This is a genomic window from Micromonospora sp. CPCC 206171 (assembly GCF_036906755.1).
Lineage (GTDB): Bacteria > Actinomycetota > Actinomycetes > Mycobacteriales > Micromonosporaceae > Micromonospora > Micromonospora purpureochromogenes.
Genome location: NZ_JBAKHT010000018.1, coordinates 57,672 through 115,342, shown reverse-complemented (window position 1 = coordinate 115,342; position 57,671 = coordinate 57,672). Strand labels below are relative to the sequence as shown.

The 57,671-nt window shown below is 74.3% G+C and carries 49 protein-coding genes and 1 pseudogene (1 of these 50 only partly in view); 24 read left to right on the top strand and 26 right to left on the bottom strand.

All coding sequences use genetic code 11. From position 1 onward, the window contains the following. Window positions 1–128 precede the first annotated feature (128 nt). Window positions 129–1,148 carry an aldo/keto reductase gene (locus tag V6U89_RS20655; protein WP_334572994.1) on the top strand — a complete coding sequence of 340 codons (1,020 nt, stop codon included), beginning with the start codon at window positions 129–131 and terminating at the stop codon, window positions 1,146–1,148. Between the two features lie 192 nt (window positions 1,149–1,340). After that, window positions 1,341–1,907, top strand: coding sequence for a histidine phosphatase family protein (locus tag V6U89_RS20650; protein WP_334572993.1), 567 nt, complete (start codon window positions 1,341–1,343; stop codon window positions 1,905–1,907). An 8-nt stretch (window positions 1,908–1,915) separates the two neighbouring features. On the opposite strand, the gene V6U89_RS20645 is transcribed toward V6U89_RS20650, so the two are convergent. From V6U89_RS20645 to V6U89_RS20610, 8 genes and pseudogenes are all read right to left on the bottom strand, one after another. After that, the gene (locus V6U89_RS20645) at window positions 1,916–2,404 is read right to left on the bottom strand and encodes an Lrp/AsnC family transcriptional regulator (RefSeq protein WP_334572992.1); all 489 of its coding nucleotides are present in this window, start codon (window positions 2,402–2,404) and stop codon (window positions 1,916–1,918) included. 53 nt (window positions 2,405–2,457) lie between these two features. Further along, on the bottom strand, window positions 2,458–2,679 hold the full coding sequence (locus tag V6U89_RS20640) for a DUF433 domain-containing protein (protein WP_154936964.1): 222 nt from the start codon (window positions 2,677–2,679) through the stop codon (window positions 2,458–2,460). Window positions 2,680–2,688: 9 nt separating this feature from the next. Further along, a complete protein-coding gene (locus V6U89_RS20635) occupies window positions 2,689–3,831 on the bottom strand; it encodes an acyl-CoA dehydrogenase family protein (RefSeq protein ID WP_334572991.1) in 1,143 nt (380 codons plus the stop codon). After that, window positions 3,828–4,943 (bottom strand): M24 family metallopeptidase, encoded by a 1,116-nt coding sequence (locus V6U89_RS20630; RefSeq protein ID WP_334572990.1) that lies wholly within the window; start codon window positions 4,941–4,943, stop codon window positions 3,828–3,830. Before V6U89_RS20630 ends, V6U89_RS20635 begins: the two co-directional genes overlap by 4 nt. A 9-nt stretch (window positions 4,944–4,952) precedes the next feature. Then, complete coding sequence (locus V6U89_RS20625; RefSeq protein ID WP_334572989.1) at window positions 4,953–5,513, bottom strand: low temperature requirement protein A; 561 nt, start codon at window positions 5,511–5,513, stop codon at window positions 4,953–4,955. Window positions 5,514–5,616: 103 nt separating this feature from the next. Further along, window positions 5,617–5,841 (bottom strand): annotated as a pseudogene (locus V6U89_RS30225) (low temperature requirement protein A); the annotation flags it as partial. Window positions 5,842–5,999: 158 nt separating this feature from the next. Then, a complete protein-coding gene (locus V6U89_RS20615) occupies window positions 6,000–10,448 on the bottom strand; it encodes a HAMP domain-containing protein (RefSeq protein WP_442933959.1) in 4,449 nt (1,482 codons plus the stop codon). Between the two features lie 233 nt (window positions 10,449–10,681). After that, entirely contained in the window at window positions 10,682–11,575 is an 894-nt protein-coding gene (locus V6U89_RS20610; RefSeq protein WP_334572986.1) for a winged helix-turn-helix transcriptional regulator, read from the bottom strand. A gap of 85 nt (window positions 11,576–11,660) precedes the next feature. On the opposite strand from V6U89_RS20610, the gene V6U89_RS20605 reads away from it, so the two are divergent. Further along, window positions 11,661–12,923, top strand: a complete 1,263-nt coding sequence (locus V6U89_RS20605; protein WP_334572985.1) for an MFS transporter — start codon at window positions 11,661–11,663, stop codon at window positions 12,921–12,923. On the opposite strand, the gene V6U89_RS20600 is transcribed toward V6U89_RS20605, so the two are convergent. Continuing rightward, complete coding sequence (locus tag V6U89_RS20600) at window positions 12,910–14,004, bottom strand: DUF4037 domain-containing protein (RefSeq protein WP_334572984.1); 1,095 nt, start codon at window positions 14,002–14,004, stop codon at window positions 12,910–12,912. The genes V6U89_RS20605 and V6U89_RS20600 overlap by 14 nt on opposite strands. Window positions 14,005–14,110: 106 nt before the next feature. Between V6U89_RS20600 and V6U89_RS20595 the strand changes: the two genes are divergently transcribed. Both V6U89_RS20595 and V6U89_RS20590 read left to right on the top strand, forming a co-directional pair. Next, window positions 14,111–14,329, top strand: coding sequence for a hypothetical protein (locus V6U89_RS20595; protein WP_334572983.1), 219 nt, complete (start codon window positions 14,111–14,113; stop codon window positions 14,327–14,329). 98 nt (window positions 14,330–14,427) lie between these two features. Next, on the top strand, window positions 14,428–15,348 hold the full coding sequence (locus V6U89_RS20590) for a 5'-3' exonuclease (protein WP_334572982.1): 921 nt from the start codon (window positions 14,428–14,430) through the stop codon (window positions 15,346–15,348). A gap of 58 nt (window positions 15,349–15,406) precedes the next feature. On the opposite strand, the gene V6U89_RS20585 is transcribed toward V6U89_RS20590, so the two are convergent. Continuing rightward, window positions 15,407–18,208 (bottom strand): DEAD/DEAH box helicase, encoded by a 2,802-nt coding sequence (locus tag V6U89_RS20585; protein ID WP_334572981.1) that lies wholly within the window; start codon window positions 18,206–18,208, stop codon window positions 15,407–15,409. A 164-nt stretch (window positions 18,209–18,372) separates the two neighbouring features. Between V6U89_RS20585 and V6U89_RS20580 the strand changes: the two genes are divergently transcribed. The 3 genes from V6U89_RS20580 (at window position 18,373) to V6U89_RS20570 (ending at window position 21,163) form a co-directional block, all read left to right on the top strand. Further along, window positions 18,373–19,059 (top strand): HAD family hydrolase, encoded by a 687-nt coding sequence (locus V6U89_RS20580; protein ID WP_334573015.1) that lies wholly within the window; start codon window positions 18,373–18,375, stop codon window positions 19,057–19,059. Window positions 19,060–19,143: 84 nt separating this feature from the next. Beyond that, window positions 19,144–19,845, top strand: coding sequence for a TetR/AcrR family transcriptional regulator (locus V6U89_RS20575; protein WP_334572980.1), 702 nt, complete (start codon window positions 19,144–19,146; stop codon window positions 19,843–19,845). Window positions 19,846–20,167: 322 nt separating this feature from the next. After that, the gene (locus tag V6U89_RS20570; RefSeq protein WP_334572978.1) at window positions 20,168–21,163 is read left to right on the top strand and encodes an EamA family transporter; all 996 of its coding nucleotides are present in this window, start codon (window positions 20,168–20,170) and stop codon (window positions 21,161–21,163) included. Here V6U89_RS20570 and V6U89_RS20565 read toward each other — a convergent pair. Both V6U89_RS20565 and V6U89_RS20560 read right to left on the bottom strand, forming a co-directional pair. Next, entirely contained in the window at window positions 21,126–22,052 is a 927-nt protein-coding gene (locus tag V6U89_RS20565; RefSeq protein ID WP_334572977.1) for a diacylglycerol kinase family protein, read from the bottom strand. The genes V6U89_RS20570 and V6U89_RS20565 overlap by 38 nt on opposite strands. Window positions 22,053–22,111: 59 nt before the next feature. Beyond that, complete coding sequence (locus V6U89_RS20560; protein ID WP_334572976.1) at window positions 22,112–23,155, bottom strand: zinc-dependent alcohol dehydrogenase family protein; 1,044 nt, start codon at window positions 23,153–23,155, stop codon at window positions 22,112–22,114. A 254-nt stretch (window positions 23,156–23,409) separates the two neighbouring features. Here V6U89_RS20560 and V6U89_RS20555 point away from each other — a divergent pair, with 254 nt between their 5' ends. The 5 genes from V6U89_RS20555 to V6U89_RS20535 all read left to right on the top strand — a co-directional run bounded on the left by V6U89_RS20555 (window position 23,410) and on the right by V6U89_RS20535 (window position 30,908). Continuing rightward, complete coding sequence (locus V6U89_RS20555) at window positions 23,410–24,195, top strand: RNA ligase family protein (RefSeq protein ID WP_334572975.1); 786 nt, start codon at window positions 23,410–23,412, stop codon at window positions 24,193–24,195. 275 nt (window positions 24,196–24,470) lie between these two features. Continuing rightward, window positions 24,471–25,016 (top strand): hypothetical protein, encoded by a 546-nt coding sequence (locus V6U89_RS20550; protein WP_334572974.1) that lies wholly within the window; start codon window positions 24,471–24,473, stop codon window positions 25,014–25,016. After that, on the top strand, window positions 25,009–27,741 hold the full coding sequence (locus V6U89_RS20545; protein ID WP_334572973.1) for a hypothetical protein: 2,733 nt from the start codon (window positions 25,009–25,011) through the stop codon (window positions 27,739–27,741). Before V6U89_RS20550 ends, V6U89_RS20545 begins: the two co-directional genes overlap by 8 nt. Window positions 27,742–27,818: 77 nt before the next feature. Then, window positions 27,819–29,153, top strand: a complete 1,335-nt coding sequence (locus tag V6U89_RS20540; protein WP_334572972.1) for a carbohydrate-binding protein — start codon at window positions 27,819–27,821, stop codon at window positions 29,151–29,153. 297 nt (window positions 29,154–29,450) lie between these two features. After that, complete coding sequence (locus tag V6U89_RS20535; protein WP_334572971.1) at window positions 29,451–30,908, top strand: cellulase family glycosylhydrolase; 1,458 nt, start codon at window positions 29,451–29,453, stop codon at window positions 30,906–30,908. A gap of 106 nt (window positions 30,909–31,014) precedes the next feature. Here V6U89_RS20535 and V6U89_RS20530 read toward each other — a convergent pair whose 3' ends face one another. Beyond that, entirely contained in the window at window positions 31,015–32,673 is a 1,659-nt protein-coding gene (locus V6U89_RS20530; protein ID WP_334572970.1) for an FAD-binding dehydrogenase, read from the bottom strand. A 101-nt stretch (window positions 32,674–32,774) separates the two neighbouring features. Between V6U89_RS20530 and V6U89_RS20525 the strand changes: the two genes are divergently transcribed. Next, window positions 32,775–33,995: a PucR family transcriptional regulator gene (locus V6U89_RS20525; protein ID WP_334572969.1), complete on the top strand. Its 1,221-nt coding sequence runs from the start codon at window positions 32,775–32,777 to the stop codon at window positions 33,993–33,995. Window positions 33,996–34,027: 32 nt separating this feature from the next. Continuing rightward, a complete protein-coding gene (locus tag V6U89_RS20520) occupies window positions 34,028–35,659 on the top strand; it encodes a copper resistance CopC/CopD family protein (protein ID WP_334572968.1) in 1,632 nt (543 codons plus the stop codon). Window positions 35,660–35,800: 141 nt separating this feature from the next. Here V6U89_RS20520 and V6U89_RS20515 read toward each other — a convergent pair whose 3' ends face one another. Genes V6U89_RS20515 through V6U89_RS20500 form a run of 4 tightly spaced genes read right to left on the bottom strand, consistent with a single transcriptional unit; the run spans window position 35,801 to window position 40,591 of the window. Then, window positions 35,801–37,435: a glycoside hydrolase family 43 protein gene (locus V6U89_RS20515; protein ID WP_334572967.1), complete on the bottom strand. Its 1,635-nt coding sequence runs from the start codon at window positions 37,433–37,435 to the stop codon at window positions 35,801–35,803. A gap of 26 nt (window positions 37,436–37,461) precedes the next feature. Then, on the bottom strand, window positions 37,462–38,385 hold the full coding sequence (locus V6U89_RS20510) for a carbohydrate ABC transporter permease (protein ID WP_334572966.1): 924 nt from the start codon (window positions 38,383–38,385) through the stop codon (window positions 37,462–37,464). Then, a complete protein-coding gene (locus tag V6U89_RS20505) occupies window positions 38,382–39,305 on the bottom strand; it encodes a carbohydrate ABC transporter permease (protein WP_334572965.1) in 924 nt (307 codons plus the stop codon). The genes V6U89_RS20510 and V6U89_RS20505 overlap by 4 nt, the downstream gene beginning before the upstream one ends. Beyond that, window positions 39,302–40,591: an ABC transporter substrate-binding protein gene (locus tag V6U89_RS20500; RefSeq protein ID WP_334572964.1), complete on the bottom strand. Its 1,290-nt coding sequence runs from the start codon at window positions 40,589–40,591 to the stop codon at window positions 39,302–39,304. Before V6U89_RS20500 ends, V6U89_RS20505 begins: the two co-directional genes overlap by 4 nt. Before the next feature lie 231 nt (window positions 40,592–40,822). Between V6U89_RS20500 and V6U89_RS20495 the strand changes: the two genes are divergently transcribed. From V6U89_RS20495 to V6U89_RS20475, 5 genes are all read left to right on the top strand, one after another. After that, on the top strand, window positions 40,823–41,836 hold the full coding sequence (locus tag V6U89_RS20495) for a LacI family DNA-binding transcriptional regulator (protein ID WP_334572963.1): 1,014 nt from the start codon (window positions 40,823–40,825) through the stop codon (window positions 41,834–41,836). 142 nt (window positions 41,837–41,978) lie between these two features. After that, complete coding sequence (locus V6U89_RS20490) at window positions 41,979–42,722, top strand: hypothetical protein (RefSeq protein WP_334572962.1); 744 nt, start codon at window positions 41,979–41,981, stop codon at window positions 42,720–42,722. 125 nt (window positions 42,723–42,847) lie between these two features. Further along, window positions 42,848–43,360, top strand: coding sequence for a DUF6529 family protein (locus tag V6U89_RS20485; RefSeq protein ID WP_334573014.1), 513 nt, complete (start codon window positions 42,848–42,850; stop codon window positions 43,358–43,360). Window positions 43,361–43,382: 22 nt separating this feature from the next. Then, entirely contained in the window at window positions 43,383–43,823 is a 441-nt protein-coding gene (locus tag V6U89_RS20480) for a Rieske (2Fe-2S) protein (protein ID WP_334572961.1), read from the top strand. A 374-nt stretch (window positions 43,824–44,197) separates the two neighbouring features. Next, the gene (locus V6U89_RS20475) at window positions 44,198–44,935 is read left to right on the top strand and encodes a GAF and ANTAR domain-containing protein (RefSeq protein ID WP_334572959.1); all 738 of its coding nucleotides are present in this window, start codon (window positions 44,198–44,200) and stop codon (window positions 44,933–44,935) included. Between the two features lies 1 nt (window position 44,936). Here V6U89_RS20475 and V6U89_RS20470 read toward each other — a convergent pair whose 3' ends face one another. After that, window positions 44,937–45,653 carry a GAF and ANTAR domain-containing protein gene (locus V6U89_RS20470; RefSeq protein WP_334572958.1) on the bottom strand — a complete coding sequence of 239 codons (717 nt, stop codon included), beginning with the start codon at window positions 45,651–45,653 and terminating at the stop codon, window positions 44,937–44,939. A 334-nt stretch (window positions 45,654–45,987) separates the two neighbouring features. Here V6U89_RS20470 and V6U89_RS20465 point away from each other — a divergent pair, with 334 nt between their 5' ends. The 3 genes from V6U89_RS20465 (at window position 45,988) to V6U89_RS20455 (ending at window position 48,824) form a co-directional block, all read left to right on the top strand. Next, a complete protein-coding gene (locus tag V6U89_RS20465) occupies window positions 45,988–46,515 on the top strand; it encodes an STAS domain-containing protein (RefSeq protein ID WP_334572957.1) in 528 nt (175 codons plus the stop codon). A gap of 114 nt (window positions 46,516–46,629) precedes the next feature. Next, window positions 46,630–47,868, top strand: a complete 1,239-nt coding sequence (locus V6U89_RS20460; protein ID WP_334572956.1) for a hypothetical protein — start codon at window positions 46,630–46,632, stop codon at window positions 47,866–47,868. A 275-nt stretch (window positions 47,869–48,143) separates the two neighbouring features. Then, a complete protein-coding gene (locus tag V6U89_RS20455) occupies window positions 48,144–48,824 on the top strand; it encodes a hypothetical protein (RefSeq protein ID WP_334572955.1) in 681 nt (226 codons plus the stop codon). Window positions 48,825–49,092: 268 nt separating this feature from the next. On the opposite strand, the gene V6U89_RS20450 is transcribed toward V6U89_RS20455, so the two are convergent. Next, on the bottom strand, window positions 49,093–50,283 hold the full coding sequence (locus V6U89_RS20450) for an ROK family transcriptional regulator (RefSeq protein ID WP_334572954.1): 1,191 nt from the start codon (window positions 50,281–50,283) through the stop codon (window positions 49,093–49,095). A gap of 56 nt (window positions 50,284–50,339) precedes the next feature. On the opposite strand from V6U89_RS20450, the gene V6U89_RS20445 reads away from it, so the two are divergent. Then, entirely contained in the window at window positions 50,340–50,528 is a 189-nt protein-coding gene (locus V6U89_RS20445) for a hypothetical protein (RefSeq protein WP_334572953.1), read from the top strand. Between the two features lie 181 nt (window positions 50,529–50,709). On the opposite strand, the gene V6U89_RS20440 is transcribed toward V6U89_RS20445, so the two are convergent. The 7 genes from V6U89_RS20440 to V6U89_RS20410 form a co-directional block, all read right to left on the bottom strand. After that, window positions 50,710–52,635 carry a S9 family peptidase gene (locus V6U89_RS20440; protein ID WP_334572952.1) on the bottom strand — a complete coding sequence of 642 codons (1,926 nt, stop codon included), beginning with the start codon at window positions 52,633–52,635 and terminating at the stop codon, window positions 50,710–50,712. Between the two features lie 41 nt (window positions 52,636–52,676). Continuing rightward, entirely contained in the window at window positions 52,677–53,303 is a 627-nt protein-coding gene (locus V6U89_RS20435; protein ID WP_334572951.1) for a TetR/AcrR family transcriptional regulator, read from the bottom strand. Window positions 53,304–53,544: 241 nt separating this feature from the next. Then, window positions 53,545–54,816 carry an ABC transporter substrate-binding protein gene (locus V6U89_RS20430; RefSeq protein ID WP_334572950.1) on the bottom strand — a complete coding sequence of 424 codons (1,272 nt, stop codon included), beginning with the start codon at window positions 54,814–54,816 and terminating at the stop codon, window positions 53,545–53,547. A 52-nt stretch (window positions 54,817–54,868) separates the two neighbouring features. Then, window positions 54,869–56,008: a branched-chain amino acid ABC transporter permease gene (locus tag V6U89_RS20425; protein ID WP_334572949.1), complete on the bottom strand. Its 1,140-nt coding sequence runs from the start codon at window positions 56,006–56,008 to the stop codon at window positions 54,869–54,871. After that, window positions 56,005–56,883 carry a branched-chain amino acid ABC transporter permease gene (locus V6U89_RS20420; protein WP_210776938.1) on the bottom strand — a complete coding sequence of 293 codons (879 nt, stop codon included), beginning with the start codon at window positions 56,881–56,883 and terminating at the stop codon, window positions 56,005–56,007. Before V6U89_RS20420 ends, V6U89_RS20425 begins: the two co-directional genes overlap by 4 nt. Before the next feature lie 27 nt (window positions 56,884–56,910). Next, complete coding sequence (locus V6U89_RS20415; protein ID WP_334572948.1) at window positions 56,911–57,627, bottom strand: ABC transporter ATP-binding protein; 717 nt, start codon at window positions 57,625–57,627, stop codon at window positions 56,911–56,913. Continuing rightward, on the bottom strand, window positions 57,624–57,671 hold the 3' portion of the coding sequence (locus V6U89_RS20410) for an ABC transporter ATP-binding protein (RefSeq protein WP_334572947.1). 798 nt of this gene lie beyond the right edge of the window; the window shows 48 of its 846 coding nt (coding positions 799–846); its start codon lies off the right edge, out of view; the stop codon is at window positions 57,624–57,626. Before V6U89_RS20410 ends, V6U89_RS20415 begins: the two co-directional genes overlap by 4 nt.

Here is a 57,671-nt window from a genome sequence, read left to right as displayed (position 1 = left end):
TCCACTTGGCATTCGGAACACTGTTCCGTATGTTGATTACCGGAACACCGCTCCGCTTGTTCAGCATAGCGATGGGGCGAGCGACCCACCAAACGTTGCATCGCTGCACGTCACCAGGAGGAACAGTCATGCAGTACCGCACCTTGGGCCGCACGGGCGTGCAGGTCAGCACCCTCGTGCTCGGCGCCATGAACTTCGGCAGGATCGGCAACACCACCCAGGAGGAAGCCACCGCCATCGTCGACGCGGCGCTCGATGCGGGGATCAACCTCATCGACACCGCCGACGCCTACAGCGGCGGCCAGTCCGAGGAGATGGTCGGCAAGGCCATCGCCGGCCGCCGCGACGACATCGTGCTGGCCACCAAGGCGACCCTGCCGATGAGCGACGAGCGCAACCGTCGGGGCGGTTCACGCCGCTGGCTGGTCACCGCGCTGGACGACAGCCTGCGCCGCCTCGGCGTCGACCACGTCGACCTCTACCAGATGCACCGGTGGGACCCCGCGACCAGCGACGAGGAGACGCTGTCGGCGCTGACCGACCTGCAGCGCGCGGGAAAGCTCCGCTACTTCGGCTCCTCGACCTTCCCGGCCTACCGCATCGTGCAGGCGCAGTGGGCCGCCCGGGAGGGGCACCTGAGCCGTTACGTGACCGAGCAGCCGAGCTACTCGATCCTGCAGCGTGGCATCGAGACCCACGTGCTGCCTGTGACGCAGGAGTACGGCATGGGCGTGCTCGCCTGGAGCCCGCTGGCATCGGGCTGGCTGTCCGGCGCGATCCGTGCCGGACAGGAGATCCGCACGAACCGCTCGGACTTCATGCAGCAGCGCTACGACACCAGCATCCCCGCCAACCGCGCCAAACTCGACGTCGTCGAGCAGCTCGCCACGGTCGCCGACGACGCCGGCCTCAGCATGATCCAGCTCGCGCTCGGCTTCGTCACCGCGCACCCGGGCGTGACCAGCGCGATCATCGGCCCCCGCACGATGGACCACCTCCGCTCGCAGCTCGCCGCCGCGGACACCGTGCTTCCCACCGACGTGCTGGACGCGATCGACGCGATCGTGGCTCCCGGCGTCGACCTCGCCGCCCACGAGAAGCACGACACCCCGCCCGCCCTGCTCGACCCGGCGCTGCGCCGCCGCTGACCACTCGGCACGTCAGCGACCAGGCGGCTGACGGGGCATGGCTCGCGCCAGCCGCCTGGCACGTCGCAGCGCCATCCAGCAGGTCCGGTGCCGCGTGGTGGCGCCGGCGCCGCTTCCGCCAACCAGCGCGGACTTCCGCGACTATCGCGGGCAGCCACAGCCGACCCGGGCCGGTCCTGGTTGACTGGGGGCATGAGCGAGATCCTCCTGGTCCGGCACGGTGAGACCACCTGGAGCGCCAGCCGCCAACACACCTCGTACACCGACCTGGCCCTGACGCCCGACGGCGAGCGGCAGGCCCGCGCCCTCGGCGCAGTGCTGGTCGGCCGACGGTTCGCCCGGGTGCTGTCCAGTCCCCGCCAGCGCGCCCGGGCCACCGCGCAGCTCGCCGGCCTCACGGTGGACGAGGTGGACGACGACCTGGCCGAGTGGAACTACGGCGAGTACGAGGGCCGGACCACCGCGGACATCCAGAAGGACGATTCGCGCTGGAACATCTGGACCGACGGGTGTCCCGGAGGGGAGACACCGGAGCAGGTCGGCGAGCGGGTCGACCGGTTGCTCGCCCGGGTCGCTCCCCTGCTCGACCACGGCAGCGTCGCCCTGGTCGGACACGCGCACAACCTGCGCGTGGTGGGCGCGCGCTGGATCGGACTGCCCCCGTCCGGCGGCGGGAAGCTCCGGCTGGACACCGCCACTGTCAGTGTGCTCGGGCACGAGCACGGGCGCCGCGTCATCCTCCGCTGGAACGGGAGCTGACCGGCCCGCTAGGCCTCACCGTTGGCGCGGGGCCGCACCCGGGTGCGCGGATCGAGGTCGATCTTCGGCGGCCGCCCCTCGTACGGGGTGGAGAGCACCACCGTGGTGCGGGTGGTGACATTGGCCGCGGTGCGGATCTCCTGGAGCACCCGCTCCAGGTCGGCCGGGCCGGCCACCCGTACCAGCAGCAGGTAGAAGTCCTCCCCCGCCACCGAGTAACAGGAGTCGATCTCGGGTAGGTGGGCCAGCCGCTCCGGCGCGTCGTCCGGCTGCGACGGGTCGAACGGGCGGATCGCCACGAACGCGGTCAGCGGCAGGTCGAGCGCCTCGAAGGAGACCCGGGCGGCGTAGCCGTTGATCACCCCGCGCTGCTCCAGCCGGCGGACCCGCTGGTGCACCGCGGAGACCGACAGTCCCACCTTCTCCGCCAGATCGGTGTACGACAGCCGACCGTCAAGGGTCAGTGCGGCGACGATGGCGCGGTCGATCTCCTCCACGGCGTGCAACCTACCGGGTCCGAGCCCGGGGTGCGACGACCGGCCGGCCGCGGTCACGCTGGGCGGGCCGTCCGGTCGCGCACCGCATCGGCCGCGTAGTTCAGCACCTCGGCCATGTCCTCCTCGTCGAGGAAGGGCAGGTCGGTGAGGATGTCGGTGACGGACATCCCCTCCGCCATCATCGCCAGCAGGGTGGCCACCGGGATCCGGGACTGCCGCACGCAGGGCGCGCCGCCCATCACCTCGGGGTCGACGGTGATCCGGGGGAAGGTCACCGGGACAGGCTAGTCCCTGGCCAGGGCCCGGGAGATCACCAGCCGCTGGATCTGGTTGGTGCCCTCGACGATCTGGAGCACCTTCGCCTCCCGCATGTACCGCTCCACCGGGTGGTCGGCGACGTATCCGGCGCCGCCGAGCACCTGCACCGCGTCGGTGGTCACCCGCATCGCCACGTCGGTGGCGAAGAGCTTCGCCTTCGCCGCCTCGATGGAGTACGGCCGGCCGGCGTCGCGCAGCCGGGCCGCGGCGAGCGTCAGCGCCCGGGCGGCCGAGATCTGCGTGGCCAGGTCGGCGAGGTTGAAGCCGAGCCCCTGGAAGTCGATGATCGCCTGGCCGAACTGCCGCCGTTCCTTCGCGTACCCGACCGCGTAGTCGAGGGCGGCCTGGGCCAGCCCGACCGCGCAGGCGGCGATGCCGAGCCGGCCGGAGTCCAGGGCCGACATGGCGATGGTGAAGCCCATGCCCTCGCCGCCGATCAGCCGGTCGGCGGGCACCCGGGCGTCGTCGAAGGCGATCTGCGCGACGGGGGAGGCGTGCAGGCCCATGGTCCGTTCGGCGGCCTGCGGGTGCAGGCCCGCGGTGTTCCGGTCGGCCAGCAGGCAGGAGATGCCCTTCGGACCGGGGCCGCCGGTGCGGCAGAAGATGTTGTAGAAGTCCGCCACCCGGGCGTGCGTGATCCACGCCTTGGTGCCGGAGACGACGTACGAGTCACCGTCGCGGACGGCCCTGGTGGTCATCGCCGCCGCGTCCGAGCCACCCTGCGGCTCGGAGAGGCAGTACGCCCCGAGCAGTTCCCCGCCGATCATCTCGGGCAGCAGCTTGCGCTGGGCGTCGTTGCCGAACTGGGCCACCGGGTAGCAGGACAGGGTGTGCACGCTGACCGCCTCGGCCACCGCGAGCCAGCGGCTGGCCAGGATCTCCAGCACCTGGAGATACACCTCGTACGGCTGGGCGGCGCCGCCGTACTCCTCGGCGTAGGGCAGGCCGAGCAGGCCGGCCCGGCCCAGGGTGCGCAGCACCTCCCGGGGGAACTCGGCGCGCTCCTCGAACCCGGCGGCCCGGGGGGCCAGCTCGCGGTCGGCGAGTTCGGTGGCGAGGTCGAGCAGGTCGTGGGCCTCGTCGGTGGGGAGGATCCGGTCGACAGTCATAGCGCGATGAGCTCCGTGGGGGTGGTGTTGAGCCGGTGCACGCCGTCCGTCGTGCAGACGACGATGTCCTCGATGCGGGCGCCGTGTCGGCCCGCGAGGTAGATGCCGGGTTCGATGGAGAAGGCCATGCCGGGCTCCAACGGCCGGGAGTTGCCGGCGACGACGTACGGCTCCTCGTGCCCGTCCAGGCCGATGCCGTGGCCGGTGCGGTGCAGGAAGGCGTCGCCGTACCCGGCGGCGGTGATCGGCTCGCGGGCGGCCGCGTCGACCGCCTCGGCGGTCACGCCGGGCCGGACCGCGGCCACGGCGGCGCGGTGCGCCGCGTGCAGCACCTGGTAGTAGTCGATGAACTCGGCCGGGGCGCACCCGCCGGCGAGGTAGGTGCGGGTCGAGTCGGAGCAGTAGCCCGAGGGCATGGTGCCGCCGATGTCGACGACGACCGGTTCGCCGGGCTGGATCGGGCGGTCCGAGGTGCCGTGGTGCGGGCTGGCGCCGTTCGGACCGGCGGCGACGATGACGAAGTCCACGGTCGCGTGGCCGGCGGCGCGGATCGCCGCGGCGATGTCGGTGGCGACCTCGGCCTCGGTCCGCCCCGGCCGCAGCCACTCACCCATCCGGGCGTGCACCGCGTCGATCGCGGCGCCCGCCTCCGCCAGCGCGGCGACCTCGGCGGGCGACTTGCGCACCCGCAACTCGCGCAGCACCTCCCCGGCCAGCCGCTGGGTCGCCCCCGGCAGCGCGGCGCGCAGCGCGAGGACCTGCTCGGCCCACATCCGATCGGCCAGCCCGACCGCCGCGACCGGTCCGCCGAGGGCGGCGGTGACCAGCGGGTACGGGTCGGTGCCGTCGGCGTGGTCGACGATGCGCACGCCGGTGGCCGGCGCCGGGGACGCCTCGGCGGCCGGCCGTTCCAGGGTGGGGACGATCAGGGTCGGCTCGCCCTCGGCGGGCAGCACCAGGCAGGTCAGCCGCTCCCCCGCGTGCGCGTCGTAGCCGGTCAGGTAGCGCAGGTCGGAACCGGGGGTGAGCAGCAGCGCGTCCAGGCCAGCGGCGGCGGTGGCGCGGCGCGCGGCGGTCACCCGGTCGGGCGGATACAGCTCGGCGGTTCCCACCCCGTCAGCTTAACGGTCGTTTGGGCGCTCCCGGGAATCGGTCGCCGGTTCGGCGTCACCCGCCCCGGGCCGGGCGCGGTGCCGTCGCTCCTGCACGGCGGCGACCAGGAGGACCACGGCGAGCAGGCCGAGCGCCGCCACCGCGGGCAGGGCCCGACCGAGCGGCAGCAGCGCCAGGATGACGCCGACGAGGGCCACCTGGGCCCGGCGCACCTGGTGCGCCGAGAACCGCAGGAAGAGCAGCCGCCCGACCAGGAACAGCGCCGTCCCGCCGTACAGGGCGGTGACGCCGGGCCAGCTCATCGACCCGGCAACCGCCGGCGCGCCGTGCTCGGCGGCGACGACGGTCAGCACCTCCTCGACGCCGAGCGCGACGTAGATGACCCCGACGACCAGCAGCAGGTGGGACAGGCTGTAGGCGTCGCTGGCGATCCGGTCCCGGCGGTCCCCCGTCGACAGGTCGAGCGTCCGCTCGGCGGCGGGCGCGACGTGGTCGAAGTAGAGCCACCACAGGCAGACGGTCACCGCCAGCCCGACCAGCGCCGCGCCGAGCACCGGCTGCCGGGTCACCGCCGATCCGGCGCAGCGCCAGCAGCAGCGGACCGCTCAGGCCTGGACCCGACGACCAGGCCTGCGGCATCACCAGGGCGGCGACGAAGAGCGCGGCCATGGCAGCCAGGACACCCGCGCGGACCACGCCGACGTCCGCGGGTGTCTGGTTGCCCAACCACGCGTACGACGACCAGGAGAACCAGAGCAGCACGAGCAGGAGCAGCCCCCGCGCCATGGACTGCGGGGACGGCGGCTGCCCCATGAACGCGATGATCCGGGTGAGCGCGAAGACGAAGACGAGGTCGAAGAAGATCTCGAAGGTGGTGGCCGGATGGTCCCGCGCCACCCGGGCCGCCGGGCCGCGCGCCGAGAACCGCACGGCGCCACCACCCGTCCGTCCCGCCGACTGGATCCGATGCTAGGGCCGGTGGCGGGGCCGGACGGGCGGGTCGGGGAAACGTCCGCCTCCCGGGGCGCGGGGGCTCCGGGAGGCGGCCGGCGGCGTCAGCTGCTCAGCCAGCGGTGGATGCAGTGCAGCAGGTCGTCGGCGTCGACCGGCTTGGTGACGTAGTCGCTGGCGCCCGAGGAGATGCTCTTCTCCCGGTCGCCGTGCATCGCCTTGGCGGTGACGGCGATGATCGGCAGCTCGGCGTAGCGGGGCATGGCCCGGATCGCCGCCGTGGCGGCGTAGCCGTCCATCTCCGGCATCATCACGTCCATCAGCACCAGATCGATGTCGTCGTGGCGCATCAGCGTCTCGATGCCCTTGCGGCCGTCCTCGGCGTAGACGACGTCGATGCCGTGCAGTTCCAGGATGTTGGTCAGCGCGAAGACGTTACGGGCGTCGTCGTCGACGACCAGGACCTTGCGCCCGGTCAGCGCCGCCGCGAACGCGTCCCCGGCCAGGGCGGCGTCGGCGGTGGGGGGCGTGAGCGGCACGACCCGTTCCGGGCTCTCCGCCGACAGGTGCAGGGCGATGCGCTCGCGCAGGTCGTCCAGGCTGCGCAGCACCTCCAGCGGCCGGTCCTTGGCGACGGCCTGGAGCAGCGTCTCCTGGCCGGCGCTCAACGGCTGCCCGTGGTAGGCCAGCACCGGCAGGCGGTGCAGGTCCGGGTGGTCGTCGAGCGCCTTGAGCAGGGCTGTCCCACCGTCGACGGACATGTCCAGGTGCAGCACCAGCAGGTGGTGCCGGTGCGCGGTGAGCGCCTCGATCGCCGACGTCGTGTCCACCGCCGTGGCCACGTCGACCGCGTGCTCCGCCGGCCCCGCCGCGACGCCCTGGGCCAGCATGGTGAGCAGGCCCTTGTCGTGTTCCTCGAGCACCAGCAGGCGGCGCTGCTCGGTACGCCGGTAGATGTCCGGCTCCGCCGACCCGGCCAGGTGACCGCCCAGCGGGCCGGCGGAGTCACCGCCGTACGGTCCGACGACGGTGGCGGGCAGGTAGAGGGTGAAGGTGCTGCCCTGGCCGAGGACGCTCTGCGCGGTGATCCGGCCGCCCAGCAGGTGGGCGATCTCGCGACTGATGGAGAGACCGAGGCCGGTGCCCCCGTACCGGCGGCTGGTGGTGCCGTCGGCCTGCTGGAAGGCGTCGAAGATGGCGGTCAGGTGCTGCTCGGCGATGCCGATGCCGGTGTCGATGACGCGGAACGCGATGACGTTCTCCGCCGGCTCGACGCCGCCGGGCAGCTCGTCCGGCCGGGCCCGCTCGATGCGCAGCTGCACCCTGCCCTGCTCGGTGAACTTGACCGCGTTGGAGACCAGGTTGCGCAGCACCTGGCGCAGCCGCTGCTCGTCGGTGTGCAGCGTGGTGGGGACGTCCGGGCCGGTGACGATGTCCAGTTCCAGCCCGCGCGGTGTGGTCAACGGGCGGAAGGTGGCGTCGACGTAGTCGCGCAGGACCGACAGGTCGAAGGTCTCCGGGTTGATGTCCATCTTCCCGGCCTCGACCTTCGACAGGTCGAGGATGTCGTTGATCAGCTGCAACAGGTCGGTGCCGGCGGAGTGGATGACCGTCGCGTACTCGACCTGCTTGCTGGTCAGGTTGCGGTTCGGGTTCTGCGCGAGCAGCTGGGCCAGGATGAGCAGCGAGTTCAGCGGGGTGCGCAGCTCGTGGCTCATGTTGGCCAGGAACTCCGACTTGTACTTCGAGGCGAGCGCGAGCTGCTGGGCGCGCGCCTCCAGCTCCTGGCGGGCCTGCTCGATCTCGGAGTTCTTCGTCTCGATGTCGTGGTTCTGCCGGGCCAGCAGCGCTGCCTTGTCCTCCAGCTCGGCGTTGGAGCGCTGCAGCTCCTCGGAGCGGGCCTGCAGCTCCTCCGACCGGGTCCGCAGCTCGGTCGCGAGGCGCTGGGACTCGGTGAGCAGGATGTCGGTACGGGCGTTGGCGACGATGGTGTTGACATTCACCCCGATGGTCTCGGTGAGCTGGTCGAGGAAGTCGCGCTGGATGTCGGTGAACCGGCTCATGCTGGCCAGCTCGATGACACCGAGCACCTGGTCCTCGAAGAGCACCGGCAGCACCACCAGGTGCAGCGGGGCGGCGGCCCCGAGGCTGGACGAGACGGTCACGTAGTCGGCCGGCACCGCGTCGACCACGATGGCCCGCTTGCTCACCGCGACCTGGCCGACGAGGGAGTCGCCGAGGGCGTAGCGGCGCCGGGTGGCGTCGTGCCCGTAACCGCCGACGACCCGCAGCGCCCTGCCCTCGGCGAGGTCGTCGACCAGCAGGAATGTGCCGAGCTGCGCGGAGACCAGGGGCGCCAGCTCGTTCATCACCAGACCGGCGACGACGTCGAGGTCGCGGTGGCCCTGCATGAGCCCGGAGATGCGGGCCAGGTTGGTCTTGAGCCAGTCCTGTTCCTGGTTGGTGCGGGTGGTCTCGCGCAGCGACTCCACCATCGAGTTGATGTTGTCCTTCAGCTCGCCGACCTCGCCCGGGGCGTCCACGGTGATGGACCGGGTCAGGTCGCCGGTGGCGACGGCGCTGGTCACCTCGGCGATCGCCCGCACCTGGCGGGTCAGGTTGCCGGCCAGCTCGTTGACGTTCTCGGTGAGCCGCTTCCAGGTGCCGGAGACGCCCTCGACCTCGGCCTGACCGCCGAGGCGGCCCTCGCTGCCCACCTCCCGGGCCACCCGGGTGACCTCGGCGGCGAAGCTGGAGAGCTGGTCGACCATCGTGTTGATGGTGGTCTTCAGTTCCAGGATCTCGCCGCGGGCGTCGACGTCGATCTTCTTGGTCAGGTCGCCCTGCGCCACCGCCGTGGTGACCTGAGCGATGTTGCGGACCTGACCGGTGAGGTTGTTCGCCATCGAGTTGACGTTGTCGGTGAGGTCCTTCCAGGTACCCGCGACGTTGGGCACCCGGGCCTGACCGCCGAGGCGTCCCTCGGTGCCCACCTCGCGCGCCACCCGGGTCACCTCGTCGGCGAAGGCGCTCAGCGTGCCGACCATCGTGTTGATGGTCTGGGCCAGGACCGCGACCTCACCCTTGGCCTCGACGGTGATCTGCCGGCTCAGGTCGCCCTGGGCGACGGCGGTGGCGACCAGCGCGATCGAGCGCACCTGGTTGGTGAGGTTGTTGGCCATCTCGTTGACGTTGTCGGTCAGGTCCTTCCAGGTGCCGCCCACGTTGGAGACCCGGGCCTGACCGCCGAGCCGTCCCTCGGTGCCCACCTCGCGGGCGACCCGGGTGACCTCGTCGGCGAACGCGGAGAGCTGGTCGACCATCGTGTTGATGGTCTCCTTCAGCGCCAGGATCTCCCCCCGCGCGTCGACCCGGATCTTCTGCGTCAGGTCGCCCTTGGCGACCGCGGTGGTGACCTCCGCGATGCTGCGCACCTGCGCGGTGAGGTTGTCGGCCATGACGTTGACCGACTCGGTGAGGTCCTTCCAGGTGCCGGAGACGCCCTTCACGTCGGCCTGGCCGCCGAGGCGGCCCTCGGTGCCCACCTCGCGGGCGACCCGGGTGACCTCGTCGGCGAACGACGACAACTGGTCCACCATCGTGTTGATGGTGCTCTTCAGCTCCAGGATCTCACCGTGCGCGGTGACGGTGATCTTCTGCGACAGGTCGCCCCGGGCCACCGCCGTGGCCACCTGGGCGATGCTGCGCACCTGGTCGGTCAGGTTGCCGGCCATCGAGTTGACCGAGTCGGTGAGGTCGCGCCAGGTGCCGGCGACCCCGCTGACCTGGGCCTGGCCGCCGAGGCGCCCATCGGTGCCGACCTCGCGGGCGACCCGGGTGACCTCGTCGGCGAACGACGACAGCTGGTCCACCATCGTGTTGATGGTGCTCTTGAGCTCCAGGATCTCGCCGCGGGCATCGACGGTGATCTTCTGCGACAGGTCGCCCCGGGCCACCGCGGTCGTGACCTGGGCGATGTTGCGGACCTGGCTGGTCAGGTTGCCGGCCATGAAGTTCACCGAGTCGGTGAGGTCGCGCCAGGTGCCGGCGACCCCGGGCACCTCGGCCTGACCGCCGAGGCGGCCCTCGCTGCCCACCTCCCGGGCGACCCGGGTGACCTCGTCGGCGAACGATGAGAGCTGGTCCACCATCGTGTTGATGGTGATCTTCAGTTCGAGGATCTCGCCGCGCACGTCGACGGTGATCTTCTGCGACAGGTCGCCCCGGGCAACCGCCGTGGCGACCTCGGCGATGTCGCGTACCTGGTCGGTGAGGTTGCCGGCCATCGCGTTGACCGAGTCGGTGAGGTCCTTCCAGGTGCCGGAGACGCCGGGCACCTCGGCCTGACCGCCGAGCTGGCCCTCGGTGCCGACCTCCCGGGCCACCCGGGTCACCTCCGAGGTGAACAGCGACAACTGGTCCACCATGCCGTTGAAGACGGTGGCGATCTCACCGAGCAGCCCGTCGGCGTCCTCGGGCAGCCGGGTGCCGAAGTCGCCGTCCCGCACCGCCGTCAGGCCCGCCAGCAACTGCCGCAGGCCCGGATCGGCCATCGGCCCGCCGGCGCTGCCCGCCGTCTCGCGTCGCCGCGGCACCGTCTGTTCGACCACCACTCGCCCCCATCGCCGAGCCACCGGGCACAGGGGAAACCCTTGCCTGGCGACAACATTAACCGCGCAAGTATGCACACTGCCCGAGCCGCCCGCACCGGACGGCAAACGGGGTTGACCTGCGTCGGCGTGGCGGGGCCGGAGTGGGCGCTGCGGCTGGTCGGGTGTGCCGCAGGTCACTGCGGCGACGAGTGGCCGCACGACCGCCGGACCAGCTCCACCATCTCGGTCACCGCGCCGGCCGGGTCGGTCACCGGGAACTGCACCGCGCGGACCACGGCGTCGGGGTCGACCAGCAGGGTGAGCCGCTTGAACCGGTCCACGCCGCCGGCCCGGAACGTCGGCAGCAGCAGTCCCGCCGCGAGCCGCCCATCCTGGTCGGACAGGAGCGGGTACGGCAGCCGGGCGTACTCGGCGAAGGCCCGCAACTGGTCGGGGCGCTGGGTGCTCACGCCCCGCACCTCGGCGCCGGCGGTCCGGATGAGCTCGTGCCGGTCGGCGTACGTGCGGGCCTCCAGCGTGCACCCGACGGCGCCGGGGATGTCCCCCCAGCCCGGCGGAAGTCCCTGGGCACCCGGGGCGAACGCGCCCGGGAAGAGGTAGAGCACCGTCCAGCGGCCCGGCACGGCCGGCGGTTCGTCGCCGCCGTCGTGCCGGGGCAGCGGGACCGTCGGCAGCCGACGGCCGACGAGCTGGCGCACCCGGCGGGCCTCGGCGGAGTCGGCGCGCGCGGTCGCGGTGAGGGCCCCGTCGCCCATCACGTGCCGGTTGCCCCAGTCCTGGAGGGCGACCAGGACCGGCAGCAGTCCCTCCCCCTTCGGGGTGAGCAGGTAGTCGTACCGCGGTGGGTGGCGCGAGTACGCCTCCCGGCGCAGCACCCCGTGCTCGACCAGCGTGGCGAGTCGTTCGGTCAGCGCCCGGCGGCTGACGCCCAGGTCGCGCTGGAGCGCGTCGAAGCGGGTGGTGCCGCCGGCGACGTCGCGCACGATCAGGAAGGTCCACCAGTCACCCAGCACGCCGAGGGCCTGGGCGATGCCGCAGTCGGCGTCGGCGAGGTCCGCCCGCCTCATCCACCCACCTCCTCGCTCGGTCCGCCGTCGACTATAGTCCGTTCCAGATTGGAACTCACTGGCTCGGGGACGGGGGTTGACGGTCATGACCGTCGAGCGGGGAGCCGGGGTGTTCTGGCGCTGGTGGGCCGCCGGCACGACCAGCCTGGTCGGGTCGGCGGTCGGCGGGGTGGCGCTGCCGCTGACCGCGCTGACCGTGCTGGACGCGACCGCCTTCGAGATGGGCCTGGTCGCCGCCGCCGGCTACGTGGCCTGGCTGGTGATCGGGCTGCCCGCCGGGGTCATCGTGCAGCGGTTGCCGCTGCGCGGCGCCCAGGTCGGCGCCGACCTGGCCCGCGCCCTCGCGGTGGCGTCCATCCCGCTGGCCTGGTGGTGGGGGTGGCTGACCGTCGCCCAACTGGTCGTGGTGGCGCTCGTGGTCAGCTTCGCCAACGTGCTCTTCGACGTCGCCAACTCCACCTTCCTGCCGGCCATCGTCGGCCGCGAGCAGCTGCACTCCCGCAACAGCCTGACCTCGGCCACCCACGCCGCCACCCAGCTCAGCGGTCCCGCGCTGGGCGGGCTCGCGGTGCAGGCGCTCGGCGCGGTGCCGACGGTGCTCATCGACGCGGCCAGCTACCTCGTCTCCGCGGCGCTGCTGCGCTCGCTGCCGGCCCGCCGCGCGGACGCCCCCGACCGGTGGCCCCCGATCCGCGAGATGATCGGCGAGGGCTGGCGGTACGTGACCCGCCACCCGGTGATGGGCCCGACCATGTGGACCGCCACCGCGGTGAACTTCGTCTGCGGGGCGCAGCTCGCGGTCTACCCGCTCTACCTCGTCCGCGAGCTGCACGCCCCGGCCGTGCTGGTCGGCGTGCTGCTCGCCGTGGAGGGCGTCGGGTCGCTGGTGGGCGCCGCGCTGACCCCCTGGATCACCGGCCGGTGGGGCACGGCCCGGTCGGTCCTGGTCGCCTGCCTGGTCTCCGTCGCCGGCGCGTTCGTCGTCCCGCTCGGGGTCGGCTGGCCGGCGTACCTGGCGTTCGCCGTCGGCAACGTGGTATTCGCCGGCAGCGTGGTGGTGCTCAGCGTGACCACCCGCACCTACCGGCAGACGGCCAGCCCACCCGAGCTGCTCTCCCGGGTGATGGCCACCGTCCGCTTCGTCTCCTGGGGCGCGATCCCCGTCGGCGGGCTGGCCGCCGGTGCTCTCGCCGGCGGCGTCGGCGCACGGGGCACCCTGTTCGTCTTCGCCGCCGCCGCGGTGTGCGCGCCGCTGGCCCTGCTCCGCTCGCCCGTACGCCGGCTGCGCGACTTCGCCGACCTGCGGGTGAACGGCGTCGATCGCCAGGAGGTCCTCAGCGCCCGGTGACAGCGGGTTGGTGCGGCGTCAGGGCAGCCGCGACCCGGCGGACCCGCTCCGGGTGGGTGAGCACGTCCACGTTGTCGACGTACTGGTCGACGGCGCCGACCGGCGGTCGCCCGCGCAGCGCCGGATCACCGATGGCGGCGCGCAACGCGGTGGCGAACCGGCCGGCGTCCAGGACCAGGAACGGGCGGCCGTGGAAGGGCCGCACCCGGGAATCGATCGGCGCGGCGAGGCGCGTGCCGTTCGTCCAGTCGGCGAGGGTCTCCAAGGCCCGGCCGAGGCCGGCCTCCCGCGCCGTCCAGCCGCCCGGCCCGAGGGCGTCGGTCAGTGCGGCCACCACCGGCGGCGCCTGCGGCAGCCGGGCGAAGGCGGTGCCGAGCCACTTGTCGTACGGGGGCCAGCGGCGGTGCAGCAGCAGCCCGAGGCGCATCAGGTCGCGGGCCAGCCCGGCGGTGACCACCCGGCTGCCCAGCTCGTCGCCGACCTCGGCGCACCGCCCGGCCAGGTGCTCGCCCTGGCCGATCCGGGTCCAGGCGGCGCTCAGCACGTGGCGCCACACGTCGTCCGGGTACCAGGCCAGCCGGGCCCGGGCGGCGCGCAGCGCCCCGCCGAGTCCGTCATGAAAGACCGCCCCGCCGGTCAGCTCGGCCAGTCGCTGGGTGGGCAGTGAGAGCCAGTCCTGCGTGGTGAGCCCGGCGGCCGGGTCGACACCGAGCCGGCCACGTAGCCAGCCGCCCAGTTCGTCCACGCCGACCCCGTGTCGGTCGCCGGCCGCGTCCACCACACCGAGGCGGGTGCCGGGGCCACCGGCGAACCGGGTCGGCCAGCCCAGGAACTGCGCCGGCAGGCCGGCGTCCAGCGCGGCGCGGACCGGCGCGACGTCGGCGACGTCGGCGACGAAGAGCTGTGCCCGCGGACCCCAGTCGTGGTCGGTGGAGCGGGGCGTGTCCAGCCCGAACAGTTCCGACCCGCCGTCGAGCAGGCCGGCTGCGTAGGCCAATCCGGGACAACGCCGCGCCAGCAGCGGAGCGAGGACCTCGTCGTGGAACCTGCGGCAGAGCGTCAGGCCGGGCAGAAACGCCATGCCGGCAGTCTGCCGGTGCGGGCCCGGGCCGGCACCCGATTACCGGCCCGCCCGCCGGTCGCCACCGATAGCCTGGAACACAGGTGGCCGGTGGGAGGTGGGGACGGTGACGCGGGAACGCGCAGCGGTACGGCGTCGCCGAATGCTCGCGGCCGGCATCCTCACCGTGATCGGGTTGGCGCTGCTCGCGTTCGGCCTCACCGTCGCCGACGGCGTCCTGGCCGGCGTGGAGGTGGTGCTGGCGATCGTGCTGCTGCTGGCCAGCTACGCCCTGCAGTACGCGGCCCGCCGCGAGACGCTCTACCGCCACGACGACAAGCGGTGAGCCACGGCGGGACGGCGCGGGCCCGGACCGGAGCCGACCAGGCCGGCGCGGCACGCCACGTTCCCAGATCGTCGTAGGGCTGTGACAGGCTGTCGGGCGTGGCACAGCGACCCCCGATCCTGCTGATCGACGCGCCGAGTCTCTACTTCCGGGCCTACTTCGGCATTCCCGAGTCGGTCGCGAAGACCGACGACGGCCAGCCGGTCAACGCCGTCCGCGGCTTCCTCGACATGCTCGCCCAACTGGTGCGCACCCGCCGCCCCGACCGGATGGTCTGCGCGCTGGACCACGACTGGCGGCCGGCCTGGCGGGTGGAGCTGCTGCCGTCGTACAAGGCGCACCGGGTGGCGCCGCAGGGCGGCGAGGTGGTGCCGGACACCCTCTCCCCGCAGGTGCCGATGATCCTGGACGTGCTGGAGGCGATCGGCATCACCGCGGTCGGCGCGACCGGCTACGAGGCCGACGACGTGCTCGGCACGCTGTCGGTGACCCAGGACGCGCCGGTGGAGGTCGTCTCCGGCGACCGCGACCTGTTCCAGCTCGTCGACGACGGGCGCGGGGTGCGGCTGCTCTACATCGGGCGGGGCGTGGCCAAGCTGGAGGACTGCGACGACACGGCGGTCCGCGCCCGCTACGGGGTGCCCGCCGACCGGTACGCGGACTTCGCCGCGCTGCGCGGCGACCCGAGCGACGGGCTGCCCGGGGTGCCGGGGGTGGGTGAGAAGACGGCCGCCCGGCTGATCGACCGGTACGGCGGCCTCGCCGGCATCCTCGCCGCGCTGGACGAGCCCGGTTCCGGCTTCGCGCCGGGGCTGCGCACCAAGCTGGACGCGGCCCGGGGCTACCTGGCCGTCGCGCCGAAGGTGGTGGAGGTGGCGCGGGACGTACCGCTGCCGGCGCTGCCCACCGCGTTGCCGACGGCGCCCGCGCAGCCGGAGCGGCTGTTGGAGCTGGCGCAGCGGTGGAACCTGGCCGGCTCCTGCCGGCGACTGGTTGACGCCCTCGCCGACCGGCCCTGACCACCGGCCCGGACGGCCGGCGGGGCGGGCCGGGACGGGCGACGGCCGCCGCGGGTTCTCAGGTGGAGAAGTGGTACGCCAGCACGCCGCGGTTGACGGCGGCGATCGCCTGCCGGGCGGTGGACCGCAGGTCGGCCGAGGCGCCCCCGGAGTCGGCGAGCTGACCGAGCAGGTCGACGACCTGCCGGGACCAGCGCACGAAGTCACCGGCGGGCATCTCCCCGTCGATCTCGTGCCCGCTGGCCAGCACCTTGGCCAGAGCCTCGCCCCGGGCCCAGCGGTAGATCGGCCAGGCGAAGCCGAGGTCCGGCTCCCGGGTGACGGTGAGACCTCGGCCGGCCTCGTCGGCCTCGATCTCCCCCCACAGCTTGAGCGTCTCGTCGACCGCGTCGGCGACCGGGCCGCGGGGCAGTCCGGCCCGCTCGTCGACGTCGCGGCGGGCCTCGAAGACCACCACCGAGACGGCGGCGGCCAGCTCGGCCGGGGAGAGCCCGTCCCAGACGCCCCGGCGCAGGCACTCGGCGACGAGCAGGTCGGCCTCGGTCCAGATCCGGCCGAGCATCCGGCCGGCGTCGGTGACCCCGCCGTCGGCGGAGAGGTAGCCCCGGGCGGTGAGCAGCGCGACGATCCGGTCGAAGGTCCGGGCCAGCGAGCCGGTCCGGCCGGCCACCCGCTGGCGCAGCTCCTCGGTGTCCTTCTCCAGCCGGCGGCTCCGCTCCGCCCAGCGGGCGTGCTCCTCCCGGTCGGGGCAGCCGTGGCAGGGGTGGTTACGCAGCTCGGTGCGGAGCTGGCTGAGCCGGTGGTCCTCGCCGGCGGCCTGCCGGGAGCGGCCGCCGCGGCGACCGCCGTGCCGGTCCAGGCCGGTGCCGCTGACCTCGGCGGCGAGGTCGCGCCGGGCGGCCGGGGACCGGTGGTTGAAGTGCTTGGGCACCCGGATGCGGGCGAGCACCTCCGCCGGGGTGGTGAAGTCGCCGGGGCTGACCCGGCCGGCCCAGCGGTCCTGGGTGAGCACCAGCGGGCGCGGCTCGCCGAAGCCGCCGGTGGCCGGGTCGAGGACGACGGCGAGCCCGGCCCGCCGGCCGGACGGCACCCGGATCACGTCGCCGACCCGCAGCCGCTCCAGGGAAGCCACCGCCGCCGCCTTGCGCTGGGTCTGCCCCTGCCGGGCGATGGCCCGCTCGCGGTCGGCGATCGCCACCCGCAGCGCGAAGTACTCGTCGAAGTCGCCGTGGTGGCAGGCGGCCTCCACCCCGTACGCCTCGATGGTCTCGGTGTTGCGCTGTACCTGCCGGGCCAGGCCGACCACCGACCGGTCCGCCTGGAACTGCGCGAACGACGACTCCAGCAGCGCCCGGGCGGGCTCCGCGCCCACCGTGCCGACCAGGTTGACGGCCATGTTGTACGACGGCCGGAAGCTGGAGCGCAGCGGGTACGTCCGGGTGGAGGCGAGCCCGGCGACGTGCCGCGGGTCGGTCTCCGGGGACCACACCACGACGGCGTGCCCCTCGACGTCGATGCCGCGCCGGCCGGCCCGGCCGGTGAGCTGCGTGTACTCCCCCGGCGTCAGGTCGACGTGCGCCTCGCCGTTGAACTTGACCAGCCGTTCCAGCACCACGCAGCGGGCCGGCATGTTGATGCCCAGCGCGAGGGTCTCGGTGGCGAAGACCGCCTTGACCAGACCGCGGACGAACAGCTCCTCGACGACCTCCTTGAACACCGGCAGCATGCCGGCGTGGTGCGCGGCCAGGCCGCGCTCCAGCCCGTCCAGCCACTCCCAGTAACCCAGCACCGTCAGGTCCTCGCCGGGGATGGCGGTGACCCGGGACTCGACCACCCGGCGGATCTCGGCGCGCTCCTCGGGCGAGGTGAGGCGCAGCCCGGCGGCGAGGCACTGCTGCACGGCGGCGGCGCAGCCGGCGCGACTGAAGATGAAGAGGATCGCCGGGAGCAGCCCCTCGCGGTCGAGCCGGTCGACGATGTCCGGACGCATCGGACCGCGCCAGCGGGGACCGCGCCGACCGGCGCCGGGACCGGCGCTGCGGCCCTCGCCCAGCTCCAGGCGGCGGACCGTGTCGCGGGTGTAGCGCAGCAGCTCCGGGTGCACGTCGTGCTTGCGGGCCGCGTCCGCGTCGTGGAACAGGTCGAACATCCGCTTGCCGACCAGCATGTGCTGCCACAGCGGCACCGGCCGGTGCTCGCTGACCACCACCGCGGTCTCGCCGCGCACGGTGACCAGCCAGTCGGCGAACTCCTCGGCGTTGGAGACGGTGGCCGACAGCGAGACCAGGGTGACCGAGGCGGGCAGGTGGATGATCACCTCTTCCCAGACCCCGCCGCGGAACCGGTCGGCGAGGTAGTGCACCTCGTCCATCACCACGTAGGCCAGGCCTTCCAGGGTGGCCGAGCCGGCGTAGAGCATGTTGCGCAGCACCTCGGTGGTCATCACCACCACGGGGGCGTCGCCGTTGATCGCGTTGTCGCCGGTGAGCAGGCCGACCTGCTCGGCGCCGTACCGGTCGACGAGGTCGTGGTACTTCTGGTTGGACAGCGCCTTGATCGGCGTGGTGTAGAAGCACTTGCGCCGGGCGGGCGGCGGCCCGCCGCCGTCGGCCGCCGCCGGCCGCGCGGGCGTTCCCCGCAGGGCCAGGTGTACGGCGAACTCGCCGACCACGGTCTTGCCGGCGCCGGTGGGAGCGCAGACGAGTACGCCGCTTCCCCGTTCCAGCGCCTGACACGCCTCGCGCTGGAAGTCGTCGAGATCGAACCCCAGATCGAGGGCGAACTCGTCCAGCGCCGGGAACTGGGAGGCCTGCGCGGCCCGGCGGCGCGCCGCGGCGTACCGCTCGGCGGGGCTCGACATGTCCTCAAGATTAGTGCGTACTCCGCACGGCTACCTGCCAAGGCCGTCCGCCGGGGTGGTCGGTGGGGGTCGGTAGGGTGCACGACGTGCCGGATCATGCCCAACCGCCCCATGTCCCGAGCGGCGCCGACGACGCCGTCCGCCCGGGTCCGCCCCGCCGCGCCGTGGAGGCGGTCCTGTTCGACTTCCACGGCACCCTGGCCCAGGTGGAGGAGCCCCACGAGTGGGCATGCCAGGCGGCTGCCGCCTGCGGGGTGACGTTGGAGCGGATGCGGGCCACCGCGCTGGCCGACCGGCTGCTCACCGCGGGTCGGGCGGGCGGGCCGCTGCCGGCGCGGGTGCCGCCGCGGCTGGCCGAGCTCTGGGCCGACCGGGACCTCTACCCGTACGCGCACCGGGGCGCCTACACCGGGCTGGCCGAGACGGTGGACGCCGGCATCGAGGGCTTCGCCGAGGCGCTCTACGAGCGGCTGCTGGTCCCGGAGGGCTGGGTGCCCTATCCGGGCGTCGAGGCCACCCTGGGCGCTCTGCACAAGGCGGGGGTGAAGGTGGCGGTGGTGAGCAACATCGGCTTCGACATCCGGCCGCTCTTCGCCGCCTGGGGCCTCGACGGGCTGGTCGACGCGTACGCCCTGTCGTACGAGGTGGGGCGCTGCAAGCCGGACCCGGGGATCTTCCTGCGCGCCTGCGGAATGCTGGGCGTGGACCCGGAGCGGACGCTGATGGTGGGCGACACCCCGGCCGACGCCGGCGCGGTCAACGCCGGCTGCGCCGTGCTGGTGCTGCCCTGCGCCGATCCGGGCCGGGAGAACGGCCTCGGTGCGGTGCTCGACCTGGCGCTGCGCGACTGACCTGCGGCGATGCATCAGCGCTAACAGGATCTTGATAATCGCGTTAGGACCGGCCGCTAACACCGAGGGGTTATCGTCGCTATCGTGACCGAGACGTCGGCCCGGGACCGGATCGTGCGGGCCGCCGCCGCGCTGCTCGCCGCGGGCGGCCGGGCGACGGTCTCCACCCGCGCGGTGAGTCGCGCCGCCGGGGTGCAGGCCCCCACCATCTACCGCCAGTTCGGCGACATGCGAGGTCTGCTCGACGCCGCCGCCAGCTACGGCTTCGCCGCGCACCTGCACGCGCAGGCCGCCCGCGAGCCCGCCGACGACCCGGTGGACGACCTGCGCCGCGGCTGGGACATGCACGTCGGGTTCGGCGTCGCCAACCCGGCCTTCCACACCCTGATGTACGGCGACCCGCGCCCCGGCGCGCGCCCCACCGCCGCCCGGGTGGCCGCCGACATCTTCCGCCAGCTCGTCGTGCGGGTGGCCGAGGCGGGGCGGCTGCGCGTCGACGTGGACCGGGCGGCCGAGATGGTCCACGCGGCCAGCTGCGGTGTCACTCTCACCCTGATCCAGGGCGGCGACCCGGGCCTGTCGGTCGCCACCCGGGAGGCGGTCGTCACGGCGATCTGCGCCGACAGCCCCGCCGCCCGCGCCGTCCGCCCACCCGACCGGCCGGTACGCCACGCCGTCGCGCTGCGGGCGGCGCTGCCACAACTGGCCGGCGACCTCACCCCGGCCGAGCGGGCGCTGCTCGCCGAGTGGCTGGACCGGCTCGCCGGCGCCGACCGGCCAGCGTGACCCCTGCGTCCCGGCGGCATGGCGGCATCCAGGCACGCCGGCAACCGCCGGGTCAGCCTGACGGCCGCACGCATGATCCGCCCCGTTCCGGCGACATGGCGGTGTCCGCGAGGGCGGGAAACCGCCACGTCGGCGAGACGGTGAGGCGGCCGGACGGCGGCGAGACTCGCTCCGTTCCGGCGAGATGGCGGTGTGCGAGGGGGCCGGCGACCGCCAGGTCGGCCACCTGGTGAGCCGGCGAGTGCGGCGGCCGGTGTGGGGGCCTGCACGTGGCGGGCCACCGGCTGCGGGCCGGCCCGGTGGGCGCACTAGCGTCCCGGGGATGGACTCCCGCGCCCGCTCGTCGACGCCCGCCCGCATCCTGCGCCGCTGGGGAACCGGCCAGGTGGGGGCGGTCGGGCTGGTGCTCGGCGGCGCGCTGTCGGTGCACTTCGGCTCGGCGGTCGCCGCGCTGCTCTTCCCCCGGGCCGGGGTGGCCGGCACGGTCACGCTGCGGCTGGCCATCGGCGCGCTGCTCATGCTGCTGGTGTGCCGGCCCCGGCTGCGGGGCTACGGCCGGGGCGACTGGGCGTCGGTGGTCCTGTTCGGGCTCGCTCTGGCCGGCATGAACTCGGTGTTCTACCAGGCCATCGAGCGGATCCCGCTGGGGCCTGCGGTGACCCTGGAGGTGCTCGGGCCGCTCACCCTGTCGGTGCTGACCGCCCACCGGTGGACCGCGTGGTGCTGGGCCGGTCTGGCGCTGGCCGGGGTGGCGCTGCTCGGCCAGGGTGGGTTCGACCGGCTGAACCCGGTCGGTGCCGGTCTGGCGCTGGGCGCGGGGGCGCTCTGGGCGGCGTACATCGTCTGCTCGGCCCGGGTCGGCGGCCGGTTCCCCCGGGCCGACGGGCTGGCCCTGGCCATGACGGTGGCGGCCGTGCTCACCCTGCCGTTCGGGCTGGCCGACGCCGGGACGCGGCTGTGGCACCCGGGCGTGCTGGCGCTCGGCGCCGGGCTGGCGCTGCTCGCCTCGGTGCTGCCCTACACCCTCGAACTGCTGGCGCTGCGCCGGCTGGCCACCTCGACCTTCGCGGTGCTGATGAGCCTCGGCCCGGCGCTCGCCGCGCTCGCCGGCTGGCTGGTCCTCGGGCAGGACCTGCACCTGACGGAGGTGCTCGCCATCGCCCTGGTGGTCGCGGCCAGCATCGGAGCCGTGCGGGCCGGCGCGCCGCGCACCGCCGATCGACCCGAGCACTCCCAGGCCGCACCGGCCGGCCCGGCGGCGACCGGCACGGACGACCAGCTCAGCGCAGCAACCGCACCGCCCCCGGCACGGCGGTGATCCGCACCGGCAGGTCGAGGGAGCGTTCCCCGTCGGCGTACGTGGTGATGCCCTCGGCAGCCAGCTCCACTACGCGGGCCCGGTAGCTGCGCACGAGCGGGTGCGTCACGTGGGTGCCCTGGTAGATGCGCGGCTTGACCCGCATCAGGGTGCGCCGGTCGAACCGCCCGCCGACCACCACGTCCAGCAGCCCGTCGGTGGGGTCGGCGTCCGGGCAGATCCGCATCCCGCCGCCGTAGCTGGCGCCGTTGCCGACCGCCACCAGCACCGCGTCCAGCTCGTGCACCTCGCCGTCCAGGCGCAGCGTGTAGCGGCGCGGGCGCAGCCGGGCCAGCTCGATCAGGATCGCCAGGTCGTAGCGGCGGGGGCCGCGCGGCCAGCGCATCCGGTTGGCCCGCTCGTTGACGATCGCGTCGAAGCCCGCCGCGAGCACCGCCCCGTACCAGCGGTCGCCGCCGTCCGCTCCGGTCATCCGGGCCAGGTCTACCCGCCGGGTGCGCCCCTCGCACAGCGCGGCGGCGATCACCTCGACGGCGGCCAGCGGGTCGGCCGGGAAGCCACTGTCGACCGCGAAGTCGTTGCCGGTGCCGGCCGGCACCGGGCCGAACGGCACCGCCGTACCCGCGACGGCCTGCAACGCCCGGTGGACGGTGCCGTCGCCACCGACCGCGATCAGCGCGCCCGCGCCGCCGGCGACCGCGGCGTGGCACGCCACCTCCGCCTCGGCCGGGGTACCCGCCGTCAGGAGTTCGACCGGGCGGCCGGCGGTGGCCAGCCGCTCCAGCACGGCGGGCAGCAGGCCACGGTGCCGGCCCCGGCCCGCGGTGGGGTTGGCGAGCACGGCCACGGGGCCGGTCGGAAAGTGATCGTCTGCGGTCACGGCGAGCACCGTACGGTACGGCGGACGCCGCCCACCAGGGGCGGCGTCGTCACCGGCGGTAGTGACGGTCAGAAGGTGATGCGGACCTTCAGCGCGGTGCGCTCGTCCATCGCCCGGTAGCCGTCGGGCACCCCGTCGAGGGTGACGGTCCGATCGAAGACCGGCGACGGGTCGATGGTGCCGTCGAGCACGTCGGCGAGCAGCTCCGGGATGTAGGCGCGGGCCGGGGCGACCCCGCCGCCGAGGGCGACGTTGCGGCCGAACATCTGGCGGATGTCCACGCCGGCGCTGCCCCCGTGCGGCACCCCGACGTAGCCGACCGCGCCACCGTCGCGGGCGATGGAGATCGCCGTACGCATGGACTCCTCGGTGCCGACGGCCTCCAGCACGGCGTGCGCGCCGTGGCCCTTGGTCAGCTCCCGGACGGCGGCGACCGCCGCGTCGCCGCGCTCGGCGACCACGTCGGTGGCGCCGAACGCCCGGGCGATGTCGGTGCGGGCGGTGTGCCGGCCCAGCGCGATGATCTGCTCGGCGCCGAGCCGCCGGGCGGCCAGCACCCCGCAGAGCCCCACCGCGCCGTCGCCGACGACCGCGACGGTGACGCCGGGGCGGACCCGGGCGGCGAGCGCCGCGTGGTGGCCGGTGGACATCACGTCCGAGAGCGCCAGCAGCGCGGTGAGCAGCCGCTCGTCGCCGGCGGCCTCGGCGGGGAGCTTCACCAGCGTGCCGTCGGCGTACGGGACGCGGACGGCCTCGCCCTGCCCGCCGTCGGAGCCGGGCTCGCCCCAGAACCCGCTGTGCGGGCAGGAGGTGGGCAGGCCCTCGCGGCAGAAGTCGCAGACCCCGTCGGACCAGACGAACGGCGCCACCACCAGATCGCCGGCGCGCACCGAGGTGACGTCGGCGCCGGTGGCCTCCACCACGCCCAGGAACTCGTGGCCGATGCGCTGCCCCGGCTGACGGCTGGCCACCCCCCGGTACGCCCACAGGTCGCTGCCGCAGATGCAGGCGGTGACCACCCGGACGACCGCGTCGGTGGGATGGCGCACGGCGGCGTCGGGAACCTCCTCGACACGGATGTCGTTCGGGCCGTGGATCACGGTGGCGCGCATGTGGACCGTCCTTCGGTGGATCGACAGTGATCGGGACAGCCGCTCCGGGGCTGGGCGGCGGCGAGCCCGGGACGACGGTAGACCGGCACCGGGGGCGTGCCCAACGCGGCGCGGGCGGGGTGGCGGGCCTCACCCCCTACCCACCGGGACGTGTCTGCCCCGGACGGGCGGAAAAGGGCGGGCACCGGCGGAACCGGTCCCGATACGCTGCGGCCCGCCGCCGGGCATCGGCGGCGTCACGGGGAGGAACGCCAGTGCCGAGCTTCGCCATCCGCACCGCCGACCTGCGCGCGGTCAACTCGATGACCAAGTACCCGTCGATCCCGACGTACCACGCGCTCGACCCCAGGGACGGGGGCCTGCGCGAGGAGGTCGTGGAGTTCACCGGGCCGGTGACCCTGACCGAGAAGGTGGACGGCACGAACAGCCGGATCATCCTCACCCCGGACGGGCGGTACCTGATCGGCAGCCGCGAGGAACTGCTGCACGCCCGCGGCGACCTGATCGCCAACCCGGCGCTGGGCATCGTCGATGCGCTGCGCCGGCTGGCCGAGCAGCTGTGCACGGACGCCCCCGCCGACCGGTTCACCGTGTACTACCTGGAGGTGTACGGCGGCAAGGTGACCGGCGCGTCGAAGCACTACACCGACAGCCGCCGGATCGGCCACCGGCTCTTCGACATCGCCGAGTTCGACGGGTACGCCGACCTGCTGGCCCGGTCGCCGGAGCAGCTCGCCGCCTGGCGCGACGGCGGCGGCCAGCGCTGGCTGGACGAGCGGGAGCTGCTCGCGCGGGCCGAGGCGTACGGGTTGGCGACGGTTCCCCGACTGGCCACGGTGGATGCCGCCGAGCTGCCCCGCGACCTGGACAAGACGTACGCGTTCCTGACCGACCAGCTGCCGCACACGCTGGTGGCGCTCGACGGCGTACCCGGCCGGTCCGAGGGTCTGGTGCTGCGCGACGCCCGCCGGTCGGTGATCGCCAAGGCGCGCTTCCAGGACTACGAACGGTCCCGTCGCCGCCGCTCCGGCGGCCGCTGACCCCGCCCCCGGCGCCGGCCCGCTCCCCCGGCCCTCTGCCGGCCACTCGGCCCGGCGAGCGCGCTCGCCCGCTGCGGTGATCAAGAAGTTTGCGTCAGGTCCGGGGCTGATTCCGACGCACACGTCTTGATCACCACGGGGACGGCGGGAGCGCCGGGGGTGGGGAGGTGACGGGGGGGTGAGTGTCTGATTGCTGATCGCGGTCGGCGAAGGTGGCGCTTAACGTGACCGCCGGAGCGCGCGGCGACCTGACAGGCCGGGAGGCACGATCACCGATGAACCCGACCAGGCAGGTCTCGGGCGGCGGGACGGAGGAGGACCTCGTCCGGCTGGCGATCCGGGCGGTGGCCCCCGAGGAGGAGCCGCTGTTGGTATTCCTGCAACCGGCGTACCGGCGTCGCCCCGACCGCTGGCGCGACGACCCCCGCGACCTGGTGCGGGTGGGCGGCGGTGAGGCCGGCGGCGGCGGATTCCACGAGACCGTCGAGCCGCTGCTGCCGTACGTCATGGTGCTGACCGGCGTCGCGCTCACCGCGCTGCGCGACGCGGCACAGGGCCACGCCACCGACGCGGTACGCGGCGGCCTGCGCCGGCTCGGCCGGCGGTGGCGGGCCCGCCGCTCGGGCGCCGATGCACCGGCGCTGCCGGCGGTGCGGCTGCGCCCCGGTCAGGTGCTGCGCATCGAGGAAGCGGTCACCGCCGCCGCCCGCGACCCGCGCTGGGCGCTCAGCGAGGACCAGGTCGCGCTGCTGCGCGCCGCGGTGCGGGACGCGTTCGTCGCACGGTTCGGAGTGGACGGCGGGAACGCCGACGGTGGGTGAGGCGACGTCGCACCGCGCCGGCCACGCCGCGGTGACCCCGCCACTGCCCTCGCCGGCCCTGGGCCGTTTCGTCGCCGTGGTGACCGCCGTTGTCGGGACGAGCATGTTCGGCTGGCAGACGGTGCTCATCGACGCGGCGCTCACCCGGGAACGGGCCGAGTGCGTCAGCGGGCTGCGCCGGTTTCCACCACCCATCGACGTGCGGGCCGGCACGGTCAACGAGGAGTCGGCCGCGGCGGTGCAACGGTGCCTCGGCACCCTGCACGCCGACGTGGTGCGCCAGATGCTCGTCGGGCTGGCGGTGCTGGCGGCCGTGACGGCGGCGATCTACCTGGCCGCGCCGTGGTGCGAACGCCGGTTGCGTGACCTGCGCCGGCTGGACCGGATGCCGGGCACCGAGGTGTTACGGGCGGACCTGGCCGCCCTGGTCCGCGAGGCGGGCCTGCGTCGGCCGCCGACGTTCGTGGTGTCGAGGTCGGCACGGGTCAGCGGCAACACCTTCGGCACGGTCGGAGTCCGGTACGTCCGGCTCGACCTGGGGCTCGTGCACGCCCACCGGACGGCGCCCGGCGTGTTCCGGGCGGTCGTCCAGCACGAACTCGCCCACCTGCGCAACGCGGACGTGGACCTGACCCGGCTGACGATCGCGTTGGCGTGGGCCTTCCCGCTCGGCGTGCTCGCCCCGGTCGCGGTCAACTACGCCGGCGCCGTACCGGCCGCGCACCTGCTCGGCGACGCCTGGCGGTTGGCGGTGTTCGCGTTGGTGGTGCAGGTGTCGGCGTGGTCGGTGCTGCGGGCCCGGGAGTTCGCCGCGGACGCCCGGCTGACCGGGGTGGATGCCGCGACCGCCCGGGCGATGCTCGCGGCCGACCGCACCCGCGCCGGGCGCTGGTCCCGCCTCGCCGCGGTGTTCCGGTTCCAGCCGTTGGCCGGGGCCCGCGCCGACGAGCTGGCCCGGCCGGCGCGCCGGGTCGCCGCCCGCCCGGTCGAGGCGTTGGGCGCCGGCCTGGCGGCCGGGATCGCCGCACCGCCGCTGCTGGACCTGATGTCGCAACTGCCGCGCACCCTGGGCGGCCCCGACCCGCTCACCGGCGGCGCGTTCCTCGCCGGCCTGCTGCTCGGCGCGCCGCTGGCCCTGGTCACCACCGGCGCGCTGTGGCGGTCGGCCTGGTGGGCGCGGCACGGCGGCGGCGCGGCGTCCCGGGGTGGCCTGTTCGGCGCGGCACTCGCCGTCGGGCTGCTCGTCGGCCGCCGGCTGGCCTGGTCGGCCGGGTACGCCAGCGACCGGCCGGCCTGGTGGGTCGAGCTGACCTGGGCCGGGCTCGGGATCGCCGGTGGCGTCCTGCTCGGCCGCTGGGTGGCCCTCGGCGCTCGCGCGCACCTGCGCCGGGTCGCCGTGGACGACGCGACCCGCACCCGCCGGGCGTGGGCCGGCGCCGCCGTGGCCACGACCGTGCTGACCGCCGCCTTCGTGGCGTCGTTCCTGGTCCTGGACGCGTGGTCGGCGGACTCCGAGGTGAGCATGCCGCGGGTGCTCGCGGCGCGGGAGGGCCACCCCGACCAGGTCACCGCGCTCACCCTGCTGGACACCCTCGGCTGGTACGTCCGCGTGCTGGCCGACCAGGCGCCGTACCTGCTCGCGCTGCCGCTCGCCGCCGCGCTGTACCCGGTCCTGGCGAACCGGCCCGCCACCCGGCGGGCGATCCGACTCGGCCTGGTGGCGGGGGTCGTCGGTGCGGCGGCGCTGCCGCTGGTGGTGGCCGGCGTCGCGGTCGCGGTCCGGGACCCGGGCCTCGGGCCGGCGGCGCTGCGAGGGCTGGTCGACGGTCACACCCTGCTGCCGGTGACGCTGGTGGAGATGACCGTGGCGGTCGCGGCCGTGGCCGGCCGGCGGCTGTCGGTCTGGCACGCGCTGCTCGCCGCCGGCACGGCGGGGCTGCTGCTGGCGCCGGCGCTGGTGGCCGTGACGGCGACGCTGCCCTGCCTCGACACCGCCGCCGACCTCGGCTGTGTCCGGCCTCCCGAGCAGGTTCTCGTCGTCCGGGCGGTCAGTCACGCCCTCCTCGTCGCACCGGTGTTCGCGACGCTCGCCGCGGCGCTCGGCGCCGCGGTGACGGCGGCGCTCGCCGTGGCAGTGCGCGCCCGGCACCGGCGCTGGCTGCTGGCCGGTGCCGCCGTCGTGGTGCTGCTCGGCGCGTCCGGGGCGGTGGCCGGCGTGCATCGGGAGTCGGATCGTGCGGCGGTGACCGGACAGGACGGCTGCCTGGTCGGGGTGTGGCGGCTCACCGCCGGCCGCTACCACGTGCCGGTCGCCGCCGACTCGCCGCTGGGCACGCTGGCCGGGCTGCGACAGGACGCGAGCGTGGATCTCGCCAGCGGCCCGGAGACCGGCTTCGCCAGCGCTTACCGGGTGGACGGCACCGCGACGGACCTGTTCGACCTGACCGTGGCGGAGGGCTCCCTCAACGGGCACACCGTGCGCAACGTCCGGCGGGGCATGCAGACGTACCGGTGGACCGCCGGGGCCGGGCGGTACCGGCAGCGCGACGGGGTGACCGCGGGCGACGTGAACCTGCTGCGGGTCGACGGCCAGGAGTTGGACATCAGGTCGGTGATGGCGAACTCGGAGGGCTCGTACCACTGCGCCGGCGACCGGCTGGTGATCCGGCTGGCGGCCGACGACGGGTCGTGGGGCGAGGAGACCTTCGTCCGCAGCCGGGCCTGACGGGGCCGGGACATCGCGACATTTACATTTAACAAAGTTAACTGATAACCTCCGGCGCATCGACGAGGAGGTATGTCATGCGACTCCGACCCGCACTCACCGCTCTGGCCGCCGGCGTGGCGCTGGCCACGGCCGCCGCCGCCCTGCCGCCGACGCAGGGGCTCGCCGCGGCGATCACCGACGTCGCGGCCGTCGCCTGCACCGCGCCCGCCTGGGCCGAGGGCACCACCTACCCGGCGGGCAGCCAGGTCAGCTACGCGGGCCGGCGCTACGAGGCCCTGGTGACCCACACGCCACCGCCGGGCGCCGGCTGGAACCCGGCCGCCGCGCCGTCGCTGTGGCGGGACCTCGGCGCCTGTGACGGCGGCGGCACGCCCACGCCCACGCCCACCCGTACCTCGTCGCCCACGCCGACGCCGACCGCGACGCCGACCGCCACCCCGCCGCCGGGCACACCGACCTGCGCGGCCAAGCCCCGGCCGGCGGGCAAGGTGCTGCAGGGCTACTGGGAGAACTGGGACGGCGCCGCCAACGGCGTCCACCCGCCGCTGGGCTGGATCCCGATCACCGACCAGCGGATCACCGGCCACGGCTACAACGTGGTCAACGCCGCCTTCCCGGTGATCCGCGCCGACGGCACGGCGCTCTGGGAGGACGGCATGGACGCCACCGTCAAGGTGCCCACCCCCGCCGAGATGTGCCAGGCGAAGGCGGCCGGCCTGACCATCCTGCTGTCGATCGGCGGCGCCACCGCCGGCATCGACCTGAACTCGACGGCGGTCGCCGACCGGTTCGTCGCCACGGTGGTGCCGATCCTGAAGAGGTACAACTTCGACGGCATCGACATCGACATCGAGACCGGCCTGACCGGCAGCGGCGACATCAACCGGCTCTCCCCCTCGCAGGCGAACCTGATCCGGATCATCGACGGGGTGCTGGCCCAGATGCCGGCCGGCTTCGGCCTCACCATGGCCCCGGAGACCGCGTACGTCACCGGCGGCAGCGTCACCTACGGCTCGATCTGGGGGGCCTACCTGCCGATCATCAAGCGGTACGCCGACAACGGCCGGCTCTGGTGGCTGAACATGCAGTACTACAACGGCAGCATGTACGGCTGCTCCGGCGACTCCTACCCGGCGGGCACCGTGCAGGGCTTCACCACGCAGACCGACTGCCTCCACACCGGACTGGTCGTCCAGGGCACCACCATCCGCGTCCCGTACGACAAGCAGGTCCCCGGCCTGCCGGCGCAGCCCGGCGCCGGCGGCGGACACCTGCCGCCGTCGTCGGTGGCGCAGGCGTGGAACACCTACCGCGGCGGGCTGAAAGGGCTGATGACCTGGTCGCTGAACTGGGACGGCGCCAAGGGCTGGACCTTCGGCGACAACGTCCGGTCCCTGCAGGGCCGCTGAAGGTCGGCTCCCCGGCCCCGCGCCCCCCGCTCGCCGGGGCGCGGGGCCGGCCTGCGCCTGCGGTGGTCGGCAGCCGGGGGCCGCGCCGGACACTTCGACGCATCGACATGTTGCGGGGATGTTGCGGACGCCTCTAGGCTGCCATGGGAGCGCTCCCGAGCCTCGTCCGGGCATCGAGGCGACACCGGGCACCGCCGGCGACCGCTGGGTGATGTGTGGGCACCACAGCCATCCGGTCCACGGCCGGCCCGGGCACCACCACCTCGCACCCGACCCCCGCAGAGATTGAGACGTCCCATGCAGAAGATCCCCCGCCCGACGCGGCGGCACCTGCTCGCCGCCGGTGCCGCGGCCGCACTGACCATCGGCGCGTCGGCGTTCCTGCCGGTCGCCAACGCGATGGCGGCACCCGGCTGCGCCGTCACCTACACCACCAGCTCCTGGACCGGCGGGTTCACCGCCAACATCACGATCAAGAACCTCGGGGACGCGGTCAACGGCTGGACCCTCGGCTTCAGCTTCCCGGACGCCGGGCAGCGGGTGGGGCAGGGCTGGTCGGCGACGTACCAGCAGAGCGGCCAGTCCGTCACCGCGCAGAGCCTGAGCTGGAACGGCTCCCTGGCCAGTGGGGCGTCCACCACCATCGGCTTCAACGGCACCTGGACCGGCAGCAACCCGGCGCCCACGTCGTTCACCCTCAACGGCACGGTCTGCACCGGCGCGACGCGCCCCACCACCCCGCCGCCGACCGCCACGCCGCCCCCGACCACCCCACCGCCGACCACGCCCCCGCCGACGACGCCGCCGGCCACCGGCCAGACGCCGGTGGCGGTCAACGGTCAGCTCCGGGTCTGCGGGGTGAACCTGTGCAACCAGTACGGCCGGCCGATCCAGCTACGCGGCATGAGCACCCACGGCCTGCAGTGGTTCGCCCAGTGCTACAACGACGCGTCCCTCGACGCGCTCGCCACCGACTGGCGCGCCGACCTGCTGCGGATCTCGATGTACGTGCAGGAGGGCGGCTACGAGACCAACCCGAGCGGCTTCACCGACCGGGTCAACACGCTGGTCGACGAGGCCGGTGAGCGGGGCCTGTACGCGCTGATCGACTTCCACACGCTGACCCCCGGCGACCCGATGTACAACCTGGACCGGGGCAAGACCTTCTTCGCCGCCGTCTCGGCCCGCAACGCCAACCGCAACAACGTCATCTACGAGATCGCCAACGAGCCCAACGGGGTCAGCTGGCAGACCATCAAGAACTACGCCGACCAGGTCATCCCGGTGATCCGGGCCAACGACCCGGACGCGATCGTGGTCGTCGGCACCCGGGGCTGGTCCTCGCTGGGCGTGTCGGAGGGCGGCAACTCCACCGAGGTGATCAGCAACCCGGTGAACGCCGGCAACGTCATGTACGCGTTCCACTTCTACGCCGCCTCGCACCGGGACAACTACCGGGCCGAGGTCGAGCGGGCCGCCGCCCGGCTGCCGCTGTTCGTCACCGAGTTCGGCACGGTCACCTACACCGGCGGCGGGGCCGTCGACGCGGGCAGCAGCACGGCCTGGCTGGACCTGCTGGACCGGCTGAAGATCAGCTACGCCAACTGGACGTACTCCGACGCCGACGAGGGCAGCGCCGCCTTCAAGCCGGGCACCTGCTACGGCGGCACGTACGCCGGCACCGGCGTGCTCACCGAGTCCGGCGTCTTCATGCGCAACCGGATCCGTACCCCGGACACCTTCCCCACCAGCTGACCGGAAGCGACACCGCGCGGCGCCCGTCCCGGTCGGGGCGGGCGCCGTGCGGTCCCGCCCGCCGGCCGGGTCGCGGGGCGGCCCGCCCCGCGACCCGGCGGAGCCGTCAGGCGACCGCTACCGCGGCGGCCCGCCCGGCCGTCCGCCCGGAGAAGAGGCAACCACCGAGGAAGGTGCCCTCCAGGGCGTTGTAGCCGTGCATGCCGCCGCCACCGAACCCGGCGACCTCGCCGGCGGCGTACACCCCGCCGAGCGGTTCGCCGTCCGGGCGCAGCACCCGGCCGGAGAGGTCGGTGTGCAGCCCGCCGAGGGTCTTGCGGGTCAGCACGTGCAGCTGGACGGCGATCAACGGGCCCGCCGCCGGATCGAGCAGGCGGTGCGGCGTGGCGACCCGGATCAGCCGGTCGCCCCGGTACCGGCGGGCGCCCCGGACGGCGTGCAGCTGGGCGTCCTTGCCGTACGGGTGCGCGACGTCGCGGTCGCGCGCCTCGACCAGCCGGCGCAGCGGCGTGACGTCCAACTGCGGGCCGCCCGTCTCGGCCGCCAACGCGTTCATCCCGTCGACCAGCTCCTCCAGGGTGTCGGCGACCACGAAGTCGGCGCCGTGGCGCTTGAACGCCTCCACCGGGCCGGGCGCGCCGGGACGGACCCGTTGCAGGACCTGCCGGACACTGCGGTTGGTCAGGTCCGGGTTCTGCTCGGAGCCCGACAGCGCGAACTCCTTCTCGATGATCTTCTGGGTGAGCAGGAACCAGCTGTAGTCGTGCCCCGTGCCGCGCAGGTGCCGCAGGGTGGCGAGGGTGTCGAAGCCGGGGAACAGCGGCGCGGGCAGCCGCCGGCCGGTCGCGTCGAGCCACAGCGACGACGGGCCGGGCAGGATCCGGATGCCGTGGTCCGGCCAGACCGGGTCCCAGTTGCGCAGGCCCTCGGTGTAGTGCCACATCCGGTCCGGGTTGATCACCTGCCCGCCGGCGGCCTCGGTGATGCCCAGCATCCGGCCGTCGACGTAGGCGGGCACCCCGGCGACCATCCGGGTCGGCGGCGTGCCGAGCCGCGCCGGCCAGGCCCGCCGGACGAGGTCGTGGTTGCCGCCGATGCCGCCCGAGGTGATGATCACGGCCTGCGCGCCGTACGCGAAGTCGCCGACCGCCACCCGGGAGGTGCTGCGGCCGCGCGGGGCGTCGTCGGGTTCGAGGACGGTCCCGCGTACCCCGGTGACCACGCCGCCTGTGGTGACGAGTTCGTCGACCCGGTGCCGGAACAGCAGTCGTACCCGGCCTTCGTCGGCGGCCTGCTGGACCCGCCGGGCGAACGGCTCGACCAGCCCCGGGCCGGTGCCCCAGGTGACGTGGAACCGGGGTACGGAGTTGCCGTGGCCGTCGGCCGCGCCCCCGCCCCGCTCGGCCCAGCTGACCACCGGGAAGACCCGGTGGTCCATCCCCCGCAGCCAGGCCCGCTTCTCCCCGGCCGCGAAGTGCACGTACGCCTCGGCCCACCGGCGCGGCCAGTGGTCCTCGGGTCGGTCGAAGGCCGCGCTGCCCGTCCAGTCCTGCCAGGCCAGCTCGACCGAGTCGCGGATGCCCATCCGCCGCTGCTCGGGCGAGTCCACCAGGAACAGGCCGCCGAACGACCAGAACGCCTGCCCGCCGAGGTTCTGCGCGGGCTCCTGGTCGAGCAGCAGCACCCGCCGACCCGCGTCGGCGGCCTCGGCGGCGGCGACCAGGCCGGCCAGCCCGGCGCCGATCACGATGACATCCGTATCCATGCCACCGACGCTACGTACGAGGTTGCCAAGATGGTGGCGGTCCACGCGCAAGATCCAGTGTAGGTTTTGTAACCCGGATGACAAAAGTGAGGGGCCGAAGCGTGTCCGACGCGCTCATCGACATCGAGCCGGGGCTCGCCGCGCTCCCGCCGACGGTCGGCGAGCACCTCCGCGGGCTGCGGGCACCCCTGCACGGGCGGATCCTCGCGACGGTCCGCGCGGCCATGCGGGCGCAGGGCCGGTCGCTGACCGGCGGGCAGGGGCAGGGCCTCACCCTCGGCGTCGAGACCGCCGTCGACGCGTTCGTCGAGGCGGTCGCCGATCCGGGCCGCGACCTCGCCGCCACCCGGGCGGTGTTCCACGCCCTCGGCCGCACCGAGTACCGGGAGGGCCACCGGGTGGACGCGCTGCGCACCGTCCTCACCCTCGGCGCCCGGGACATCTGGGCCTTCCTCGTGGAGAACGCCGGCCCGGCCGGCCCGGCGCCGGGCGACCTGTACGTCATCGCCGGTGCGCTGTTCGGCTTGGCCGACGCCCTCGCCGGCGCGGCGGCGGAGGGATTCCTCGACGAGCAGCGCGACGCCGCGCAGGACTGGGCGACCACCCGCCGCCGGCTGATCACCCTGCTGGTGCAGCCCGAGGCCCCGGCCGAGAGCGCGCTGCACGCGGCGGCCGACGCGGCCCGCTGGCCGCTGCCCCGCAGCGTCGCCGTGGTCAGCGTCGACGGCAGCGACGCCGAGCACCTGGCGCGGTCCATCGGCGGGGGCGCCATCGCCACCGTCATCGACGACGCGGTACGGCTCGTCCTGCCCGACCCGGGCACGCCCGGACGGCTGGCCAGCGCCCGGCAGGCGCTGTCCGGCCGGCGGGCGGCGCTCGGCCCAACCGTCGAGCTGGGCCGGGCCCGGCTGTCGTACCGGCTCTCCCGACGCGCGCTGGCCCTGCAACACGACGGCGTGCTCCCACCGGGGCCGCTCGGTTGCGACGAGCACCTGCTGACCCTGCTGATGGCCTGGGAGCCGGGCCTCGCCGACCGGCTGGGCGCGGTCGAGCTGGCCGCGTTGGACGGCATCCGGCCCGCCGCCCGGCAGGCGCTGGCCGAGACGCTGCACAGCTGGCTGCGCCGGCAGGGGCAGGTGGTCGCCGTCGCCGAGGAGCTGCACACCCACCCGCAGACCGTGCGGTACCGGATGCGCCGGCTGCGTGAGCTGTTCGGCCCGGCGCTGGACGATCCCGACGCCCGGCTCGCCCTGCAACTCGCCCTCCGGCACCGGCTGAGCCGGCCGGCCGGCACCGGGGGATCCGGGACCCGTCCGCGTTGAACCGTACGGCCGTCCGATCCGAACCACTGATCGTGCGTACCCGAACCGCCGCGCTGCTGGGGCTGCTGCTCGCCCTGCTGTCCGTACCGCTGACGCCGCCCGTCCCCGCCGCCGCGCACGCCGTGCTGGTCGCCAGCAGTCCGGTCCGCGACGCGGTGATCGGTTCGCCGCCGCGGGAGGTCGTGGTGACCTTCAGCGAGCCGGTGGCCCCCGTCGCGGGGCGGGTGCAGGTCCTCGGCCCGGACGGGCGGAAGGTCCACACGGGTGAGCCGGTGGTGCGCGGCGGCACCCTGCGCATCCCGGTCCGGGTGCCCGACCGGCCGCTCGGCACCTACCTGGTCAGCTACCGGGTGATCTCGGCCGACAGCCATCCGGTGGCCGGCAGCTTCACGTACTCCGCCGGCGCCCCGTCGGCGACTCCCCCGCCGCCCGACGGTCGGACCCGGACCAGCGGCGCGCTGGCGCCGGCCGCCCGGTACGTCGGCTACCTGGGGCTGGTGCTGGCCGTCGGTCCGGTGCTGCTGGCCGTCGGGATGTGGCCGCGCCGGCGCTCCCGCCGCCCGGCCGTGACGGCCGCCTGGGCGGGGCTCGGCCTGGTCGTGGTGGCCACCGCCGGGCAGTGGGTGGCACAGGCCGCGGACATGGTGGGCGCGCCGGTCGGTGAGCTGTCCCCGGCCGACCTGCGGGCGGTGGCCGCCAGCGCCGTCGGCCCGGTGCTGGGGGCCCGGCTGGCCCTGGTCGGCGTGGCCGCGGCGCTGCTGCCCGCCGTGGTGGCCGGCCGGTCGGGTCGGGGGCGGCGGGCCGCGCTGGCGGGAGTCGGCGTCGCGGCGCTGACCACCTGGCCGTTGGCCGGGCACCCGGTGGCCGCGCCGCTGCCGCCGGTCAGTGTCGCCGTCGGCGTGGTGCACCTGGCCGCGATGGCGGTCTGGGCGGGCGGGCTGCTCACCCTGGTGGCGTTCCTGCTGCCCGGCCTGCACGAGCGGGTGCGCGCCCGGGTCCTGCCCGCCTGGTCCCGGCTGGCCACCCTCGCGGTGTGCTGGCTGCTCGCCAGTGGCGTCGCCCAGGCCGCGGTCGAGCTCGGCCGGCCCGCCGCGCTGCTCGACACGCCGTACGGGCGGTTGCTGTGCGGCAAGGTCGCCCTGCTCGCCGGGGTGCTGGCGGTCGCCGCCGGGCAGCGACGCCTGGTCCGCCGGGGGCTGGCGGCGGGCCGGCCGGGCCGGGTCAGCCGGGCGGCGGGGGTCGAGCTGGTCGCCACCGCGCTGGTGCTGGCCCTCAGCGCCGTGCTGGTGCAGACGCCGCCGGGCCGCACGGCCGGTACCGAGGCCGCCCGAGCCAGCCGCGAGGGCGTCGCCCAGACGCTGACCAGCGGCCTGTACACCTTGCAGTTCGACGTCTACCCGGTGCGGGTCGGGCGACCGAACTCGCTGCACGCCTACGTCTACACCCCGCAGGGCCAGGCGCTGCCGGTCGTGGAGTGGACGGTCAGTCTGGCCCTGCCGGCGGCCGGCGTGGAGCCGGTCCGGGTGCCGGTCGACACGCCGGAACCGCACCACGCCAGCGCGGAGGTCACCTTCCCGGTCCGGGGCGAGTGGACGCTGCGGTTCACCGCCCGGACCAGCGACGTCGACCAGGCCACCGTCACCGCCACCGTGCCCGTCGGCTGAGGTACCGCCGGGTCCGCGGGCGAGCCCCTCTTGACACACCGGCGCGGGTGCCCGGCGCCGCCGAACAGTTGCCCCGCCCCGGTCGGCGCGCGGCCCGCACCCGACGCGCCGACCGGGTGTCCCGGTGGCGGCGTCCGCCGGTCAGTCGACGGCCGCGCCCGTGTGCCAGGTCGCCGAGTCGAAGTCGGCGTACCCGCCGTCGGCGCCGATGTCCTGCACCCAGAGGCCGGCGAACGCCCCGGTGAAGCCCCAGCCCGTGGGCTCGCCGTCCACCGCGCGGGCGGCGTGCTCGTCGGAGAGGATGGTGGCGTCGAGCACCGGTGACAGGGGCCGCCACCCGTCGCCGAGGTCGTAGGAGAACCGCAGGGCCGGCCCGTCGAAGACCACCCGCAGCCCGATCCGCGCGCGCCGTCCCAGCCGCACGGTCGCCTCCGGGTACGCCGTGCGCCGGCCGGAGTCGCAGCTGAGCACCTCCAGCACCGGCTCCCCCGCGTCGTCCAGGCTGACGTAGGCGTAGTGCCAGTTGCGGCTGTTGTAGTAGCCGGTGATCCCGGCCAGCTGGCGAAAGGTCTCCGGCCGGAACTCCAGCACGGTGGACAGCGCGCTGCGCGGGTCGGTGACCCGGCGGGCGACCAGGCTGGGCCGGTGCCGCCCGACCGGTGACTGGCCACCGACGATCCGCAGGTGGGAGGGGCGCGCGGCGAGGTCGGCCCAGTCCGGGGTGGCCGGACGGCGCAGGGTCGACCAGGCCGGCCCGAGGGTGGGGGCGTCGAAGTCGTCGGTCGCGGGCTCCGCCGGCCACGGCGCGGGCGGCAGGTCGGGGGCGGCCACCACGTCGGCCGGTACGCCCCCGCGCACCCGGGGCCACCCGTCGGCGGTCCACTCGACCGGTTGCAGGGCGGTCTCCCGGCCCAGCACGCAGTTGCCCAGCGGGGTGTAGGGGCGGCCGGTGAGGTGGGCCAGGTACCACCGGCCGTCGCCGGTCTCGACCAGGCTGCCGTGGCCGGCCTTCTGCAACCGCAGCTCGGGCCGGCCGTACGAGCTGATCAGCGGGCCCGCCGGGTCCGGCCGGTACGGGCCGAACAGCGACCGGGAGCGGGCCACCGTCGCCTGGTGCTCCCAGCTGGTGCCGCCCTCGGCGGTGAGCAGGTAGTACCAGCCGTCGCGGCGGTAGAGGTGCGGCCCCTCGGTGACCCCGGCGGTGGTGCCCTCGAAGATCAGCCGGGGCGGGCCGACGAGCCGCCCGGCCACCGGGTCGTACCGCTGGATCTCGATGCCGCCGAACGAGTCGCGCCCGGGACGCCAGTCCGCGCGCATGGCCAGCAGCCAGGTGCTGCCGTCGTCGTCGTGGAAGAGCGACGGGTCGAAGCCGTGGGCGTGCACGGGCACCGGGTCCGACCAGGGGCCGGTGATGTCGGGCGCGGTGACCACGTAGTTCTGCGGGTCCCAGTAGCCGCCGGCGAAGCTGGCCACGTCGGTGTAGACGAGGTGGAACCGCCCGTGCGCGTACGACAGGCAGGGCGCCCAGACGCCGCACGAGTCGCCGACGCCGGTGAGGTCGAGCAGGCGGCGCTCGGTGAGGATGCCGCCGAGCGATCGCCAGTGGACCAGGTCGCGGGAGTGGTGCAGCCGCACCCCCGGGTACCACTCGAACGTCGAGGTGGCGAGGTAGTAGTCCTCCCCCACCCGCAGGATGGACGGGTCGGGGTGGAAGCCCGGCAGCACCGGGTTGTGGATCACACGGGTGGTGGTGGGCGTGGTTACCCCGCTGGTCATGAAGAGGTCTCCTCGTGGGGGGCGGGTCACTTGCCGAAGCCGGCGGTGAGGCCGCCGAGCAGGTGACGCCGGCCGAACAGGTAGAGGGTGAGCACCGGCAGCGCGGAGAACACCACCAGCGCCATCAGGCCGGGCACGTCGGTGCCGAACTGGTTCTGGAAGTTCCACAGCCCGAGCGGCAGCACCCGCTGCTCGGGGCTCTGGGTGAGCACGAGGGGGAAGAGGAAGCCGTTCCAGGCGCCCAGCCCGCTGAAGATGCCGATGCTGACCAGGCCGGGCCGGGCCAGCGGCACCACGAGCCGGGTGAAGGTGCGCGCCGAGCCCGCCCCGTCGACCGTCATCGCCTCGTACAGCTCGTCGGGGATGTCGCGCAGTGTGCTGGTGAGCACGACGACCGACATCGGCAGGGAGAACGCCACGGTGGGCAGGATGACGGCCAGCAGCGAGTCGTAGAGCTGGAGCCGGGTGATGATCAGGTAGATCGGGACGACCACGGCCTGGGCGGGGATGGCCAGGCCGAGCAGGAAGAGCGAGAACCCGACCCGCACGGCCCGACTCGTGCCGCGCACGATCGCGTACGCCGCGGGCAGCGCGAGGGCCAGCACCAGCACGATCGTCGCGGCGGTCACCACCGCGCTGTTGAGCAGCAGGCGGGCGAAACCCGACCCCAGCACCCGGCCGTAGTTGTCGAGGGTCAGCGTCCCGGGCAGGGCGAGAGCGCCGTCGTTGAGGTAGCCGTCGGGAGTGCGCAGGCTGGTGACCACGATGTAGTAGAGCGGCAGCACCACCACGAGCAGCCAGAGTGTCGCGCCGACCCCGGCCGGCAGGTTCACCGGCCCGCGGGCCGGCGCCCGGCCCGCGGCAGGCGGCTTGTCGGCGCGTACCCCCGTCGTGGCCGACGCGGGCGTGCCGCGCGTCGGCGGCGGCGCCACGGACTGCGGGTGTCTCACAGGCCCTCCCGGTCACTGGCCATCCGGTGGTAACCGGTGGCCCGGACGATCAGCACCGACAGCACGGTGCCGACGGCCACCAGCAGCACCGACAGCGTGCTGGCGTAGCCCATGTCGAAGCCGACGAAGCCCTTGATGTACATGTGCAGCGGCAGCACCCGGGTCTCGGTGCCCGGCCCGCCCCCGGTGAGCAGCAGGATCGTCTCGAAGTAGGTGAGCGACCCGACGATCATCAGCACCGAGGAGGCGACGATCGTGTGGCGCAGCAGCGGCAGGGTGATCGAGCGGAACTGGCGTACCCGGTCGGCGCCGTCGATGGCGGCGGCCTCGTAGAGGCTCGCCGGGATCTGCCGGACGGCGGCCTGGTAGATCAGCGTGTGGAACGGGACGAACTGCCAGGCGATGACGAGGGCGACCACGTACAGCGCGCGGTCCGGGTCGCCGATCAGGTTCCCGTCGGGCGCGCCCAGCCAGGGCCCCAGCGTCGCCGCGGCGCCGAAGTTGGGGTCCAGCAGGGACAGCCAGGCCAGCGCGATCGCGGCGGTGGACAGCAACAGGGGCAGGAAGAAGGCCGCCGAGAGGATCGCCCGGTTGCGCTGCGGCGCCGCCGCCCAGACGCCCAGCAGCAACGCCAGCGGGGTCTGCACCACCCAGCACAGCGCCGTCAGCAGCAGCGTGGTCCCGATGCCGTGGGTCAGGTCGGCGTCGTCGCCCAGCGCCCGCCAGTTGTCCAGGCCCGTCCACACCGGATCGCCGAGCCCGTTCCAGCGGGTCAGGCTGAGGTAGGCCACGACCAGGATCGGCGCCAGCCCGAAGGCGGTGAAGAACAGCCCGGCGGGAACCGCCCAGAGCGCCCCCGGCCGGCCGTGCCGGCGCCGGTCCGCCGGGGCCCGGCCGAGGGCCGGCACGGCCGCGGTCACCGCGCCTTGCCCATCGCGGCGACGAAGTCGGCCGGGGTGAGCTGGGCGAGGAAGAGCTTCTGCAGGTTGGTCAGCAGCTCGCTGCCGACCGAGGGCGGCAGCGCCTGGTCCCAGGACTGGGTGAACGACGACGCGCCGGACACCAGCTGGTAGGTGAAGGTGGTGAACTCGGCGCCCGGGGTGCCGGCCAGCTTGGTCTCCACGCCCTTGACCGCCGGCACCTGCCCGGCGGCGATCAGCCCCTGGACGTACGACTCGGAGGTCAGGGTCCGCTTCAGGAAGTCGACCGCCGTGTCGGCGTGCTTGGAGCTGGCCGACACCGAGTAGTAGTTGCTCGGGTTGCCGACCACCGCCGTCGGGTCGCCAGCGCCGTCGGCGACCGTCGGGAAGGGCAGCCAGCCCAGCTTGCCGTCCTTGACGAAGGCCGGGTTGCTGGTCAGCTGGGTGGAGTACTCCCAGCTGCCCATGAGGAACATGGCCGCCTTGCCGGTGGCGAAGAGCTTCGAGGCGCCGGAGTTGTCGTAGTTGATCGAGGCGAAGCTCGCGCCGAACGCGCCCCGCTTCGCCAGCTCCTGGCACATCGTGGCGGCGCGCACCACCGCCGGGTCCGACCAGGCGCCGACCGCCCCGGCCGCGATCGCGGCGAACTTGTCGGGCCCGCCCACCCGGTCCAGCAGGTACTCCAGGTACATCAGTTCGGTCCAGCCCTGCGAGCCGGGCAGCGCGATCGGGGTGACCCCCTTGGCCTTCAGCGCGTCGACCACGGCCAGCAGCTGGTCGTACGTCTTCGGCGGCTCGAGCCCGGCGGCGGCGAAGACGCCCTGGTGGTAGTAGAGGATCACCGGCTGGATCCCGTTCATCGGCAGGGCGTACTGCCGGCCGTCGACCTGCCCCACCGACAGCACGCTCGGCAGGAACGCGGTGGACAGGTCGGCCGTCCGGTCGGTCAGGTCGACCACCTGGCCGGCCTTGACGAACTGGGCGAGGTTGCCGCCGCCCCAGTTGAAGAAGACGTCCGGCGCCTGCGGCGACCCCATCGCCACCTGGAGCTTCTGCTTGTAGGCGTCGTTGACGTACGTGGTGAACTGGATCTTGTTCTCGGCACCCGAGTTATAGGCGTCGATGGCGGACTTGAGGACCTTATGGTATTCGGCGTCCTGCAGAGCCCAGAGCTGAAGCTGGCCACCCCCGCCCGGTCCGGAGTTGCCGCACGTGGCGAGCGAGCCTAGCACGCCGGTGCTGAGCAGGGCTGCGGCCGTACCACCCAGGAAATCGCGCCGACGCATGGCCGATCACCGTCCTCTCCACGACCCGGCCGCGCCCGACCGGATGCCTCGATAAGTTTCGGGAAAGTTTCGATTTCGAGGCAGACTAGGCAGCGCCGCGAGATCGGGTCAAGGGGTCGCCGTCGATGGAACGGCAGCGGAATCTAACGGATCGGACACGCCGGTGCGCAGTTTTCGAAACTTTCGGGATACGATCGAGGGCAGGGCACATCGATCGGCGAGGAGAGTGGCATGCCGGAGACGCGGGCGACCCTGTCGGAGATCGCGGCCGCCGCGGGCGTGTCCGTGCCCACCGTCTCCAAGGTGCTCAACGGCCGGCCGGACGTCGCGCCCACCACCCGGCAGAAGGTGCAGGACCTGCTCGACCGGCGCGGCTACACCGCCCGGCGGGCCACCTCCTCCGGTGGCGCCGGCCTCATCGACCTGGTCTTCCGCGACCTCGGCAGCCCCTGGGCGATGCAGATCCTCGACGGCGTCGAGGAGCTGGCCTACCGGGCCGGCATGGGGGTGGTGGTCTCCGCCGTGCACGGTCGACACCGCACCCGCCCCGACCGGCGCTGGATCGAGCAGCTCTCGGCCCGCCGCTGCGACGGGGTGCTGCTGGTGCTCTCCGACCTCTCCCCCAGCCAGCAGAGCCAACTCGACGAGCTGGGCATCCCGGTGGTCATCATCGACCCGGCCGGGCAGCCCGGCGCGGGCATCCCGTCCGTCGGCGCGACGAACTGGGCCGGTGGCGTCGCCGCCACCGAGCACCTGCTGGGCCTCGGCCACGACCGGATCGCCGTGATCGGCGGCCAGCCCACCGTGCCGTGCAGCCGGGCCCGCGTCGACGGCTACCGGGCCGCGATGAACGCGGCGGGCCGCAAGATTCCCGCCGGTTACGTCCGGCACGGCGACTTCAACGCGCCGTCCGGATACCGGGAGATCAACGCCCTGCTCGACCTCTCCCGCCCGCCCACCGCCGTCTTCGCCTGCGCCGACCAGATGGCCCTCGGCGCCTACGAGGCGCTCTACGAGCGCGGCGCGCGGGTTCCCGACGACGTGAGCATCGTCGGCTTCGACGACCTGGACGCCGCCCGCTGGTCGGCCCCGCCGCTGACCACCGTCCGCCAGCCGCTGACCGAGATGGCCGGGATGGCGACCCGGATGCTGCTCGCGCTGATCGCCGGCGAGGAACTGGACAGCCACCGCATCGAGCTGGCCACCCCGCTGATCGTCCGGCAGAGCACCCGCCGGCCGGCCTGAGCGCAGCCCCACTTCCCGGGTCCGCGGGCCCGCTCCGTCGCGGCTGCTCCCGGCCGTGCCCGCGGAATTGCCGCCACGGATCGGCGCGCGGATTGAACGACCGGCGCCCCGGCACCGTACGACCGGGTGAAGGGAGCTGCTCATGAAGCGCATCACCCCGTTGCTGACCCTGCTGACCGGGGCCGGGACGGCCGCCGTGCTGTTCGCGATGAGCGCCCAGGCGGCGCCGCGTACGGTCCAGCCGACGGCCGCCGCCACCCCCTCGGCCAGCGCCACGGCGCCGCCCGACGCGCCCCCGACACCACCGGCCGCCCCGACCGGGCAACCGCCCGCGCAGCCGTCCGAGCAGCGCGGCCGCCCCGGCGCTCCGAGCACCGCCCCGGCCGCTCCCACCGCCCCGGCCGCGCCGGTCACCGCGAACTGGACCGGCCGGCTCGACAGTGGCGCCACCATCGCCATCACCGCCACCAAGGGCACGGCGGTGGCCTACGTCTGCGACGGCCGCCGGCTGGAGATCTGGCTGCGGGGCACCGCCGCGGACGGCCGGCTGAAGCTGACCGGCAAGAAGGGCGCCACCCTCACCGGCACGATCGGCGACGGCGACGTCACCGGCGAACTGGTCGTCCGCGACCAGCGGTGGACGTTCACCGCCAAGGCGGCCGCCACGCCCGCGCCCGTGCTCTACCGGGCCACCGCGCAGGCGCGCCGGGCCGGCGTCGACGGCGGCTGGATCATGCTGCCGGACGGCTCCCAGATCGGCGTGCTCACCCGTGACGGCTCCCCGGCGCCGGCCCCGCCGCTCGACCCGGCGTTCGGCACCACCATCGTCGACGGCAGCACCGTCACCGCCGAGCCGGTGACCGGCGTCCCGGAGACGGCGGAGTGAGGCTCGGTCCCCGGCACGGCGTCGAGGCGGACTCCGCCGACGACACCACGCCGGTCGTGCAGGTACGGTTCGACCCGGCTCCCGCGCCGGACCGGCCCGCCACGTTCGGCGCGCCCGGGGCGTCGCTGGTCGTTCCGCTGCTGGTCGGCGCGGCCGTCGCGGTCGCCACGGGCGTCTACGGTCGGCTGCACACCCCGACCGGGATCGCCGTCAACCTGGCCGGCTTCTCCGGCCCGCAAGCGGTGAAGGTGTGGCTGGGCAGCGGCGCGGCGTTCTTCGCCGTCCTCCAGTTGCTCTCCGCGCTGGCCATGTGGGGCCGGCTGGGCGGGTTCGCCCCGTCCTGGGCGGGCACCGCGCACCGCTGGTCGGGGCGGATCGCGTTCCTGCTGACCGTGCCGGTGGCGGTGCACTGCCTCTACGCGCTCGGCTTCGCCGACCACGACGCCCGCACCCTGCTGCACTCGCTGCTCGGCTGCCTGTTCTTCGGCGCCTTCACCACCAAGATGCTCGCCCTGCCCCGGCCGGGCCTGGCCGGCTGGGTGCTGCCGGTGATCGGCGGAGTGGTCTTCACCGTCCTGATGGGCATCTGGCTGACCTCGTCGCTGTGGTACTTCACCACGGTCGGCGTCGGCACCTGAGGTACGAGAGGAAGGCGAGGACATGGTCGACGACCGCGATCCCGGCTGCCCGTCCCGGCGGGCGATGCTGGCCGGGGCCGGCGCGGCGGGCCTCACCGCCCTGCTGACCGGCTGCCAGACGTACGGCGAGGCCGCCGCCCCGGCCGGCGAGGCGACCGGCGCGGCGGGCGGAGCGGCGAAGCCGCTGGCCACGGTGGCGGACATCCCCGTCGGCGGCGGAAGGATCTTCGCCGCCCAGGGGGTGGTGGTCACCCAGCCCACCGAGGGCACCATCAAGGCGTTCTCCGCGAAGTGCACCCACCAGGGCTGCACCGTCACCGCCGTCCGCGACCGCACCATCGTCTGCGGGTGCCACAACAGCATCTTCGACATCGCCGACGGCTCGGTGCGCGGCGGACCGGCCGGTCAGCCGCTGCCGGAGGCGGCCGTCTCGGTCGAGGGGAACAGCATCCGGCTGGCCTGACCGGCGGGACGGACCACGCGCTCAGGTGCCGGGGGTGACCGCCCGCAGCCGGTGCTGGGCCAGCACCGCGTGGCCGACCGGGATCAGGTCGTCCCGCCGCCCGCGCGGTAGCCCGCGGGCACTCCCGGGCGGCCGGCCTGGCGGGCACGTCCGGGCGGGACGGTCGGGGTCGCCGCGACCGGAGGGGACGGTAGAGTGGACCACCGCAGCCGACGCCCCACCAGGCGTCGCGAGCGAGCGTCAAGCAGCGGCGCTGGTCCCCGGTCCGCCCCCGCGGAGCCGCACTCGCGGCCGACGGGAGTGGGTCGTTCCCATCATGCGCTGCCCCGGCTCCGCCGGAACGATTGCGCCGGTTCGCAAGGACGTCAGACGCCATGCCGCAGTCCCCCCTCGACCTGACCGAGGCCTTCATCCAGCTGGGCACGATCCGCCACGACGAGACGGGCCTGGACGCCATCCTGACCCGGATCGCCCAGGTCGCCCGGGACGGCATCCCGGGGGCCGCCGAGGTGTCGGTGACGCTGGTGCACGGCACCGAGGCCACCACCGCCGCCTACACCGGCGAGCTGGCGCTGCGCCTCGACGAGTGGCAGTACGAGCAGGGTCGGGGCCCGTGCCTGGACGCGGCGACGACCGGCACGGTGATGATCGTGGCGGACATGGCGACCGAGAGCCGGTGGCCGGAGTGGGCGCGGCGGGCGCGCGAGGCCGGCGCGGGCAGCTCGATGTCGATCGGCCTACCCATCCAGGAGGCGGTGGTCGGGGCGTTGAACGTCTACGGCACCCGGCCGGGTGCGTTCGACGAGGTGGCGGAGGCCGCGCAGACCTTCGCCGACCACGCCGCGGTCGCCCTGGCCAACGCCCACCTCTACGACAGCACCGCGAACCTCGCCCAGCAGATGCAGTCGGCGATGCACAGCCGGGCGGTCATCGAGCAGGCGAAGGGGATCATCATGGGGCAGCGGCGGTGCTCGGCGGACGAGGCGTTCGCGATCCTGGCGAAGGTGTCGCAGAACTCCAACCGCAAGGTGCGTGAGGTGGCCGAGTCGTTGGTGCGTCAGGTCACCACGGGAGACGCCACGCCCCGGCCGGCGACCCGCCCGGAGGGCTGAGTCACCGCTCAGCCGGTCGTCCCTCGGCCCGCGTCACGAGCGCCGCGGCGACGTCGCGTACCTTGCGGTTGGTGTCCTGGGACAGCTTCGACAGGATCGCGAACGCCTCGTCGGCCGAGCACCGCCGCTCGCCCATGATGATGCCCTTGGCCTGCTCGATGACCGCCCGGCTCTCCATCGCCGCGCGCATCTGCTCGGCCAGGGTTGCGGCGTTCTCGTACAGGTGGGCGTTGGACAGGGCCACGGCGGCGTACGCGGCGAAGGTCTTCGCCAACTCCTGTGCGTCCGGGTCGAAGGCGCGGGTCGCCAGCCCGTAGACGTTGAGGGTGCCCACCACCGCCTCCTGGATGGGCAGCCCGATCGACAGCGAGCTGCCGACACCGGCGTCCCGGGCCCGCCCGGCCCAGACCGGCCACCGGTCCTCGTCGGCGGTGTCCGGCACGGAGATCGCGTCGCCGCTGACCGAGGCGTCCAGGCACGGGCCCCGGCCCTGCTCGTACTGGAACTCGTCGAGTTCGAGGGCAAGTTGGCCCGTGGTGGCCACGCTCTCGGCGGTGGTGCCCCGCAAGAGCGTCACGGAGACCTCGGCGGCGCCGGGGATGCTGCGCCGGGCCAGCCCGGCGACGGAGCGCAGCACCTCGTCGACGCCGGCCTCGTCGAGCCGGATCCGACCGAGCTCGGCCAGGGCGTCCTGCGGGGACAGCGGAGTCTGTGCCATGGAACTGGTCCTTCACGACGGGGCGTACCCCACGGGTGCGGCGGGCGGACGCCGCGCCGGTCTTCGTCGGACCGTCCCCGGACCGCGGGCGGCGGCCGTGTGCCCGGGGCTGCGGGTGGCCGGCCCCGCACCGGGGCGGCGTGGCACCTCGCACCCTACCCGCCGCGCGGGCGCCCCGTCGCCCGAGCCGGCGGAGCCACCGGGCGGCGTCGCCCACCGTGACGTGTGGAAATCGGCCGGCAGGAGTAGCGTCGGAGCCGGGTCGAGACACGCGCCCAGGACCGGCACCGCACCGCGGTGCCGTGATGTCCGATCAATCCCGCGAGGGGGCGCGATGTCCACGGAACTGCCGTACGACCGAGCCCGGCGCGCGGACGGCGACGTCCCCGCGCCCGAGGCGCCGGTGATGTCACTCGACTGGGAGCACGAGGGACCGCTGACGGTGGTGTCGGTCCACGGTGAGGTGGACATGAGCAACGCGCACCTGCTCGTCGATCTCGTGGCGGAGCTCGCCGGCCGCCCCGCCCCCCGGGTCGTCGTGGACCTGTCCGAGGTCCGCTTCGTCGACCTGCACGCGGTACGCGCCCTCGTCGAGGCGGATCGCCTGCTGCGCGAGGCGGCGGGCGGCCTGGCGCTGCGTCGACCGCCCCGCTGCGTCTCCCGCCTGCTGCACCTCACCGCGACGGCGCACCTGTTCGGGATGGACGAGGATCCGGTGCCCGGCGACGCGCCGTGGGCCCGGTCGGCCGCCACCGGCGACCACGTCCCGCCGAGGCGAGCCACCGGCGCCCTGTCGGCGCCCCAGTCCCGGATGGACGCCGGCCGGCCGCCCCTGCCCAGCGCCCGGCAGGTGTCGGCCTGACCAGCGGCACAGAAACCTGCATGCCGCGCCGCGCGCTCTCTGTCACCGCACCGGTGCTTTCGGTAGAGTCCCCGGTGCCGGCCCTCGGGGACGGCTGAGGTCGGGGGTGCGGCGATGGGCGTGCGGAGCGGGCGGCTGGGCCCTCTCGCGCTGCGCCTCGGGCTCATGCTCGGTGCCGCCGCCTGCGCCTGGATCGGCTACGAGGCGGGCGACGACCGGTCCGCGCGCGCCGCTGATGCGCTACCCGTCGTCACGGTGGACACGGTCGTCGGAGGCGTGACCGACCTGCTCCAGGCCACCCTCACCCCGGTGGTGATCCCGCCCTCGGTCCCGGCCGACACCCTGGATCCCCCGCGCCCGCCCGGGTCCGTCGACGAGGGCGGCCACACGGGGGGCATGGCGCCGTCCCGGGCCGGGTCGTCCCCGACAACCGACACCCGCGAGGCGACGGCGGCACCGAAACGCCGGACGCCCCCGCCCGCCGGCCGACCGACCCGAGCCGTCCCGCCGCGCCCAGAGGCGCCGGGGACCGTGGCCGCGCGCACGAGCCGGCCGCCGCGCGACCGGGTGGCGACGCCGTCGGCCACCGCCGTCGACCGGGTCACCACCCCCGTCGTGGGCGCGCTGCCGGCCGTGCTCGACCCGGTGGCCGGCCCCGTCCTCGGCGTCCTGCCGCCCGTGCTCGACCCGGTCGCCGGCCCCGTTCTCGGCGCCCTGGCCCCGGTGGTCGACCCGGTCGCCGGTCCCATCGTCGGCGGCCTGGCCCCCGTGGTCGACCCACTGCTGCGCGGGCTCCACCCGGTGCTCAGGCCGCTGGAGCCCGTACTCAAACCGCTGGAGCCGGTGCTACGGCCGCTGGAGCCGGTGCTACGGCCGCTGGAGCCGGTGCTGGGGGCGCTGCGTCCGGCCGAGGTCGCCCCGCCCGTCGAGCGGGCGCCCGGGGCGGGCGGCACGGCCGAACCGGCGCCCGGGGTGACCGGCACCGCCGGGCGACCACCCGGTGCCACCACGACCGCCCCGCCGACACCACCCGCCGCGATGCCGCCCACCGGCGAAGCCCGAACCGGCGCGGCCCTGGCCGGCCCGGCACCGACGAGGGCGGTCGCGTGGTCGCCGGCGGGAGCCGGGGACGATCCCGTCCGCCACCCGGTCCGACCTGACCTCATCCCGCACCACGGCGCGCCCGCCACCGACACCGGCGGCGTGGGATCAGCCGGGGGCGTCCACCCGCCTGCCGCCGACGCTTCGACGGTCGCCTGGACGCCGCCCGCCACCGGGCTGCGGCTCTGCCGGCCGGACGCTCCCGCGCCGCTGCCGTCCCGCTGTCCCCGGCCCGGGAGCAGACCCGCCTGACGGCGTCCGCCGACGCGACGTGGGAGTCCACCTCGTCGTTGGCGGCGCCGCCATCGCCTCGGATCGGGTCCGACCGCGACGGCCGCCGCCACCGGAGTTCCCGCCGTCGCCCCCGGCCGCGCGTCCCTGTCTCCCACCGCTCCGGCGTCCGCCGGACTGACGGCCCTGCGCGGGCCTTGCGTCGCCGACCACACCGGCGCCCGGTGTCACCGGACCACCGGCCGGTCGACCACGCCTGCCGTACCCCGATCATGATTTTGATCAGGAGTCACACCATGAGCTACCCCATGCCCGTCGCCCGCGCCCGCTGGTGCGACGTGAACCGGATCGTCGACCTTGTCACCGCGAGCGTCGCCCCCACCGTGGTCGGTGCCTGGCTGGTCCCCGACGAGCGGCGCAGGCCGCTCGTGCTGGCCGAGGTGGCCCGGATCTGGACCGAACACGCGCTGCTGGTCGGCGACGTGTTCCTGCTGCCCGCCGGCACGGCCGCCGCCGTCTGGTTCCACCGCTACCGCCCCATCCCGTCGCCCGCCCGCTACGAGGAACGGCTCGCGCTGGCCTGCGGCGAGGATCACGAACGCTTCCTCCTTCTCGAACAGGCCCTGGCCGCGCACCGCCCCACCGAGGCGCACCACCACCTCGCGATCCTGGCGGTGCCGGCCGGCCCGGACCGTGCCGCGCGGGCCGACGCCGTCCTCACCGGCAGTCAGCGGTGGATGGACACGATCGGCCTGCCGACGTACGCGGAAGCCTTCAGCGACGGCCACCGCGCCCTGCATGGTCGGCACGGGTACGTCGAACGCGACAGCTTCCCCCTGCTGAACGGGATGCTGGTGCACTCGATGTGGCGTCCGGCGTCGCAGCCGGGGCGCCGGGGCGCCAACGTCGCCCGCTGGCCGACCGCGCGACCACCCCGACCCGAGCAGAACCGGGCGCGGGAGTGGGTCCCGAGGTGACCGGGCGCGCCACCGCACCATCCCGGGCGCGTCGATGAACCGGGGCGGCCCCGAGGCCGCCCCGGCCTCCCGTCGTCGCTCGGCGGAGCAGCGGTGGACCTCGTCCAGGGGTTCAACCGAGCGGCCGCCGAACCTGGTCGACTTCCTCTCTTAAGCCGACGACCGCGTCATCATGCAGCGGGTCTTCGGCGGGTCCGCCTTCATCCACCGGACCCTGCGCGACCACCTGGCCGAGGTCGGCCGCGCCTTCCAGCGGGCCCGGTGACGGTCAGTCGCGTACGCCGCCCGAGGCGAGCAGCCGGGCGATCGGCAGGGTCGCCGCGCCCAACGCCACCGCGTCCACCCCCAGCCGACCGAGCTGGATCGACGCCTGCTCGTACGGCTGGCGCAGCGCCTGCCGGCCGGCGGCCGCCCGGATGGCCGGCAGCAGGTCGCCGAGGGCCATGGCGGCCCAGCCGCCGAGCACCAACCGCTCCGGGTTGAACAGGTTGATCAGGTTGGCCACCCCGGCGCCCAGGTAGCCGGCGGTCTCGTCGAGCACCCGCCGGGCGGTGGCCGAGGTGGCCGCCGCGTCGACCAGCGCGGCGAGCTGGGACTCCTCGTCGTCGCCGGGCACCGGCCGGCCCCGACGGGCCTCCCGGTAACGGTCGATGATCGCCTCCGCCCCGACGTACGCCTCCAGGCAGCCCCGGGCGCCGCAGCGACAGGCCCGGCCGCCGTACATCAGGGTGGTGTGCCCCCACTCGCCAGCGCTGCTGGACGCTCCCCGATAGGTGATCCCGTTGGTCACCACGGCCGCGCCGACGCCGGAGCCGACGAGCGCGAACACGGCGTGTCGGGCGCCCCGGCCGGCGCCGAACCACATCTCCGCCTGGCCGAGGGTCTTGGCCCCGTTGTCGAGGTGCAGCGGCAGGTCGGTGCCGTCGGCGATCAGTCGTTGCAGCGGGACCCGGTCCCACCCGAGCGCCTGGGCGTGCACGACCGCCTGGGCGCCCTGCTCGACCACTCCGGAGACGCCGATGCCGACGCCGAGCACGTCGGCCGCCGCGACCCCCGCCCGGGTGGTCACCGCCTCGATGCCGGCCAGCACGTGACCGGCCACCGCGGCCGGCTCGGTGCGGGCCGGGTCCAGCGGGTACTCGCTGCTGGCCAGCAGCGTCATCGCCAGGTCGAAGAGCTCGACGCGGACCCGGGTCTCCCCCACGTCGACGCCGATCACGGCGGCGAATCCCGGCGCGACCCGGAGCATCATGCTCGGCCGCCCCCCGTCCGAGGAGGCGGCGCCCGCCTCGACGACCAGCCCCTCGTCGATCAGGTCACCGACGACGTTGCTCACCGCGGGCTGGCTCAGCCCGCTGCTGCGTACCAGGTCCTGCCGGGTCAGCGGGCCGTCGAGGAACACCTTCGTGAGCAGGGTGGACCGGTTGCGCAGCCGGAGTCCCCGGTTCGTCGCTCGCACCAGCTCCACTCCCCACCCCGCATCCTCCTCGGCCGCCCGGGCGACTGTACGTCGCCATGCTTGACGGCCCTGGAGAGGCGTACCCGGCCGGGCTGGAGGAGCTGCTGGTCGCGGTCAGCGAGGAGTACGCCCCGGCGCGGATCATGGTCACCGAGAGCGGCGCGGCCTGGCCGGACCGGGTGACCGCGCGGCGGCGCGCGAGCGCGGCGTGCCGCTGGACGGCTGCTTCGTCTGGTCCCTGCTGAACAACTTCGAGTCGGCGTACGGCAAGCGCTTCGGTCTGGCGCACGTCGGGGCCGGGCCCTACGAGCCACGCCGGCTGGGAACGGGTGCGGGCCTCCGCCGCGTGAACCCGCCGAGCGTCACCCAGCACGCCGCCAACTCGGCGAGCCTGGGTGGTCACAGCACTGACCGACACACGTCGGGTCATCCGAGCCACCGGTCGAACCAGGCGCGGGTACGGCGGAGCACGTCGAGTTGGTGGCTGCGTTCGCGGATCGAGTGGTTCTCCCGGGGATAGACGACGTACTCGTGCTCGACTCCGAACCTGCGTAGCGCGCGGTGGAAGAACTCCGCCTGCGACACCGGGACGTTCGTGTCGTTCTCGCCGTGCAGGATCAGCACCGGCGTGCGGATCTTGGCGGCGTACGAGATCGGGCTGAGCCGGTCGTGACGGTGTGGACCCGTTCCTTCCCAGCCGCTGCTACCACCGAGGGCCGACTCGAACCGGCCCAGTTCTCCGGTGGCGGCGAGCATTCCCCAGTCGCTGATGCCGGCGCCCATCACGGCGGCCTTGAACCGGTCGGTCTGCCCGACCGCCCAGGCGGCCATGAACCCGCCGTGGCTCCAGCCGCCGATGCCGAGCCGGTCCGGGTCCGCGACGCCGTCGGCGATGAGCAGGTCGATGCCGGCGCAGATGTCGGTCCACTCATCGAGGCCGACCGCACCGGCGACGCGCACGGCGAAGTCGTGGCCGTGCCCTTGGCCGCCGCGCGGGTTCGGCAGAAACACGGCGTAGCCGGCGGTCGCCAGCCACTGGCCGGACGGGTCCCAGCCGAGCATGAGGCGGTCGGCGTGCCGGTGGTACGGGCCGCCGTGGACGAGTGTCACCAGTGGAAAGGGCCCGTCCTCGTGGGACCGGCCCGCGGGCAGGATCAGCAGGCCGTCGAGGGCCAGCCCGTCGGACGCCGCGTATGACAGGCGTTCCTGGACACCCCAGGGGATGTCGTGGAGTTCGGGCCTGAGATCGGTCAGCCGCGTCAGCGGCTCGCCCGTGGGGCCGGCGTGGACGTTCCCGGGCTGGTAGGACGTGCTGACGACCGCCGCGACGACGGCACCGTGCCGGTTCGTGGTCAGCGACGTCGCGAGGCCGTCGACCCGGGACACCTCGACGAGGGTGGGCCCGGCTGGATCGAGCCGGTGGATCGCGGTGTCGAGCCCGTCGGCAACCAGCACCAGCGGCAGACCGGCGTCGACCTGGACCAGGTTGCTCGGGCAGGCGGTCGTGCCGGCGGTCAGGTTTCGGTGCTCGCCCACCGGCCCGCGCACGGGCACGGCGACATCGAGTACCGCGTGTCCGCCCACCAGAGCGGGCGGAGTCGTCGCGACGTATGCCAGGTGCCAGCCATCGTCGGCGGGCCACCAGACGAGCGACGACCCACCCGGCGCAGCCGGGCCGAGGTCCCGCGTCACGCCGCTGTCCGGGTCGAGCAGGTGGAGCCCGGGCTCCACCAGACCCGGGTCCACGTCCGGGGTCGACCAGGTCAGTACCGCCAGCACTCCATCGTCGGGCCGCTGGGCCACCTCGACGACATGGCGATCGCCGAACGTGTCCGGCGTCCGAACCTCCCGGCTCCGTACGTCGAGCAGCCGTAGCCGGTCCGGGAGTACGCGTTCACCCCACACCCGAGCGTCGTCACGCTCCCGGTCCCGACGTTCGTCCTCGGCGGACGGTTCATCGGCTGCGATGATCACGACAAGGCCCGGGTCGGCCAGCGGGAGGTGACCGGACACCCCACCGGCCCAGGACGTGACCGCCTCCACGACACCGTCGACCAGCCCCACCCGGTGCAGTTGCGCCGCGCGACGCTCGGCCCGGTCGGAGAGAAAGTAGATCGACAGCGAATCCGCAGCCCACCGCGGCGCTGAATCGTACGCCTCACCCGAGGTCAATCGTCGGGGCAACCCGGTCCCGTCGACGGCGGCGACCCAGAGGTCGCTGACCGGGTGAACACCAGCCCGCCCGACCGGGGCGACCACGAAGGCGACCCACCTGCCGTCCGGCGACAGCGCCAACGCCTGCGGAACCCGACCGTCAACCACCAACTCGGCGGAGAGCTGCGCACGGGCCATCGACAGGCAATCCCAGGAGGAGACGACCTCGCCGCGGTGGGTCACCGCAGCCCGGCGGCGATGGCGTCGACGAGCAGCGCGCCCACGATCCGCGTCAGGGTGGCCTGCGCCGCCTCGACGTCCAGGCCCATCGCGTCGCGCATCATCGACCAGGCCGACCAGGTGCTCGCCACGGTCAGCGCGTCGAGCAGCTGCTCGCGTCCCGGCCCGGCGTGCGCCAGCTCCGGGCCGAAGACCGTCTCGATCTCGCCGCGTACCCGGTCGATGTTGCCCTCGCGATTGCGGCGCAGCTGCGGCGAGAACGGCTCGCGCAGCGCCGAGGCGCGGGCCGAGGGCGCCAGCACCTCCAGCATCCGGGCGCGCTGGGCGCTGAACTCCCCGATCCGCCGGGTGAGCGGCAGCTCCGGCGAGATCGGCCGGACCATCGACTCCTGCCGCTCGCTGACCCGCCGGCCGGTCGCGGCGAACAGGGTCTCCATGTCCTTGAAGTTGGTCCACAAGGTACGCAGCGACACCCCCGCGCGTTCCGCGATGCGCTCCCCGGTGGGCCGGAGGTCCCCCTCGTCGATCAGCGCCAGGTGTGCGTCGACGATGGCGGTGCGGGTACGCTCGGCGCGCGCCGACCGCCCGTCCACCCGCGCCGGCCCGTCCGCGGCCACGTCGATCATGTGATCGTCCCCTGTCCGTTGCGGAGAAATCTGCACCGGAAGTGTATCGACATCCGCCAAACCAGGCTCAGACGGCGTACCCATCCCCCGATCCGATGCCCCGCAGCGCGACAATCCGCACCCTACGTGCGACCTGTCGCGCACCGGATACGGCCGCGAACGGGTTCCCCGCACAGTCCGGGCCGCCACCGTTAGGTGGCGGCCCGGGCCGGACCGGCGCGGTGGCCGGTGGCGTCGCGGATCAGGTCGTCGGGATCGCGTCCGCCGGCGGCGCGGCCGGCGCACCGCTCAGCTCGGTGACGGCGCCGTCACCGTCGTCCGTGGTGTAGGTCGGGCCGAAGTACGCCTGGACGCCGTTCTGCACCTTGTTCATCCGGACGCCGCTGTAGCCGGCGTGGACGTCCTTGCTGTACCGGAACGGGGTCAGGCCCGGCCCGGTGAAGCCCCCCTTGCGCACCGCCTCGACCAGCTTCTCGCGGGTCAGGTCCTTGCCGGCCGCGAGCAGCGCCTGCACGAAGGTGTACGCCATCGAGTAGCCGTAGACGGCGTTGCCGTCGATCGGGTTGGCGGCGTTGTACTGCTGGTGGATCTTGGTGTACGCCTGGATCCACGGGTCGCTCGGGTCGTTCGCCATCGGCAGGTAGTTGTCGGCGATCATCCCCTCGAGGATCACCTTCTTGTCGCCGAGCTGGCCGGAGAGCGTGGTGTAGTCGGCGCCGACGTTGGACACCACCCACTGCGCCCGGAACCCCTGCCCGGCGGCCTGGCCCATGGCCAGCGCGGTGAAGCCCGGGATGCTCGCCGAGATCACCACCTGGCAGCCGGCCGCCTTCAGCGCGCCGATCGCCGGGCCGACCTGCGGGTTGGTGGGGGTGTAGGTCTGCTTGGCGACCACCGGCCCGAGGATCTTCTCCACCCCGGCGAGGGAGTCGCGGCCGAAGTCGTCGTTCTGCCCGAAGTGGCACACCTTCTGGCCGGAGAACTGCTGCTTGACGAAGGTGGCGAGGATCTTGCCCTCGACGGTGTAGTCGGGCTGCCAACCGAAGGTGGTCGGGTACTTCTCGGGCTGGTTCCAGTTGCGGCTGCCGGAGGAGACGAAGAGGTCGGGCACCTTCTGCGTCTTGACGAACTCCAGCACGTTGGTGTGGGTGGGGGTGCCGAGGCCGCCGAGGAGCGCGAAGACCTTGTCGTCGAGGACGAGCTTGCGGACGACGTTGTCGGCGTTCGCCGGGTTGTAGCCGTCGTCCATCACCTTGTAGACGATCTTCCGGCCGTTGACGCCGCCCTTGCTGTTGACGTGCTCGAAGTACGCCTTGGTGGCGGCGGAGATCTTCGAGTAGCCGGCCGCGGCGGGACCGGTGAGTGGCTGGTGGGTGCCGATCACGACCTCGGTGTCGGTGACGCCCGGGACGTTCTCGGCCGCCTGCTGCTCGTCGTTGGCGCAGGCCGACGCGCCGACCAGCAGCGCGAGGCCGGCAGCGGCCGCGAGTACGCGGCGGGTGTTGAGATGCATTGGTTCTCCATTCCGGTGCGGGTGCGAGACGGGGTGGGTGGAACCGGGTGAGTCAGGGGTGCGGGGTCCGGCGGCCCGGCCGGAGGCGTGCGGTGAGCGTGCGGGTGGCGCCCTGGAGGCCGCCCGGGGCCGCGAGCATGACGACGATGAGGATCAGGCCGAACACGGCGAGCGCCAGGTTGCCCTCCAGCCGCTGGGCGAGGCCCGCCGGCAGCGTGAAGGTGTCGGTGACGAGGCTCGGCAGGTCCTGCAGGGCCACCAGCAGGACCGCTCCCCAGACCGCGCCGGCGAGGCTGCCCAGCCCACCGATCACGATGGCCATCAGCAGGAACAGCGACAGGTCGAGGGAGAACTTGCCGGGGGCCACGGTGGCGGTCAGCACCGCGTACACGCCCCCGCCCAGGCCGGCGCAGGCGGCGCTCACCACGAAGGCGAGCACCTGGTTGCGGGCGACGTGGATGCCGGCGAGCCGGGCGGCCACCTCGTCGTCGCGGACCGCGCGCAGCGACCGGCCGAACCGGCTGCGCACCAGGTTCGCCATGAGCAGCATGGTGGTGAGCGCGGCGAGCAGCGCGATCCAGGCCAGCCACCGTTCCGGCTGGAAGTACGCGCCGAGGAACGCCGGCGGCGTCTCCGCCGGGAAGCGCAGCCCCTGCTCGCCGTTGAAGACGCCGGTGAAGATCGTGGCGATCGCCGGAACCAGGGTGGCGACGGTGAGGGTCACGCCGGCCAGGTACGGCCCGCGCAGCCGGGCGGCGGCCAGCCCGATGACCAGCCCGGCCGCCGCGGTCACCGCGACCGCGGCCAGCAGGGACAGCGGCAGGATCCACCGGCCCTGCACCGTGCGCGCCTCGAAGGCCCGCTGGACCAGCGCGACGGTGTACGCGCCGGTCGCCATCAGGGCACCGTGCCCGAGCGAGAGCTGGCCGTTGAGGCCGACCAGGACGGTGTAGCCGGCCGTGACGCAGAGGAACGCGCAGACCCGGGCCACCTGGAGGTTCTGGTACGGCGGCAACTGGTTGGTCAGCAGCACGACGAGCGTGCCGGCGAGCACGACCGGGACCAGGTGGCGCAGCAGCGTCGAGCCGCCCGCCTTCGTGGCGTCCGGCGGCCCGGGAAGCAGCCGGCGCAGCGATGACGGCCGGCCGGGTGGCGGTTCGGCCGTGGACACGTCGGGCTGGGTGGTGGTCACACGTGCCTCGCTCTCGCGCTGGAGAAGAGCCCGCCGGGGCGGACCAGCAGGACCGCCAGCAGCAGGACGAGGACGGCCAGCGGCGTGGTGTCCGGGCCGAGGTAGCCGGTGACGTAGGACAGGATCACGCCGACCAGCAGGCCGCCGACCACCGCCCCGGCCGGGCTGTCCAGGCCACCGACGACGGCGGCGGTGAACGCGACGACGAAGACCAGGTCCATCGCGTGCGGGTGCAGCCCAAGCCCGGTGGGGATGACCAGCATGCCGGCGAGGGCGCCGACGGCGGCGGCCAGCGCCCAGCCGACCGTGAGCATCCGGTTGACGTTCACCCCGAGCAGCCGGGACACCTCGGGAGCGAAGGCGGAGGCCCGCATCCGCAGGCCGATCGGCGTACGGGTGAACAGCAGCGCGAGCAGCACCACGACCACCAGGACGGCGCCGAGGACCCACAGGTCGTACGGGGACAGCGCGGCGATCCCGCCGATCGACAGGGCGTCGGTGTCGAACGGCGCGGCCGCCGGCCGGTACTCGTTGCCGAAGACCATGCCGAGCACCGCCTGGATCAGCAGCACCAGGCCGAGCGCGACGATGACGTCGTTGAGCGGATTGGCGTGGCCGACGAAGCGCATCAGCACCCGCTCGACGAGCGCACCCAGCGCCAGGCCGGCGAGGACGGCCGCGCCGAGGCCGAGCCAGTACGAACCGGTGGCCGAGGCGACCGCGTAGCCGACGTAGGCCGTCGCCACCGCCATCGCGCCCTGCGCGAAGTTGACCAGACGGGCGGCCCGCCAGATGAGCACCAGGGCGAGGGCGAACGCCGCGTAGACGGCGCCGGTGGACAGTCCGTCGAAGGTGAGGAACAAGAACCGGTCCAAGCGCGGATCCTTCCTACGGGTGGGTGGTCAGAACCCGAGGTACGCGTGACGTAGCGTCTCGTCCTCGCGCAGCTGTGCCGCCGGGGTGGCCATGACGACGCGGCCCAGGGACATGACGACGCCCTGGTCGGCGACGGAGAGGGCGCTGCGCACGTTCTGCTCGACGAGCAGGACGGTCAGCCCGGTGTCGTCGCAGAGCCGGCGCAGCAGTGCCATGATCTGCGCGGTGACCCGGGGTGCCAGGCCGAGCGACGGCTCGTCGAGCAGCAGCAGCCGGGGCCGGGCGATCAGCGCCCGGCCGAGGGCGAGCATCTGCCGCTCCCCGCCGGAGAGCTGGTGCCCGGCGTGCCGTCGCCGCCGGGCCAGCGGCTCGAACAGCTCGTACACCTCGTCCTGGGCGCGCCGGGCGTCGGCGCGGTCGCGGCGCCACAGCCCGCCGAGGCGCAGGTTCTCCTCGACGGTCAGCTCGGCGACGATGCCGCGGCCCTCCGGCACGTGCGCCAGGCCGCGGCGCACCAGCGCCTCGACGCGGACGCCGCGCAGGTCCGCACCGTCGAACCGGACCTGGCCGGCGGTGGGACGCAGCAGGCCGGACAGGGTACGCAGCAGGGTGGTCTTGCCGGCGCCGTTGGCGCCCAGGACGGCGGCGATGGTCCCGGTCGGCACCTCGAAGGTGACCTCGCGCAGCACCGGCACCGGTCCGTAGCCGGAGCTGAGCCCGTCGACGGCCAGGATGGCGCTCACGGCGCGACCACCGGACCGGCGCCGGTGCCGGTGACCCCGGCCGG

Bases quoted from the DNA above. Each gene is read 5' to 3' on its own strand.
- V6U89_RS20500 (WP_334572964.1), bottom strand. From the start codon at position 40,591: ATGCGTCGGCGCGATTTCCTGGGTGGTACGGCCGCAGCCCTGCTCAGC.
- V6U89_RS20655 (WP_334572994.1), top strand. From the start codon at position 129: ATGCAGTACCGCACCTTGGGCCGCACGGGCGTGCAGGTCAGCACCCTC.
- V6U89_RS20650 (WP_334572993.1), top strand. From the start codon at position 1,341: ATGAGCGAGATCCTCCTGGTCCGGCACGGTGAGACCACCTGGAGCGCC.
- V6U89_RS20495 (WP_334572963.1), top strand. From the start codon at position 40,823: ATGCCGGAGACGCGGGCGACCCTGTCGGAGATCGCGGCCGCCGCGGGC.
- V6U89_RS20480 (WP_334572961.1), top strand. From the start codon at position 43,383: ATGGTCGACGACCGCGATCCCGGCTGCCCGTCCCGGCGGGCGATGCTG.
- V6U89_RS20585 (WP_334572981.1), bottom strand. From the start codon at position 18,208: ATGTCGAGCCCCGCCGAGCGGTACGCCGCGGCGCGCCGCCGGGCCGCG.
- V6U89_RS20460 (WP_334572956.1), top strand. From the start codon at position 46,630: ATGGGCGTGCGGAGCGGGCGGCTGGGCCCTCTCGCGCTGCGCCTCGGG.
- V6U89_RS20515 (WP_334572967.1), bottom strand. From the start codon at position 37,435: ATGACCAGCGGGGTAACCACGCCCACCACCACCCGTGTGATCCACAAC.
- V6U89_RS20455 (WP_334572955.1), top strand. From the start codon at position 48,144: ATGAGCTACCCCATGCCCGTCGCCCGCGCCCGCTGGTGCGACGTGAAC.
- V6U89_RS20605 (WP_334572985.1), top strand. From the start codon at position 11,661: ATGACCGTCGAGCGGGGAGCCGGGGTGTTCTGGCGCTGGTGGGCCGCC.
- V6U89_RS20600 (WP_334572984.1), bottom strand. From the start codon at position 14,004: ATGGCGTTTCTGCCCGGCCTGACGCTCTGCCGCAGGTTCCACGACGAG.
- V6U89_RS20540 (WP_334572972.1), top strand. From the start codon at position 27,819: ATGCGACTCCGACCCGCACTCACCGCTCTGGCCGCCGGCGTGGCGCTG.
- V6U89_RS20470 (WP_334572958.1), bottom strand. From the start codon at position 45,653: ATGGCACAGACTCCGCTGTCCCCGCAGGACGCCCTGGCCGAGCTCGGT.
- V6U89_RS20465 (WP_334572957.1), top strand. From the start codon at position 45,988: ATGTCCACGGAACTGCCGTACGACCGAGCCCGGCGCGCGGACGGCGAC.
- V6U89_RS20560 (WP_334572976.1), bottom strand. From the start codon at position 23,155: ATGCGCGCCACCGTGATCCACGGCCCGAACGACATCCGTGTCGAGGAG.
- V6U89_RS20435 (WP_334572951.1), bottom strand. From the start codon at position 53,303: ATGATCGACGTGGCCGCGGACGGGCCGGCGCGGGTGGACGGGCGGTCG.
- V6U89_RS20550 (WP_334572974.1), top strand. From the start codon at position 24,471: ATGAACCCGACCAGGCAGGTCTCGGGCGGCGGGACGGAGGAGGACCTC.
- V6U89_RS20535 (WP_334572971.1), top strand. From the start codon at position 29,451: ATGCAGAAGATCCCCCGCCCGACGCGGCGGCACCTGCTCGCCGCCGGT.
- V6U89_RS20490 (WP_334572962.1), top strand. From the start codon at position 41,979: ATGAAGCGCATCACCCCGTTGCTGACCCTGCTGACCGGGGCCGGGACG.
- V6U89_RS20445 (WP_334572953.1), top strand. From the start codon at position 50,340: ATGCTTGACGGCCCTGGAGAGGCGTACCCGGCCGGGCTGGAGGAGCTG.
- V6U89_RS20440 (WP_334572952.1), bottom strand. From the start codon at position 52,635: ATGGCCCGTGCGCAGCTCTCCGCCGAGTTGGTGGTTGACGGTCGGGTT.
- V6U89_RS20610 (WP_334572986.1), bottom strand. From the start codon at position 11,575: ATGAGGCGGGCGGACCTCGCCGACGCCGACTGCGGCATCGCCCAGGCC.
- V6U89_RS20570 (WP_334572978.1), top strand. From the start codon at position 20,168: ATGGACTCCCGCGCCCGCTCGTCGACGCCCGCCCGCATCCTGCGCCGC.
- V6U89_RS20430 (WP_334572950.1), bottom strand. From the start codon at position 54,816: ATGCATCTCAACACCCGCCGCGTACTCGCGGCCGCTGCCGGCCTCGCG.
- V6U89_RS20615 (WP_442933959.1), bottom strand. From the start codon at position 10,448: ATGGCCGATCCGGGCCTGCGGCAGTTGCTGGCGGGCCTGACGGCGGTG.
- V6U89_RS20530 (WP_334572970.1), bottom strand. From the start codon at position 32,673: ATGGATACGGATGTCATCGTGATCGGCGCCGGGCTGGCCGGCCTGGTC.
- V6U89_RS20475 (WP_334572959.1), top strand. From the start codon at position 44,198: ATGCCGCAGTCCCCCCTCGACCTGACCGAGGCCTTCATCCAGCTGGGC.
- V6U89_RS20635 (WP_334572991.1), bottom strand. From the start codon at position 3,831: ATGACTGTCGACCGGATCCTCCCCACCGACGAGGCCCACGACCTGCTC.